Origin of the sequence: Saccharothrix deserti (assembly GCF_009769385.1) — a bacterium.
GTDB lineage: Bacteria > Actinomycetota > Actinomycetes > Mycobacteriales > Pseudonocardiaceae > Actinosynnema > Actinosynnema deserti.
This window is the reverse complement of record NZ_ML775963.1, coordinates 56531-114201: the sequence shown is the minus strand read 5'-3', so window position 1 is coordinate 114201 and position 57671 is coordinate 56531. Positions and strand designations below refer to the sequence as shown.

The window sequence follows — 57671 nt, the reverse complement described above, 5'->3', positions numbered from 1 at the left end:
GTCAACACCGCATCCATCCGGACATCGTGCGGTTCGGCCGGCAAAGACGGCACGAACTCCTCATCCCGCACAAGGGCCACCAGCGGACCTGTGGACAACCTCAACGCGCGGTCGTAGTAGCCGCCGCCCTTGCCCAGCCGCACCCCGGCGTGATCGACCGCCAACGCCGGCACCAGCACCAACGCCGCCGACCCGACCGCCGCCGCACCCAGCAACGGCCCCACCGGCTCCCGCAGCCCGAACGCGCCCGGCCGCAACTCCCCCTCGTACACCGCCCAGTCCAACTCGTCCCCGACGACCACCGGCAGCAGCACCCGCAACCCGTGCGACCGCAGCGCCTCCAGCATCTCCAACGACCCCGGCTCCGATGCCGACGCGACGTACGCGCACACGGTGTCACCAGGCGAAACGCCGAAAGCCGCAACGGCGAGCAGCACTTCGGCCGACATCCCCGGCACGACGCCGCCGCGCCGCGCGGCCCGCAACCGTGTGCGCAGCGTTGTCTTCCGATTACGTTCACCGGACGTCATGGCTGGTCACCCTAAGCGCGCCGTTACGCTCGCAGCCCATGAGCGCCTTCCAGACAGCAATCGTGCCGGCGGCAGGCCTGGGCACGCGCTTCCTCCCGACCACCAAAGCGGTGCCCAAGGAGCTGTTGCCGGTCGTCGACACCCCTGGCATCGAACTCGTCGCGACCGAAGCCGCCGAAGCGGGCGCGACGAGGCTCGTGATCGTGACCTCGCCCGGCAAGGACGCGGTGGCCGAGTACTTCCGCCCGCAGCCGGAGCTGGAGGCGACGCTCGAAGGACGCGGCAAGACCGACCTGGTCGCCAAGGTCCGCCGCGCCCAGAACCTGCTCACCGTGGAGACCGCCATCCAGGACAAGGCCCTGGGCCTGGGCCACGCGGTCGGCTGCGCCGAGGGCAACCTGACCGGCGCGGACGAGGCCGTCGCCGTCCTCCTGCCGGACGACCTCGTGCTGCCCACCGGCGTGCTCAAGACGATGGCCGCGGTCCGCGAGAAGCACGGCGGCAGCGTGCTGTGCGCGTTCGACATCCCCAGGGACCAGATCTCCGCCTACGGCGTCTTCGACGTCAGGGACACCGGTGACGACGACGTCAAGCGGGTCGTCGGCATGGTCGAGAAGCCGAAGCCCGAGGACGCGCCGTCCACGTTCGCCGCGGCCGGCCGCTACCTCCTCGACCGGGCGATCTTCGACGCCCTCAAGCGCATCACGCTGGGCGCGGGCGGCGAGCTCCAGCTCACCGACGCCATCGCGCTGCTGATCAAGGAGGGCCACCCGGTGCACGTCGTCGTCCACCGCGGTGGGCGACACGACCTGGGGAATCCGGGTGGATTCCTCAAAGCTGCGGTTGACTTCGCACTCGAGCACCCGGACTACGGGCCCGAGCTGCGGGAGTGGTTGCGGGAACGCCTCGGCAACGCCTGAACGAGGGTCAACACATGAGGTCAGTGGACGAGCAGCTCGCCAGGGTGGTCGCCGCCGCCGTGCGGCCCGCCCCCGTGCGGGTGGCGATCTCCGAGTCGCAGGGCCTGCTCTGCGCCGAGGAGGTCGTCGCCGAGCGCGCGTTGCCCGGTTTCGACCAGGCGGCGGTCGACGGCTACGCCGTGCGCAGCGTCGACGTGCAGGCCGCCAACGAGGAACCGGTCACGCTCCCCGTGGTCGGCGAGATCCCCGCCGGATCGCGCCAGCCGAGACGGTTGCAGCCCGGTCAGGCGGTCCGGGTCGCGACCGGCGCGCCGCTGCCCACCCTGGCCGACGCCGTGGTGCCCTTGGCCTACACCGACCGGGGCGACAGCGACGGGCACCCGGCGAAGGTGACCGTCCAGCGTTCCGTGCCGTCCGCGGCGTACGTGCGGCGCACCGGCGAGGACGTGCAGACCGGTGACGTCGCGGTGCGCCGCGGCGCGTCCATCGGCGCCGCCCAGGTCGGCCTGCTCGCCGCGGTCGGCCGGAACAAGGTGCTGGTCCACCCCCGGCCGCGGGTGTCGGTGATCTCGATCGGCGAGGAGCTGGTCGACGTCGACCGCACCCCCGGCCAGGGGCAGGTCTACGACGTCAACTCCTACGCGCTGGCCGCCGCCGCGCGGGACGCGGGCGCCGAGGTCAGCCGGGTCGGCATCCAGTCGTCGGACCCGCGCCGGATGCGCGAGGTCGTCGAGGGCAGGCTCCTGCTGTCGGAGATCGTGGTCGTCGCGGGTGGCGTCGGGGGCGTCATCGGCGACGAGGTGCGTGCCGCGCTGGCCGATCTCGGCGACGTCGACGTGACCCGCGTGGCCATGCACCCCGGCTCGGTGCAGGGCTTCGGCCGGCTCGGGCCGGACGCCGTGCCGACGTTCCTGCTGCCCGCGAACCCGATGAGCGCGCTCGTCGTTTTCGAAGTGCTGGTGCGCCCGCTGATCCGGGCCGCGCTGGGCAAGCGCAACCCGTACCGGCGGGCGGTCAGCGCGCGGCTGCTGTCGCCGCTGACCTCGACCAAGGGGCGGCGCGGCTACCTGCGCGGCCAGCTGCTGCGCGACGCGGACAACGGCGAGTACCTGGTGCAGCCGCTGGGTACTTCCGGGTCGCACTTGCTGGCGTCGTTGGCCGAGGCGAACTGCCTGATCATGGTCGACGAGGACGTGACGGACGTGTCGGTCGGCGAAGAGGTCATGGTCAGCTTCCTCGCCCAAAGAGGATGAAGACCCAAGAAGGATCGGAACTCGGTGGGGTTGGATGAGTCTCGCGTGGGAAGGCGGTCGACACCCCGGCTGGCCCGCGCGGCTCGGACCGCTGCGGGTCGCCGCCGGTCTGGTGGCGCTGCGCCCGCCGAAGCTGCTCGACGCGTCCGCGTGGTCGCGGACCAGGCTGCGTGACCGGGCGTACCTGGAGGACTGGGAACCCACCGCGGTCGAGGGCTGGCACGAGCGCAACGCGGCGCTGGCCTGGCCCGCGCAGTGGTCGTCGCTCAAGTCCCTGGCCCGGCGCGGCCACGCGCTGCCGTTCGTGATCACCGTGGACGGCGCGCTGGCCGGGCAGATCACCGTGGGCAACATCGTGCGCGGCTCGCTGCGCTCGGCGTGGGTCGGCTACTGGGTGGCGGCCGACCGGGCGCGCGGCGGCGTGGCCACGGCGGCGCTCGCCCTCGTGGTCGACCACTGCTTCGGCGAGGGCGGCCTGCACCGGCTGGAGGCGACCGTCCGGCCGGAGAACCTGGCCAGCCTCCGGGTGCTCGCCAAGGCCGGTTTCCGCGAGGAAGGGCTGTTCCTCCGGTACCTCGACGTGGCGGGCGACTGGCGTGACCACCTGTGCTTCGCGATGACGGCCGAAGAGGCTTCTCCGGAGGGATTGGTACGCCGACTGGTCGCACAGGGATACGCCCGAACAGCCTGATCCTCGGGCTGTGTGGCTTAATCGGGTCACCCGAAAGTGGGTGATACACCACACTTTGGTACGTACGCCAGTCGGCGTGCCTCCGACACAGGTGTGACTGTTGTGACTAGCGTGGCGTGTGCACCGAGCGCGCCGCGGGGTTAGGGGGAGGTGACGGGGATGCCGAGCTCGCTGATCGTCGTGGGACTGGTCGTGGCCTGGTTGGTCGTCCTCGTGCCGTTGGTCGCGCGCAAGCGCGCCGACACGTCGCGCGGCAGCATGGAGGAGGAGTACGACGCCATGCCCGAGGTCGACGCGGAGTTCGAGGAGTACGACGACTACGACGAGCCGGACGTGGACGACGTGTTCGTCCGGCCCCGGCCGTTCCGCCCGGGACGCGGTGGCTACGACCCGGAGACCGCGGCGATCGTCGCCCAGGCGAAGTACGCGTTCCGCCGCCGCGTCGTCGGGATGCTGCTGCTGGCGGCCCTCGTCACCGGTGTCGTCGCGGGCGTGCTCTACCCGTTGGCGTGGTGGGGCCACGCGGCCGTCGACGTGACGCTCGTCTCCTACCTCGGGTACCTGCGCCGCCAGGTGCGGATCGAGGAGGACATCCGCGCGCGCCGGCTGTCCCGGCTCGGCCAGACCCGACGCCGCCCCGTGCGGCAGGCGGGCGAGGCGCAGCCGCACGCCGTCGTCGCGCCGCCGTCCGTGTCCTCGCACGAGGGTGAGACGGCCCGTGACCAGGGCGGCTTGGCGCCGCAGCCGAGGTTCCAGCACCACGTCCGCCCCGGCACCGTCGTGGTGGACGCCGACGACGAAGACCCGGTGTTCGTGGAGCTCGACGGCCCCGAGGCGCTCCCGTACCGACGGGCGGTAGGCGAGTAGAGGGGGGTGGCAAAACCACCCCCCGGCTACTGATATGCTTCCTCCCGCAAGACGGAAGCACGGACAACTGAACATGGGGCTGTAGCGCAGTTGGTAGCGCGACTCGTTCGCATCGAGTAGGTCAGGGGTTCGATTCCCCTCAGCTCCACTCCACTCGGGGCGAGTTGTGTTCGCGGAAAGCGCGAACCGGCTCGCTCCGTTGTGTTTCCGGGGGTGCAACCCCCACGCCCCGCCCGGCGGGCTTCGTCCCCGGACCCCCATCCGTATGCGGTTGCGTTTGGCGCAAATCCCCCGCGCGGGTGATGGTGCTCGGAATAACCCGAAGAATCCCTCGTGTTCGGCTTTTGTGAGGGCTTGTCGTGTGCCGAATTGCGGTTGTGGGCTTTTGTTTCTCGTTGTGGGTTGTGGTTCGGGTGTACTGCCCGGCAGTTCGTGCCGGCTGAATTCCGGATGCCGTTCGTCGACACGTGGGAGCCTTACGCCCCGGTAACTGGAAATTGTGTCGTTCGCACGGCAAGGTGTCACCCAATCGAGTGAAACCCGGCTTGGCTGAAGTGCGGGGATCGGCACTGGTGTCGGTCTGCGTAGCGTGCGCGCACGTCTGGCCGAGTGGAATTCGAACAGTTCTTCACGTCTGGCGGCGGACAGGCTTTCCCGTTCGAGTGGAATTCGGCCCGATTCACCGCAGAACTACGGAAAACCCATCACGGGATGAGCCACCAGACTCCACGCTCCCGGAGAGACATCGTGACACGTTCATCACTTGCACTGGACCGCAGCGTGCTGCGGTTGGACATCGTGGGTTCCAGCGCCGGCGGTCGGGATCGGCAGGTTTACCTGGACCGCGCGTTACGGGCCGTCGTGGACCGCGCGATCGAGCACTCGGCCGCCTACCCGGTCGCCGAGTCGTCCTACCTCAGGGTGGACGGCGACAGCGCGACTCTCCTGGTCGGGGCCGCCGTGGCGAAGGCCTGGCTGCTGGCGGACTTCGTGCTGCGCGAGACGGCCATCGCGCTCGGCGAGGTGAACAAGCCGGTCAACGAGGACCACCGCCTGCGCGTGCGGATGGCGTTGGACCACGGGGAGACGGTGGTCAACCCGCCGAACATCGGCGGCCGGGCGGTGGCGACCACGGCGCGGCTGATCGACGCGCCCGCGTTCCGGCAGGCCGTGGCCGCCGCGCCGGGGCAGGACTTCGGGCTGATCGTCTCCGACCGGTTCCACTCGGACGTGGTGGTCGACGGCGAGCGCGGGCTCGGGCGGTTGGAGTTCCGGCCGATCGAGGTGGAGGTCAAGGACTTCCGGCAGACCGGCTGGGTCTACGTGCCCGCCGATGAGGTGCCCCGGCGGGACGCCGTGCCGCGGTCGGGCGCCGTGCCGCACGGGCCGGCGCCGTCGCCCGCGAAGCTCGCGGACACGATCCTCCAGTTCAACGCGGCGGTGCACGCGCAGAACTCCGTGTTCGGCCTGTCGAGGTCCGATGACCGCGACTGAGGAACGCGAGATCTGCGGCGCGCACCGACCGGGAACCGCTGGTCGACGTGCTGCTCACCGCGCTGGACAAGCCGAACCCACGATCGGAAGAGGAACCGGATCGATGACCAGGCAGTACCCCATCGTGGAGCACCGCACGCTGGACCCGACGGCGGGGCGCGGGCCGTTGCGGGTGGGCAGACGCCGCCGTGATCTCGCCGAGCTGCCCAAGCCCGCCGCGCACGAGGTGATGGTGTTCCGGGTGGACGGCGACTACTTCGTGGACGCGGGCCGGCTCGGGCTCGCCGACGAGCAGGTCGTGCGCGCTGCCCACGTCAGCGTGGTCGACCTGGGCCGGGACGTGCCGGTCGTGGTGTCGCTGCGCATCCCGTCCGCCGAGGCCGCCGACTTCACCGTGCGGGTCACGTTCACCTGCACCGTGCTGGACCCGGTCGCCGTCGTGCGGGACGGGTTGGAGCACGCCGAGACGCTGCTGACCAGCTACCTGACGGGCCACCACCGGACGTTCGAGCTGGGCTTGGAGCACAGGCTGTCCGAGATCAACGAGGTGCGCCGGGTGGTGGCCGCGCAGGTGCGGGCGTTCACCGAGGTCCGGCCGGTCGTGGTGCGCGGTGTGGCGGTGCGACTGGCGAGCGTCGAGGTGCTGACCCCGGACGAGCTGGTGGAGTTCGAGAAGCGCAGACGCGGCCAGGTCCGCGACCAGACCTTGGACCGGACCGTGGAGCAGACCCGGCAGCACCACCGGCACGACCTGGAGGTGGAAACCCAGCTGCACCAGGCGCTGCTGACCGCACGGCAGCACGACGAACTGCGCCGTCGGCAGTGGGAACGCGACGACCAGTTGCGCCTGCTGCGGTGGAAGCGGGACGACGAGCAGCGCCGGGAGAAGGCGAGCCGCGAGGACCGGCGCCGGATGCTCGACACCAAGCTCGCCCTGGTCCGGGAGCTGGCCCGGCGCGGCCACCTGGACACCGCGAACGTCGGCGTCGACGGGCTGCTGGACCAGCTGACGGCCGGACCGCTGCCGCCGGGACTGCCCGCCGACGAGCCGGTGGACGACGTGAGGGAAGAGGATGAGGTCTGAGCAGCTCCCCGTCGACCTGTCCGAACGGCGTGACGCGGGGCGGTGGTCGGGGCGGTGGTCGAAGCGCGCGTCGAACGGCTGGAGCGGCACCGCCTGGCCCGGGTCGCGCGGGAGGAGGAAGCCCGCCGGCAAGCGCAGTACCAGCGCGAACGCGAGGTGGACGACGAGATCGAACGGCTCGCGACCCAGTTCCGCGGTGAGGGGAGGGTGACCGAACCCGCCGCGTGAGGAGGGCGGTGCCCGGTGGTTCGAGGGGTCCACCGGGCACCGCCCGGTTGTCGGTCGGGCGCGGCCGTTGAGAACAGCCCTTCCACCGGGGTGTGCTGATCGGTCACTACGATCGGGCCGGTGCGCTTTGTGGCGGATCTCCACATCCACTCCAAGTACTCGCGGGCCTGCAGCCGCGACTGCGATCTCGAACACCTGACCTGGTGGGCCCGGCGCAAGGGGATCTCGCTGGTCGGCACCGGCGATTTCACCCACCCCGCCTGGTACGACCACCTGACCGAGAACCTGGTCGAGGCCTCGCCCGGCCTGTTCCGGCTGCGCGACGACCTGGACCGCGACATCGACCGCACGCTGCCGCCGTCGCTGGCGACGTCACCGGTGCGGTTCATGCTGTCGGTGGAGATCTCCACGATCTACAAGCGCGGTGACCGCACGCGCAAGGTGCACCACCTCGTCTACATGCCGGACCTGTCGTCGGCGGCGCGGTTCAACGCCCGGTTGGCCAAGATCGGCAACCTGGGGTCGGACGGGCGGCCGATCCTCGGGCTGGACTCGCGCGACCTGCTGGAGATCACGCTGGAGTGCGGCGGCTACCTGGTGCCCGCGCACGTGTGGACGCCGTGGTTCGCGGTGCTCGGGTCGAAGTCCGGGTTCGACGCGATCGAGGACTGCTACGTCGACCTCGCGTCCCACATCTTCGCGGTGGAGACCGGGTTGTCTTCGGACCCCGAGATGAACTGGCGGGTGTCCGGACTGGACCGGTATCGGCTGGTCAGCAACTCGGACGCGCACTCGCCGCCGGTGCTGGGGCGCGAGGCGACGGTGTTCGACACGGAGCTGGACTACTACTCGGTGCGGGCGGCGTTGGAGACCGGTGACGGGTTCGCCGGGTCGCTGGAGTTCTTCCCGGAGGAGGGGAAGTACCACGTCGACGGGCACCGCAAGTGCGGTGTGCGGATGGAGCCAGAGGAGACGTCGGCGCACAACGGGATCTGTCCCGAGTGCGGCAAGCCGTTGACGGTCGGGGTGCTCAGCCGGGTGGAGGAGCTGGCCGACCGGCCGTCCGGTTCGCGGCCCGAGGGCGCGGCCGGGTTCACCAGCCTGGTGCCGTTGCCGGAGATCATGAGCGAGATCGTGGGCACCGGGCCGAAGAGCAAGAAGGTGCTCGGTGAGATCGACAAGCTGACGGCGGCGTTGGGGCCGGAGCTGGTGATCCTGCAGGACGTCCCGGTGGACGACATCGCCGTGCACTCGACGTTGCTGGCCGAAGCGGTGACCCGGCTGCGGCGCGGTGAGGTGGTGCGCGACTCGGGGTACGACGGCGAGTACGGCGTGATCCGGGTGTTCGAGCCGGGGGAGTTGGAGCGGCGGCGTTCGGCGTTCGCCCTGTTCGACTACGCCGCGCCTGCTCCGTCCACTGTGGAGCGTCCTCTTCCGGTTGCGGTCGCTCCCGCTGCTGCTCCCGTCGCTGTGCCTCCGGGGCCGGTCGGGTCTTCCCTGCTGGACGGTCTCGACCCGGAGCAGCGGGCGGCGGCCGAGGTGGACGGCGGGCCGTTGCTGATCATCGCCGGGCCGGGGACGGGGAAGACGCGGACGTTGACGCACCGGATCGCGGACCTGGTGACGTCACGCGGTGTGCCGGCCTCCGAGTGCCTGGCGATCACGTTCACGCGGCGTGCGGCGGAGGAGATGGCCGAACGCCTGGCCGTCCTCGCGCCCTCGCACGCGTCGGCGGTGACGGTTGCGACGTTCCACGCGCTCGGTGTGCTGATCCTGCGCGAGCACTACGCGTCGGTGGGGTTGTCCGGGTCGTTCGAGGTCGCGGACCCGGAGCGGCAGTTGGCGGTGGCGCTGTCCGTCGTCGCGGACGAGAAGGAAGCGCGGGGGCTCATCGCCGCGGGTGACGATGGGTACAAGAAGGCGTTGCGGGCGCAGGACCTGGTGGACTTCGACGACCTGATCTCGCTGCCGCTGTCGTTGCTGGAGGACTCGCCCTCCCTCGTCGCCGCCTACCGGGCGCGGTGGCGGTGGGTGTCGGTGGACGAGTACCAGGACGTCGACGAGCAGCAGTACCGGCTGCTGAGGCTGCTGGCGCCGCCCGACGGCAACCTGACCGCGATCGGTGACCCGGACCAGGCGATCTACCGGTTCCGCGGTGCCGACGTCGGCTTCTTCCTGCGGTTCCAGGAGGACTTCCCGACGGCCCGGACCGTGCACCTGACCAGGAACTACCGGTCTTCGACGGCGGTCGTGACGGGTGCTCTGGAGGTGATCGCGCCGTCGTCCCTCGTGCCCGGTCGGGAACTGCGCCCGATGGTGGACCACGGTTCCGCGCCCATCGGTGTGCACCACGCGTCGTCGGAGGCGGCCGAGGCGGCGTTCGTGGCGCGGACGATCGAGCAGGTGCTGGGCGGGGCGTCGTTCCACGCGTTCGACAGCGGCCGGGTGGTGTCCGACGGCACGCAGAACCTGGGCTTCTCCGACTTCGCCGTGCTGTACCGGACGGACCGGCAGTCGCGGGCGCTGGTCGAGGCCCTGACCCAGTCCGGTCTGCCGTTCCAGAAACGCTCCCACGACCGCTTGGCCGACCGTCCCGGCGTGGCGCGGATCGCGAACGACCTCGAATACGCCGCGGGCGCCACCGTCCTGGACCGCGTGCGTGCCGTGGCCGGCGAAGACCACACCGCTTACGAACTCCTGAAACCCCTGGCCATCGACTGTGACGCGGACTTCGAACGCTTCCACACCACCCTCGCGCTGGGTGTCGAGGTCGACACGTGGGACCCACGGGCAGACCGCATCGCCCTCCTCACCCTGCACGCGTCGAAGGGCCTGGAGTTCCCGGTGGTGTTCATCGTCGGGTGCGAGGACGGTCTGCTGCCGATGCGCTGGCCGGGCACGGACGACCAGGAGGCCGTGGACGAGGAACGCCGCCTGCTGTTCGTGGGGATGACCAGGGCACAACGACACCTGTTCCTCAGCCACACGACCGGTCGCCCCAAGTCCCCGTTCCTCGCGGCACTCCAGTCATACGACCAACTGGGCGACCCCCAACCGCGCCGCAAACGCAAGGGCACCCAACTCAGCCTGCTCTGACTCGGCGGACCCGAGGCTGCCGGCGTTCGACCGAACGGCGTATTCCGACAATCGTTGGCTTGCGCGTTCAGTTGTGGATTGTTGTTCAGGTGAACGCCGGTTAGCCCAGCTCACCGCACGTCGGAAGCCGTTCGGCGACACGCCGCGACCATCCGTCCCGATGACTGGAAATTCCATGATTCACGAGGCAAAGTGTCACCCCATCGGACGACACTCGATCAGATCCACGTCGGGTGGAATTCGAAGAACTTTCATGGCCGAGGGTGGTCGGGCGGGTTTCCTGTCCCGATTGGAATGTCAGGGAGTCGGCGGGGCATGACCAGCTTCATGGCACAACTGAGCAGCGCTGAACGGGACAAGCTGATCCGGTCCGGAACGAAAGTCACCTACCGAAGTGGTGAAACGCTCATGTGGGAGGGCGAGTACGGCAACCACGTGTTGGTGATCGACTCCGGTGACGTCAAGATCGTGAAGAGAGGCGTCGACGGGAAGGAACACCTGCTCAACATCTGCGGCACGGGCGAACTGGTCGGGGAGATCGCCTGCGTCGAGGAAAACGGGCGGCGGTCCGCCTCCGTGATCGCCCAGAGCTCCGTGGCGGCGATCAGGATCGCCAAGGAGGCGTTCGTCGCATTCCTCCACGATCACCCGGCCTTGTGGCTCGGCATCGTGCGCCGTGTGACCGGGTTGCTGCGCGCGGCCGAGGGGCAGTCGGACAAGAAGAAGATCCGCGTGGTGCGCGCCGTGGCCACGCTGACGGACCGCTACGCCAACGGCACCCGTGGCGCGGTCGTCCCCGGCACCCAGGACATGATCGCCGGCTTCGCCCACGTGTCGCCGGTGACCGCGCAGCGCGTGCTGGCCGACCTGAAGGCGTGGAAGCTGGCGTTCTCCCAGCACGGCAAGGTGGTGGTGCCGTGCGTCCGGTGCCTCCGCGTAGCAGCGGACACGGCGATGTCAACGCAAATCTACGGACAAATCATCATTGGATGTGGTGGCACGGGCGTCTGTCCCCAAAGGTGAGTGGCAACAAGCCGCACACCGAGACATGACGTCGGAGACGCACGTGGACTCACTTCCACTTCCCCGCAGCGTCCTGCGGGTGGACATCGTCCGCTCCAGTGCCAACGGGCCGGATCGGCAGACCTTTCTGGACGGGCAGCTGAAGTCCGTCGTGGAACGCGCGGTCGGGACCGCGCTGCACCGGTTGTTCCCCAAGACGGACGTGCACATCCGCCCGGACGGCGACAGCATGACCGTGCTCATCGGACCGGAGGTGCCGAAAGCCTGGCTGTTGGCGGATTTCCTGCTCCACGAGTTCCCCATCGCCTTGCACGACGTCAACCGCCGCGCCGACGACAAGCACCGGCTGCAGCTGCGGGGCGCTCTCGACCACGGCGAGACCACGGTCAACGCACCCCACCTGGGCGGTCCGGCGGTGGTCGCCACGGCGCGACTGGTCGACGCCCGGCCGCTGCGCGAGTTCGTCGAGCAGAACCCCGCGCAGAACCTCGGGTTGATCATCTCCGACCGGTTCTACCAGGACGTCGTGACGGGCGGCGAGCGCGGCCTCGACCGGCTGGTGTTCGACCGGGTCGAGTTCGAGGTCAAGGACTTCCGGCACTTCGGGTGGCTCTTCCGGCCCGACGCCAGTCCGGAGCGGCGGGTCGCGTAGTCCGAGTCCTGGTTCCGCGGGTGTCCGGGTGGACGTCGCTGTGCCCGTCGTCGACGTCCACCCGGGCAGCCCTCGCCGTGTTCACGCCCCGTGGACGGCCTGGAAGTGTTCGCGCACGATGCCCTCCACGTGCTCACGCGCCTGCACGGTGTCCGGGTGGTCGTCGCCCAGGACCCGGCGCAGGATGGCGAGCAGCACCCGGTACTCGGCCTCGGCGGCGGCGTGGTCCCCGCGTTCGCGGTGCACGGCGGCGAGGTTGTTCCGCGTGGTGAGCGTGGACTTGTGCTCGATGCCCAGTACCCGCTCGCGGATGGCGAGCATCTTCCGGCACTCGGCCTCGGCAGCCGCGAGGGCGACTCTGTTGCGCAGGGCCAACGCGAGGTTGCCGCGAGTGGTCAACGTCGTGGCGTGCTCGGGCCCGAGCAGCAGGGTCTGGGTGTCCAGCGCTTCCTGGTACAGCCGTTCCGCTTCTCGCCACATGCCCATTTCGTCGCAGAAGTCGGCCGCGCGCTGCCGGATGCAGCTATGGTCACCGCCTGCTCGTCGTCCTCGTGGTCCAGCGACCCGGTGCAGTGGGGCAGCAGCGCGGTCCACAACGGCCAGTTGTCCGTGTTCTCGCAGTCCAACCCGGCGGTGGCCTGCCACAACAGGGCGAGTCGCGCCGCCCGGTAGTCGCCGCCGTCGTCCTGGAGGTCGGCTTGGAGCCCGTTCGTGTGGCGCACCCGCCTGGACGGCGACCTCCCGCAGGCCTTCGCTCAGGCTCTCGCCGCTGGTCGCGTCGACCCACCACACCCGGGCCAGGTCCTGCTCGCGATGGGCGAACGCCGCCGCGACGGTGGTCTTGCCGTAGCCGCCCGCCGCGTGCAGGACCACGACCTGCCCGCCGGTCACGACCGCTCGCGACAGGTCGTCGAGCAGCGCGGCACGGCCGTGCACCTCGTGGTCGAGCCGACCGACGGGAACCGCGACCGAACTCAACCCCGGTCCACGCGGTCCGGCCACGGTGATGTTGACGTCCCGCCCGGCCTGGGTGATCGAGGCACCACCGGTCGCCGCACCGGCCTGGCGGAGCTCGGGTGTGCCGGCCAACGGGGTCCTCCTCGGCGTGTCAGGTCACCTAACCGCAGGTCGGTGGCGGAAGCTCCGTACACGTGCGGTTACGGACCCCGTCGCGGGCGCGTTCACCCGAGCTGACGCGACAGGCGCCTGCTTTCTGTCGCGCCCACCGTTCGGGGGATGTCGTCCCTGGCCAGAGACGGCGCCACCAGGGCGGAACGGCACGACGTTGGCCGGACGGCGCTGTCGGCGCGGCCCGCACCCGTACCCTGAGAGGCGACGAGAAGGGGTGGTGCTGGTCGTGGAGCTGGCCGAGTCGCTGCTGGCATGGCTGCACGGCTGGTCCGGTGTGCCTGTCTGCCCCGGTGACTGGGCCTGGACCGCCACCGCGTTCGGCGCGCTGATCGGCGTGCTGCCGACGATCGCCGCACTCCTGGCGATCACCGTCCGACGCATCGTCGGCAACTCGTACGGCCCGGTCACCGGCGCGATCTTCGCCGTGCTCGGCGTGGTCAGCACGCTGGTGCTGCCGTGGATGGCGTTCTCGGCCACCTTCAAGCTCCTGAGCGACCGCGCGCTGCCGGGCACGGACTCGCTGCGCGAGAAGCCGTGCGTGGCGTTCACCCAGTCCGAGTACCTGCTGGAAGCGCCCGCGTTCCTCGAGTCGATCAACGGCCGCAGCGGCGTGACGTACCTGATCGCGGCCGGTGCGACGGCGGTCCTGGCGCTGCTGTGCCTGCTGTTCGTGATGCTCCAGGCGGGCTCGGCGTTCCGGCTCGGCCCGAACTGGCCGCGCCGGGTGTTCTGGCCTCCGTTCCTGGTCCTGCTGCTGTCCACGTCCGCCCTGCCGGTCACGCTGGTCGGCCACCTGCTGCTCGGGTTCTTCCCGATTGCGCTGTTGGGCTCCCTCGTGGTGCGGGTTTTCGGGTTGACTACCGCCATGCTGAACCGCCCCGGTCGCGATCGCGGGAACCCGAGCCCGCAACCCGCGGTGTCGAGAACGCCACCGCCGCAGCCCCAGCAGCCGAAGGGGCCGTCCCAGAACCAGCCGGCCCAGAAGCACCAAGGGCCGCACCAGAACCAGCCGTCCCAGAAACCGCCGCCCTACCAGGTGGAGAAGCCTCCGCCCTACCAGCCCGCGCAGATCCCGCCGTACCAGCCGGTGCCGCCCTACCGGCCGACCCCGCCGCAGCGGCACTACCCGCCGACGCGGGTCGCCGACGTGCCGGTCGTGCCCGCCGGGCCCGTCGCCGAGCCGCCGAAGCCGACCCGGGTGGAGCAGCCGGCGCAGCTCGCCGACACGCCCGGTCCGCTCCCGTTCGGCCCCGGCAGCAGCAGCGCGAGCAGCGCACCCAAGGCCGCGCCGGACTCCGGCAAGGTGTGGAACCCGGCCGGCGGCCGGTTCCGCCGCATCCGCCAGCTCGGCCGCGGCGGGTTCGGCACGGTGTGGCTGGCCGTGGACGAGCAGCTGGCCCGCACGGTCGCGGTGAAGCTCGCGCACGCCCCGGACAACGACACCGAGCAGCGCATGGTGCGTGAAGCGCGCGCTCTGGCCGCCGTGCGGCACCCGAACTGCGTGCGCGTGTTCGACATCGTCCAGGACCCGGACGGCCTGGCGATCATCATGGAGTACATCGACGGCCAGCCGCTGTCCGACGTCGTGCTCAAGAGCGGTCTGCTCGCCGACACGCTCGCCGCCCGCCTCTGGGTGAACATGGCGGACGCGCTGGCCGCCGCGCACGAGCAGGGCGTGCTGCACCGGGACGTGAAGCCGTCCAACGTCATCGTGGACACCCAGGGCACCGCGCACCTGATCGACTTCGGCATCGCCCGGTCGAAGGGCGACAGCACGCTCACCGCCACCGGGATGATGGTCGGCACGCCCGACTTCCTCGCCCCGGAGACCGCCCGCGGTGAGGCCGCCAGCCCCGCGTCGGACGCCTGGCAGCTGGCCGCGACGGTCAGCTACGCGCTCACCGGCCACCCGCCGCGCGGGTCGCGGGAGAACCCGATCTCGTCGCTGATGGCCGCCGCGCAGGGCGAGCCGTGCGTGAAGCTGCCCCAGCGCAGCGCGCACCACCGGCTGCTCACCAACGCCCTCGACGCCGACCCGGCCCGGCGACCGTCGCTGTCGGCCATCCGGTCCGAGCTGAGCACGTGGCTGTCGCAGGCGGGGCTGAGCAAGGAAGGCCCGGTCACGAAGATGATCGACCGGCCGGAACCGCCGACCCGACCCGTGCGCTGACCAGGGCCGCGACCCCGATCACCAGCGGCACGGCGAGCAGCGCGCCGGAGAACGCCAACACCAGCGCGGTGCAGCCGAGGGCGAACGCGGCGGTGCGGCTGCGGAGGAGTTTGACGGCGGCGGCCAGCCCCGCCGCCGTCACCGCGGCCAACGTGGTCGAGGCGACGCGCATCAACGTGTCCAGCTCGACGTCCAGGCGCAGGGTGACGGCCGTGAGCACCGCGCACAGCACCAGCAGGCCGGTCAGCCCGTGCCGTCCGCCCAGGCGCGCGCCGCCCGCCAGGTAGGTGTTGATCGCGCCGAACGTCAGCAGCGTCGCGGCCACCGCCGTGACCAGCCGGGCGGACGGCCCGAACGCGCGTTCCAGCAGGTCGGCGAGCGGGACGTCGCTCGTCGTGCCCGCCGTCGTGACCGCCAGCCCCAGGTAGAGGACGGCGACGACGACCAGCGTGCGGCGGGTCGCCCGGCGCGGGTCGGTGAACTCGTCGGCGAGGTTGCTCGCCGCCTCCCAGCCGGAGAACGCGAAGAACAGCACCACGGCGGCGTGCCCGACGGCGAGCCACCCGTGCGGCGCGAAGGGCTGGAAGTCGTCCCGCGACACGCTCGGTACGTTGTATGCAATAGCCACTGCCAGGAGCACCGCGAGCAGCCCGACCAGCAGGACCTGCACGCCGGCGGAGACCCGCAGCCCGGCGTAGTTCGCGGCGAACGCGGCGGCCAGCAGCAGGATGCCGATCAACGCGGGATCGCCGCCGCCGAGCGCGTGGGCGATGTACCGGCCGCCGACCAGCGCACCGCCGAGCACCCCGAACGGCACCCCGGCCAGGTAGAACCACCACGCGACCGGCCGTGCCGCCCGCGCGCCGAACGCCGTCCCGACGAACCCCGTGACCCCGCCGCGGTGCCGTTCACCGAGCCTGGCGAACGACACCGCGATCGGGACGCTGAGCGCCAGCAGGGCGACCCAGGCCAGGACCGAGGCGGGTCCGGCGGCCTCGTCGGCCAGTGCGGGCAGCACCAGCACGCCGGGGCCGAGGACCGCGCCCACGTACATCGCGGTGAGCCTCATGTCATCAGGGGCAGCTTGCGGGTCAACCGGGTGACCTCGGCGCGCGGGCCGTAGAGGGCGACGGCGACGAATTCCGGGTCCTCGGTCCGGGCGAGGGCTTCGAGGTACTCGGTGTAGGCGCGGGACCGGCGGGCGACCTCCGTGAAGCCGATCTTCAGCACACCTTCGGCGCGGTGCAGGGTCTTGAGGTGGTCGGCGGAGGCGGTCAGCACCGGCACCGGGTGGGTGTTGAGGCCCAGGTGGACGGTGCCGTCGGCGTCCTTGGCGTCGTCGCCGAGCAGGTCGGGGAGGCGGGCGCCGAGGGTGAGGCCGAGGACGACGGCGGCGTTGGCGGCGAGGTTGGGCGGCAGGTCGTCGCGCAGGATCAGGGCGAGTTTGGTGGGCAGCACTGTCGGTCCGTTCGTTCGGTGGGTTGAGATCAAAGTCGTCCACCTGAACGGTCTTGTCCACCTCTTCCGAACTTCATTCGGCAACGTTTGGCATGATCGGCCCGTGGACGAACTAGATTCGGCGATCATCAGGAATCTGCAACTGGATGCGCGGTTGACCAACCGCGAACTGGCCAGGCGTCTGGGCGTGGCCCCGTCGACGTGTCTGGAACGCGTGCGCGCCCTACGCGAACGCGGCGTGATCAAGGGCTACCACGCGGACGTGGACCTGGGCGCCCTCAACCGCCCCGTCCAGGCCTTCGTCGCCGCACGCCTGCGCCCCACCAGCCGCGTCGTGATCGACAACTTCAAGGCGGCGATCGGCGTCCTGCCCGAGGTGACCGCGATGTACGTCGTCACGGGCGACGACGACTTCCTCATCCACCTCGCCGTGCAGGACCTGGAACACCTGCACGCATTCCTCATCGACCGCCTGAGCCAACGCCGGGAAGTCATCAGCTTCCGCAGTTCGGTGATCTACGAAAGCATCCGCAACCCCGTGCTCACCGAGCTGCCGCGCTGACCCGCGGGATCAGTTCCAGGACGGGAGCCACTTCTGGGCGTCCCACATCTCCGGGGTGATCGGTATGCCGTTGAGGATCGGCCACAGCCACACGAAGTTGGCCACCACCAGGCCCACGTACAGGGCCACGGCCAGCAGACCGGTGCCTCGGCGTTCCTTGCCGTCCGTCCGCCGCCCGAGGACCTCGCCCAGCGCCAGCGCGATGCCCAACACCAGGAACGGCGCCATCGGCGTCACGTAGAAGAAGTACATCTGCCGGTCGACGTTGAGGAACCACGGCAGGAAGCCCGCGCCGTACCCGACCAGCACCGCCGCGTACCGCCAGTCCAGCTTGGCGATCGACTGCCACATCGCCCACGCCAGCACCGGGAACGCCAGCCACCACATGGCGGGCGTCCCGATCAGCATGATCGCGCCCACGCACGACGCCGCGCCGCAGCCCTGCACCGAGCCCTCGAAGTAGTAGAGCATCGGGCGCAGACCCATCGGCCACGTCCACGGCTTCGACTCCCACGGGTGCTGGTTCGTCTCCGACGTCACCAGCTTGGTGTGGAAGTCCAGCACGTTCCCGCTGTAGTACCAGAGCGCGCGCAGCGGCGCCGGGATCCAGCCGTCCTCCGGGATCTTCACACCCGCCACGTGCCGGTCGATGGCCGTCTCCGACGCGAACCACGCCCACCACGTCGCCAGGTACGCCAGCATCGGGATCACCAGCAGCGCGAACAGCGACGGCAGCACGTCCTTCGCGATCGAACCCAGCCACGGCCGCTCCACCCCGGCGGCACGGCGCGCGGTCGCGCTCCAGAACACCGACAGCACGCCGAAGAACGCGATGTACCAGAGCCCGGACCACTTCACGCCGCACGCGAGCCCCAGCGCGATCCCACCGGCGAACCGCCACCAGCGGAAACCCAGCCACGGGCCGAACGGCGAGTTGTTCACCCAGCCCTCGCGCACCGCGACGGCCAGCCGTGCGCGCACCTGGTCCCGGTCCACCACCAGGCAGGCGAACGCCACCACCACGAAGAACGCCAGGAAGATGTCCAGCATCCCCATCCGCGACTGCACGTGGCTCACGCCGTCCGCGATCAGCAGCACACCGGCGATCGCGCCGATCAGGTCGGACCGCGTCATCCGCCGGGCGATCCGCACCACCAGCAGGATCGTCAACGTCCCCGCCACCGCCGACGCGAACCGCCAGCCCACGCCGTCGTAGCCGAACAGCCACTCGCCGATCGCGATGAGCTGCTTGCCCAGCGGCGGGTGGACGATCAGTTCATAGCCGGGGTTGTCCTCGTACCCGCCGTTGCGCAGCACCTGCGCGCCCTGCGGCACGTAGTGCTTCTCGTCGAAGATCGGCGTGCCCTTGTCGGTCGGGAACCCGAGGTTCCAGAACCGCACCACGCCGCCGATCAGCGCCACGGTCAGCGTGACGAGCCAGCCCCGCAGGGCGGTGCTCATCGGGCCGGGTTCGAGCTGGCGGGCCCGCTCCTCGCGGTCGTTGCCCGGTGGCGGGCTGGCCGGCGGGACTTCGCCGGCCTCGACCACGTCGTCTGCGGACTGCGGTGCGATCAGGCTCACGGGGCCGATCGTAGGGTGAGAGCCGTGAGACCTGTATCTGGATCAGGCCGTTTGGTGCTGGCGGCTACTCCGCTCGGTGACGTCCGGGACGCTTCACCGCGCCTGGTCGAGGCACTGGGCACGGCAGAGGTGATCGCGGCGGAGGACACCAGGAGACTTCGGTCCCTCGCGTCGGCCCTGGACGTGACACCGTCCGGACGGGTCGTCAGCTTCTACGACCAGGTCGAGACGGCCCGGCTGCCGAGGCTGCTGGAGGCCCTGCGCGAGGGGCAGACGGTGGTGCTGGTGACGGACGCCGGGATGCCGAGCGTGTCCGACCCCGGGTACCGCCTGGTGGCGGCGTGCGTGGAGGAGGACATCCAGGTCACGTGCCTGCCCGGACCGTCGGCGGTGACGACCGCGCTGGCCGTGTCGGGGCTGCCTTCGGACCGGTTCTGCTTCGACGGCTTCCCGCCGCGCAAGCAGGGGGAGCGGCAGCGGTGGTTCGCGGCGTTGGCCGAGGAACCCCGGACGTGTGTCTTCTTCGAATCACCCCATCGGCTGGCGGACACCCTCGCCGACGCCGCTTCGGTATTGGGTCGTGACCGCCGCGCCGCCGTGTGCCGTGAGTTGACCAAGACGTACGAGGAGGTCAAGCGGGGTGGCCTCGGTGAGCTGGCGGAATGGGCCGCCGAGGGGGTCCGGGGAGAGATCACCGTCGTGTTGGCGCCCGCCGAGGCTCGCGAAGCGCCGCCGTTGGAGGCGCTGGTCGCCGAGGTGAAGCAGCGGGTGGCCGACGGCGAGCGGATGAAGTCGGCGGCGGCCGAGGTCGCCGAGGCGGCGGGCGTGAGCAAGAAGGCCCTGTACGACGCCGTGATCAGCGGGCGTTGAGGCGGAGCCTTTACGGGCGGGGGTTCGGCGTCCTGCTCGCCGCGACGGCGTGCTCGGACACGGCCGGTGGCGTCTTCGCGACCTCGGCGGTGCTCGTCACGGCGCCACCCCGGTCGGCATGATGCTGTTGATCATCCCGTTGCGGATGACCATGACCGAGCGTGGCCTCGTCGACGCGGAACGGCACCGGCAAGGTGATTGGTCTCGACTGTTCAAGTGAAGGGGGGAGTCGATGTCGACCGATGCCGCTCTTGCCGCCGTCCTGGACGTGGACTCGCCGGATCGGCGTGCCCGCATCCGGTCTCTGATCGACAGCACGGAGGAAGGGCTGGACGACAGGATCCTGGCCCTGCTCGCCGACCGGCCGCCCACCGCGGCGTCGGTGCTGTGCCGCATCCTGGCGGAGCGGAACCCGGATCGGGATCCCTCGTACGCGCTCGACTTCTTCGCGCGGCGGAGTGGAAAACCGGGGGTGGTCGACGCGTGGATGCGCCGGCAGGCCTACGGCATTCTGGGCATCGGCTACGGGATTCCGAGGCTTCGTCGCGCGTCGCCGGTCGAGCACTACCGCCGATACCTGGCGAGTTGGACGTCGATCCGCCGGTTCAAGGCGGTGTGGTCCCTCGGTGACACGGCGGATCCCGCCGCGGTGCCGCTCCTGGTGAAGGCACTGCGGGACAGGAGTTGGCGGATCCGCGCAAACGCCACCACCTCGATCCGACGGCTCGCCCGGGACGGCGCCGTGGCCCCCGAGGCAGTGGACTCGGTGGCCGACGCGCTGGTCGCCTGCCTGAAGAGCCGCAGACCGAAGTTGGTGGAGCTCGCGGCTGCCGCGCTGTCCATCCCCCTCCTCCGCGACCGGTTGGCGCACGAACGGCGGTCAGCCCGGCTGAAGCCGAGCACGGCGGCGATCGTCGACGCGGCGTTGGAAGGCGAGGTGCCCCCGTTGCACCCCATCTGGGAGGGTGACTTCGAATGGGTCGCCGGGGAGTAGCCCGAGGCTGACCTGCCCATCCCGCCAAAACCCGCTGGAAGCACCTCCGTAGGCTTGCCCCATGAGTGCCTCCGTGCTGACCGCGGTGGCGTGGCCCTACGCCAACGGCCCCCGCCACATCGGTCACGTCTCCGGTTTCGGTGTCCCCTCCGACGTGTTCTCCCGCTACATGCGCATGTCGGGCAACCGGGTGCTGATGGTCTCCGGCTCGGACGAGCACGGCACGCCGATCTCGGTGCAGGCCGAGAAGGAGGGCCTGTCCACCCGCGAGCTGGTGGACAAGTACCACCGGGTGATCGCGAACGACCTGCACGGCCTCGGCCTGTCCTACGACCTGTTCACCCGGACCACCACCGGCAACCACTACCAGGTGGTCCAGGAGCTGTTCCTGTCCCTCTGGCGCAACGGCTACGTCGTCCCGAAGACCGAGATGGGCGCGATCAGCCCGTCCACCGGCCGCACCCTGCCCGACCGCTACATCGAGGGCACCTGCCCGATCTGCGGCTACGACGGCGCCCGCGGCGACCAGTGCGACAACTGCGGCAACCAGCTCGACCCGATCGACCTGAAGAACCCGCGCTCCCGCATCAACGGCGAGGTGCCGAAGTTCGTCGAGACCGAGCACCTGTTCCTGGACCTCCCGCAGTTCATCGACGCGCTCGGCGGCTGGCTGCAGACCCGCACCGAGTGGCGGCCGAACGTGCTCAAGTTCAGCCAGAACCTCATCGGCGACCTGCGCCCGCGCGCGATCACCCGCGACCTGGACTGGGGCATCCCGATCCCGCTCGACGGCTGGCGCGAGCAGCCGATGAAGCGCTTCTACGTCTGGTTCGACGCGGTGATCGGCTACCTCAGCGCGAGCGTCGAGTGGGCCCGCCGCAGCGGCGACAAGGACGCCTGGAAGGAGTTCTGGACCGGCGACGCCCAGGGCTACTACTTCATGGGCAAGGACAACATCGTCTTCCACTCGCTGATCTGGCCTTCCCTGCTCCTGGGCCAGAACGGCCAGGGCGCGAAGGGCGGCGAGCCCGGCGCGTTCGGCCCGCTGAACCTGCCCACCGAAGTGGTCTCCAGCGAGTTCCTGACCATGAGCGGGTCGAAGTTCTCCACCTCGCGCGGCACGGTCATCTACGTGACGGACTTCCTCAAGGAGTTCGGCCCGGACGCCCTGCGCTACTTCATCTCGGTCGCCGGCCCGGAGAACCAGGACACCGACTTCACCTGGGAGGAGTTCGTCCGCCGGACGAACTTCGAGCTGGCCAACGAGTGGGGCAACCTGGTCAACCGGTCGATCTCGATGGCGCACAAGAACGTGGGCGCCGTGCCGAAGCCGACCAGTCCCACCCAGGCCGATCACGACCTGCTCGAACTGAGCCGCAAGGCGTTCGACGTGGTGGGCGCGAACCTGCGCCGCTCCCGCTTCAAGCAGGCGTCGGGTGAGGCGATGAAGGTGGTCGGCGCGGCCAACCGCTACCTGTCCGACCAGGAGCCGTGGAAGCTCAAGGACGACCCGGAGCGCCGCGACACCGTGCTGCACACCGCGTTGCAGGTCGTGCAGGACGCGAACGCCCTGCTGACGCCGTTCCTGCCGCACTCGGCGCAGAAGGTGCACGAGGCGTTGGGCGGCACGGGCGTGTGGGCGGCCCAGCCGCAGCTGACCGACGTCGCGGACCTGGACGTGCCGGACCGCGAGTACCCGGTGCTGACCGGCGACTACGCGGCCGAGCAGGCGACGTGGGCGTCCACGCCGATCGAGGTGGGCCGTCCGCTGGCCAAGCCCGCACCGCTGTTCGCGAAGCTCGACCCGGAGCTGGGTGAGACCGGCCCCGCGTGGGCGCCCATCCTCAAGTGAGCAAACGCCGAGGCGAACGGCCACCGGTCCCGGAAACCCTTCCGGCGCCGGTGGTCGACGCCCACACCCACCTGGACGCGTGCGGCGCCGAGACGCCCGAACAGGTCCGCGAGATGCTCGACAGGGCAACACAAGCGGGCGTCGACCGGGTGATCACGGTCGCCGACGACCTCAAAGCCGCCCGCTGGGCCGCCGAAGCCGCCAATTGGGACGACCGCGTGTTCGCCGCCGTCGCCCTGCACCCCACCCGCACGTCGACGTTCGGCGAGGCGGAGCAGACCGAACTGGCGAAGCTCGCCGAGCAGCCCAGGGTCGTCGCGATCGGCGAGACGGGGCTGGACTACTACTGGGACTACGCCCCGAAGAACGCCCAGCACGAGGCGTTCCGGTGGCACATCGACCTCGCCAAGAAGACCGGCAAGCCGTTGATGATCCACGACCGGGATGCGCACGACGACATCCTCGAGGTCCTCGACACCGAGGGCGCGCCGTCCACAGTGGTCTTCCACTGCTTCTCCGGTGACCTCGCCTTCGCGCGTGCGTGCGTGGAACGCGGGTTCGTGCTGTCCTTCGCGGGCACCACGACGTTCCGCAACGCCCACGCCCTGCGGGAAGCCGCGCAGTGGGTGCCGGAGGACCACATGTTGGTCGAGACGGACGCGCCGTTCCTGACCCCCCACCCGTACCGGGGTCGCCCGAACGAGCCATATTGCGCGAACTACACACTCCGTGACATAGCGACGTTGCGTGACGCCGATCTGGCCGCGTTGGCATCGAAGATCACCCGAAACGCCGAACGAATCTTCGATCTTGGTGACCGCACGCAGTCGTAATGCTCTTTACGACGAACGGCGGACACCCTTGCTCCCCTGACGGAGTGACTGAACTCACAAGCTCTGCAGGGGTGTTTGCACAACCCCCGTGTACCCGTTACGGTCCCGTGACCGTGCCCCATGTTTAAGACCGGGGCGCACCCGCAGTCGGGGCGGGTTACGTAGACGCCAGAAGCGAGAAGACGAGCGGACGCACAGGAGTTGCCGGAGATCACTAGCTGACCACCGACACCGAACGTGCGCGTCGCCGGACTTCGCGCCTTCAGGAGGTATCGCACCCCGTGAACTCGTTCAACGAGGACACCGACTGGTTTACGCCCGTGCAGTCGACACCGATGACCGGCGTCGACGTCCTGGACAGACCCGGGCCACCGTCCGAATGGGACACCACGGTGTTCACCATCACGCCGGACGACGTCCTTGAAGTACTCGGCCCGGACGCCGACGAACTGCTGGCCGGCGCGAACGTCGACGTCGACGAGCTGATCCGGCTCATCAACGCCGAGACCACGCTCCTCCCGCCGATCATCATCCCCGACGAGGTCTCCCAGGACCGGATCGCGGGCACCCTGGCCGCAGAGCAGCCGAGCGCCCCGCCCGCCGCACTGGTCGAAGCCGCGGGGAAGTGGAAGCGGCGCTTCCTGAAGGCCGCGGTCGCCACCGTGCTGGTGACCATCTCCGGTGGCGGCGCCACCGCGATCGCGATGGACAAGTCCGTCACGGTCGACGTCGACGGCGAAGCCAAGACCGTCCGCACCTACGAGTCCACCGTCGGCGAGATCCTGGCCGACGAGGGCATCACGGTCGGCGATCACGACGCCCTCAGCCCGTCACCCCAGGCGAAGGTCAGCGACGGCGGGAAGATCTCGCTGGACCGCGGCCGGCTGGTGAAGATGACGGTCGACGGCGAACAGCGCGAGGGCTGGGTCCGCTCGGTCACCGTTGACGAGGCCCTGGACCAGTTGCAGGTCAACGACGAGGGCGCCTGGCTCTCCCACGACCGCGGCATGGACGTGCCCCTCAACGGCCTCTCGCTCGAGGTCAAGAGCCTCAAGACCATCACGCTCTACGACGGCGGCAACGCGCCCCGGCAGATCCAGACGACGGCGGTCACCGTCGACGAGCTGCTGAAGAGCGAGAACCTCGCGCTCGGCCCCGAGGACAAGCTCGAGACGGCGCTGGACCTCCGGGTCACCAACGGCGCCGAGGTGCACATCACCCGCACCGGCGTCTCGGTGATCAACGCGACGGAGGCCGTCCCGCCGCCCGTCGAGGAGATCCCCGACGACACGATGATGAAGGGCCAGAAAGAGGTCCTGGAGCCGGGTGAGCCCGGCGAGCAGATCGTCACCTACCGCGTCACGGTGAAGAACGGCGCCGAGATCGGCCGCGAGAAGCTCGGCGCGAAGGTCACCAAGGAACCGAAGGTCAAGAAGCTCAAGGTCGGCACCAAGCTCCCGCCGGACGGCGCGGTCTGGGACGCCCTCGCGCAGTGCGAGGCAACCGGCAACTGGGCCATCAACACCGGCAACGGCTACTACGGCGGCCTCCAGTTCAACAAGGGCACCTGGGACGCCTACGGCGGCGGCCAGTACGCCGCATACCCGCACCAGGCAACCCGCGAGCAGCAGATCGCAATCGCGACCAAGCTCCGCGACGCCCGCGGCGGCTACTCCGCATGGCCCCACTGCCAGCAGAAGCTAGGACTCCCCTAACTGTGTTTAATGGCCGCTGCTCCGCAGACGGCGGCTCGGCCGCCCGGGAGGTCGGCCGCTCGCGCCTGATTTTCCGACGATCGAAAAGCGTGATCGCCGGAAAATGAGTCGCGAACGACCGACGGTGGCCTCGCGTGGTGGTCGACGCCCAGCCGAACGGTCAAACCGCCGAACCGGTGGTGGCCGACGAGGCCGGTCAGTCCCACGGGACCACGACGGACCCGGTGGTGGCCGACGAGGCCGGTCAGTCCCACGGGACCACGACGGACCCGGTGGTGGCCGACGAGGCTCGATTTGACATGGCTCCGACCTGCCTCCGGTGCCCGTAAGGGTCCCATGTCAAATCGAGCCGGACCCAACCCGCGGCGTGCACGGAGACCAACAGCTCACCCCCGCCCACCACCGCCACCGTCGTCCACAAGCGGTGTTGGAGAATGTCCACGTGACTGAGGATTCGACGCCGGCCGGACCGGGGAGCCAGCTCCTGGGCCCAGCCGACGTCCGTCGGCTAGCCGCCGAGCTGGACATCCGCCCCACCAAGAAGCTCGGCCAGAACTTCGTGCACGACCCCAACACGGTCCGCCGCATCGTCACAGCAGCCGCCCTGCGCCCCGACGACGTAGTCCTCGAAGTAGGCCCCGGCCTGGGTTCGCTCACATTGGCGCTACTGCCATCGTGCCGAGCCCTCGTGGCCGTAGAGATCGACGAGGTCCTCGCCGACCGCCTCCCGCTGACCGTCACCGAACGCGCCCCCGACCTGGCGGACCGCCTCTCCGTCGTCCACGCCGACGCCATGCGGGTCACCGCCGCCCAGATGCCGGTGGAACCCACCGCCCTGGTGGCGAACCTCCCCTACAACGTGGCCGTGCCCGTCGTCCTGCACCTGCTGGCCGAACTGCCGTCGCTGCGCACCGGCCTGGTGATGGTCCAGTCCGAGGTGGCCGACCGGATGGCCGCCGGACCGGGCAGCAAGGTCTATGGCGTCCCCAGCGTGAAACTCGCCTGGTACGCGGACGCCCGCCGGGCCGGCCCGGTGCCCCGTTCCGTCTTCTGGCCGGTGCCGAACGTCGATTCGGCGCTGGTCGCGTTCGAACGGCACCCGCCGCTCTCCACTGTGGACCACAAACGGCTGTTCTCCTTGGTGGACGCCGCTTTCGCCCAACGCCGCAAGATGCTGCGCGGCGCGCTGTCCGGTTGGGCGGGTTCGGCGGCCGAGGCGGAACGCCTGCTCGTCGCCGCCGGCGTGGACCCGGCCGTGCGCGGCGAACAACTGGGCGTCAGTGACTTCGTCCGGATAGCCGAGGTCGCGTCCACTCGTTAGTCGATGATCTTTCGGCCGAACGTGTGATTTGCCGAACGATCCTGTTTCCGGCTTGCGTCAGCCGGGTCATGTCAGGTGTACTCGTATTGCCATCCCGAGCGGCTGAGAGACCTGGCTCTACGACGCCGCAGCAACCACCCCTCCACAGGGGCAGGTGCTTCAGCCAGGATCGATGGAGGATCACGTGCCCAGGATGCGAATGCTCACCCGCCGGCGGGTCGTCGACCACGGCCGCCGCACGTCTTCGGCCTGTCGCAGCTTCTGAAGCCCCAAGCGTGCCTCCTGGGCGCCTTCGAATCCTCGCGTCCTCTTCATCCGGGACACCTTTCTGAGCTGAACCGCCGGTCGCACACGCCACGAGCGTGCGCCGCCGCACGCAGTCGTGGAGCGAAAACGTGATCACTGTCGAGAACCTCACCAAGACCTTCCCCGGGAGTACCGGACAGGTTCGCGCGCTGGACGGCGTGAACCTGGACGTCGCCGCGGGCACCGTCCTCGGCGTCGTCGGCCCCAGCGGAGCGGGCAAGTCCACCCTGGCCCGGTGCGTCGCGCTCCTGGAGCGCCCCGACAGCGGTTCGATCCGCGTCGACGGCACCGACCTCGTCTCCCTCGACGGCACCGCGCTGCGCGCCGCCCGCCGGCAGATCGGCGTCGTGCCGCAAGGGGATTCCCTGCTGCGCCAGCGCACCGCCGCGGGCAACGTCGCGCTGCCGCTGGAGGCCGCGGGCGTGGCCGGTCCGCAGCGCCGCAACCGCGTCGCCGAACTCCTCGACCTGGTCGGCCTGACCGACAAGGCGGGCTCCTACCCCGACCAGCTGTCCGGTGGCCAGCGCCAGCGGATCGCGGTCGCGCGGGCGCTCGCCGCGTCGCCGTCGGTGCTGCTGGCGGACGAGCCGACGTCCGCGCTCGACCCCGACACCACCGGCTCCGTGCTCACCGTGCTGGACCGGGCGCGTGCCGAGCTGGGCGTGACGGTTCTCGTGGTCACGCACGACATGGGCGTGGTCCGGAAGATCTGCGACGACGTCGCGGTGCTGGAGGACGGCCGGGTCGTGGAGCACGGCAAGGTGCTCGACCTGGTGTCCGACGCCGCCAGCCGCACGGCCGCGTCGCTGCTGCCCGCCGTGGACCAGAACCCGGCCGCGGAAGGCTCGTTCGACCGGGTCGCGGACATCGTGCTGATCGGTTTCGCCGCCGTGGGCGCGCTGCTGCCCGAGGCCACCAGCCGGTTCGGCGTCGAGCTGAACCTGCTGGGCGGCGGCCTGACCAGGCTGGGGGAGACCCCGGTCGCGCGGTTCCGCGTCGGCCTGAAGGGTGAGCGCGCGGACTCGGCGTTGGAGTGGATCTCGGAGGCAGGCGGCTCGGTGCGCCGGACCCTCGCGGGTCCCCAGGGAGTAGCTGCGTGAGGACTGCTACACCCTGGTCGGAGGTCTTCGACCAGCTGCTCGTCGCCACCGGTGAGACGTTGTACATGGTGGTGGTCTCGACCCTCATCGCGGTTCTGCTCGGCACACCCGTCGGCATCTGGCTTCAGCTCACCGCTCCCGGTGGGCTGAGGCCCCGCCCGGTGCTCCACAAGGTCCTCGGGTTCGTGGTGGACCTCGGCCGTTCCATGCCGTTCCTGGTCCTGCTGGTGGTGCTCACCTCGCTGACCAGGCTGCTGCTCAGCAGCACCATCGGCCCCACGGCGGCGATCGTGCCGCTGTCGGTCGGCGCGATCCCGTTCGTCGGCAGGCTGGTCCAGAACGTGCTGTCCGAGGTGCACGTGTCGGTGGTGGAGGCCGCCGTCACGACCGGTTCGTCCACGTTGCGGATCGTGCGCAGCGTGCTGCTCCGCGAGTCGCTGCCCGCGCTGGTCAACGCCGTCGGCGTGACCGCGATCGCCCTGCTGGGCTACTCGGCGATGGCCGGGGTGGTCGGCGGCGGCGGTCTCGGCGACCTCGCCGTGCGCATGGGCTACCAGCGGTTCAACGACCGCTTCCTGTGGAGCACGGTCGTCGTGCTGGCCGTCATCGCCACCGCGATCCAGCTCATCACCAACCGCGTGGCCCGCGGCGTCGACCGCCGCCGCACCACGTCCGCCTGACGGGTGTTTCCAGAAGCATCCTTTCCAAGTACGACCCTTTCCCAGTTCCCAGAAGGAATGACATGCGTATTCGTGCTGCCCTGCTCGCCGTGCTGCTGACCGCAGTGGGCTGCGGTAGTGGCGACACCGGCGCCGCCTCCGACCCGGACGCGCCGCTCAAGGTGGGCGTGAGCCCCGTCCCGCACGCCCAGGTGCTGCGGTACGTGGCGGACAACCTGGCCGCCGAGAAGGGGCTGAAGATCGAGGTCGTGGAGTTCACCGACTACGTGCAGCCGAACACCGCGCTGGTGGACGGGTCGCTGGACGCGAACTACTTCCAGACCGTGCCGTACCTGGACACGTTCAAGGCGGAGAGCGGCGCGCGGCTGGAGTGGATCGGCCCGGTGCACATCGAGCCGCTGGGCGTGTACTCGAAGAAGCACAAGTCGCTGGCCGACCTGCCGTCCGGCGCGCGCGTGGCCGTCGCCAACGACGCCACGAACGAGGCACGCGGCCTGAAGCTGCTCCAGGACAACGGGCTGATCAAGGTCAAGCCGGGCGCGGAGGGGACGGCGACCATCCGGGACATCGCGGAGAACCCGAAGAACCTGGAGTTCGTCGAGCTGGAGGCCGCCCAGCTGCCCCGGTCGCTGGACGACACGGACGCGTCCGTGGTGAACGGCAACTACGCCATCGACGCCGGCCTCAAGCCCGCGTCCGACGCGCTGGCGCTGGAGAAGGCCGAGGGCAACCCGAACGCCAACGGCCTCGTCACCAGGGCCGAGCTGAAGGACGACCAGCGCATCAAGGACCTGCTCGCCCTGCTCCAGTCGCAGCAGGTCAAGGACTACATCAAGGAGACCTTCTCGGGCTCCGTGCTCGCCGTCTGACCCGTCTGACCCGTCTGATCGCCAACGCCTCGCCACCCACCTGCCCGGGTGCGGGCAAGCGAGAACGCTTCGCAGGGGTCCCCGCCAAGGGGACCCCTGCTTTGATCTTGCCGGCCGACCCCGACAATGCCGGGCCGCTCGCCCCGGCCTGTGGACAACTCCGGCTGTGGACAACTCGGGAACGCCGTTCACGAGTCACATTCCGACGCAGGTCAGCGGTCGGTAGGAGCGAGCAACCCGGAAACGCCCGTACGCTTCATGGCGTGCTCGCTGTCGTCCCGCCCCCGGTCACCGTCCGCGTCCCGGCCAAGGTCAACCTCCACCTGGCCGTAGGCGATCCACGCGCGGACGGCTACCACGACCTGGTGACGATATTCCAGGCCTTGTCGCTGACCGACGAGGTCACCGTCGCCATCGCCGACGACCCCGGAGTCGAGGTGCACGGCGAGGGCGCCGACTCGGTGCCCACCGGCGCGTCCAACCTGGCCTGGCGGGCGGTGCGGGTGTTGGCCCAGCACGTCGGCCGCGACCCGGACGACCCGAAGGTCCGGGTGGCGATCCGCAAGGCCATCCCGGTCGCCGGCGGCATGGCGGGCGGCAGCGCGGACGCGGCGGCGACGCTCGTCGGCCTGGCGTCGCTGTGGCGGCTGGAGATCAGCCGGGACGAGCTGGCGGGCCTCGCGGGCAAGATCGGCGCGGACGTCCCGTTCGCCATCTACGGCGGCACGGCGCTGGGCACCGACCGGGGTGACCGGATCGTGCCGGTGCTGGCGCGGCACACGTTCCACTGGGTGCTGGCGTTCGACCGGCGCGGCCTGTCCACGCCCGAGGTGTTCGACGAGCTGGACCGGCTGCGCGCGGACGGCGACCCGCCCCGCGTCGGCGAGGCGGAGGCCGTGCTGGAGGGCCTGGCGTCCGGCGACCCGCGTCAGCTCGCCCTGCTGCTCGGCAACGACCTCCAGGCCGCCGCCGTCTCCCTGCGGCCGAACCTGCGCCGCACGTTGCGCGCGGGCGTGAACGCGGGCGCGTTGGCCGGCATGGTGTCCGGATCGGGGCCGACCTGCGCGTTCCTCTGCACGGACGGTGACTCGGCGGTGCGCGTGGCGGCCGAACTGGCGGGCGCGGGCGTGTGCCGGACGGTGCGGGTGGCGCAGGGGCCGGTGCACGGCGCGCGCGTCGTCGGCACCGAGGAGTCTCCCCGGCCGATCCCGCCCGAGGTCCACGCGTGAGCTACTCGCCGGTCTTCTTCGCCAACAGCGTGATCTCGGTGTCGCAGGGCACGACCTGACCCGCGGCGACGTCCTGCGCCGTGGTGGTCCAGTTCCGGTCGACCACGAGCACCCGTCCCTGACCGGTCGCGTCCTCTTCACGCAGCCGGTAGAGGCCCGCGGCCTGCATGGTGTCCTGCGCGCTCTGGTGGATCATGCCGACGACGTCCGGGACGGTGCACGTCTTCGCGACGTCGGTCTGCGGCTTCGGCGCGACGGACGTGGTGTAGGTCGCGTCACCGATCATCTGCGTGGTGTCGGTGGCGGCCGGCGGCGCGGTCCCGTCACCGCCGTCACCACCGTCGGCGAGGGCGCCCACGACCACCACGGCCGCGACCACGCCCACCACCCAGACCCACTTGGGCTGTGACATCGGACTCTCCAGGATCGGTTACAGCCTGTAGGTCGATGTGGAGCGCTCCGTTGTTACCGGTGCGGTAGCTAGGCTGGCGTACTGCGGTGGCGGTCGTCGGGCTTCGCCACGGTCGTTCCCACTGCCGGCTCGGCCGGCGTGTTGTCACACAATCTCGATGAAGGTGCTGGTACATGGCCAACTTGGTCAACTTGGAGAGCGTCTCCAAGTCGTTCGGCGTGCGTCCGCTGCTCGACGGCGTGTCCCTCGGCGTCGGCGAAGGCGACCGCATCGGCGTCGTCGGGCTCAACGGCGGCGGCAAGACGACGCTGCTGGAGGTCTTGGCCGGTCTCGCCGAACCGGACGAGGGACGGGTCAGCCAGAACCGCGGGTTGCGCATGGCGGTGGTCACGCAGCGCACCGAACTGGCCGAGGGCTCGACCGTGCGCAACGCCGTGATCGACCCGCTCGGGTTCGACGCCGAGCACGAGTGGGCCGCCGACTCGCGGGTGCGGTCGATCCTCGACGGCCTGGGCATCACCGGGTTCGGGCTGGACTCGCCGGTGGGCACGATGTCCGGTGGCGAGCGGCGCCGGGTGGCGTTGGCGGCGGCTCTCGTGCAGGACCTGGACCTGGTCGTGCTGGACGAGCCGACCAACCACCTCGACGTCGAGGGTGTGCGGTGGCTGGCCGAGCACTTGCTGGCCCGCCGCACGGCACTCGTCGTGGTGACGCACGACCGTTGGTTTTTGGATACCGTGTGCAGCCGCACCTGGGAGGTCGTCGGCGGTCGCGTCGAGCAGTACGAGGGCGGCTACGCGGACTGGATCTTCGCCCGCGCCGAACGCGCCCGGCTGGCCGACACGATCGAGGAGAAGCGCCGCAACCTGGCGCGCAAGGAGCTGGCGTGGCTGCGCCGAGGCGCGCCCGCCCGCACGTCCAAGCCCCGCTACCGCATCGACGCCGCCGAGGCGTTGATCTCCGACGTGCCGCCGCCGCGCGACTCGGTCGAGCTGCTGGCGTTCGCCAAGCGACGGCTCGGGCGCACGGTGCTGGAACTGGAGGACGTGACGCTGACCGTGCCCGACCGGGTGCTGGTGCGCGACCTGACGTGGCGGATCGGGCCGGGTGACCGGGTCGGGATCGTCGGCGTGAACGGTTCGGGCAAGACGACCCTGCTGAGGGCGCTGGCCGGTGAGCGTGAGCTGGAGAGCGGCAAGCGCATCCAGGGGCAGACGGTGAAGCTCGCGCACCTCAGCCAGGAGCTGCACGACCTGGACGGGTCGATGCGGGTGCTGGAGGCCGTGGAGGAGATCGCGCGGCGGGTCGTGCTGGGCAAGCAGGAGATGTCCGCGTCGCAGCTGGCCGAGCGGTTCGGGTTCTCGTCGCAGAAGCAGTGGACGCCGGTGGGCGATCTGTCCGGTGGTGAGCGGCGGCGGTTGCAGCTGTGCCGGTTGCTGATGGCCGAGCCGAACGTGCTGCTGCTGGACGAGCCGACCAACGACCTGGACATCGACACGTTGCAGCAGCTGGAGGACCTGCTCGACTCGTGGCCGGGGACGCTGGTGGTGATCTCGCACGACCGGTACCTGGTGGAGCGGGTGTGCGACCAGGTGGTGGCGTTGTTCGGCGACGGTGGGCTGACCGACCTGCCCGGCGGTATCGAGGAGTACCTGCGGCGGCGGGACAGGCAGAAGGAAGCCGACGCCGTGCCGGTCGCCAAGCCGACGTCCGCTCCCTCGTCGGCCGCGGACCAGCGTGCGGCGCGCAAGGAACTGGCCCGCCTGGAACGTCGCCTCGAAACCTTGCAGAAGAAGGAAGCCCAACTGCACGCGGCGTTGGCCGAGGCAGCCACCGACCCCGAGCGCCTGATGGCCCTGGACGCCGAACTGAAGGCCGTCCTGACGGAAGCCGAGGACGTCGAGTCCCAGTGGCTCACTGCCGCCGAAACCGCCGAAGGCTAAAACCCCACCTCACCGCGTGTGTCCTACGTTCGCGCCGCGAGAGTCCTACGTTCGCGCCGCGAGAGTCCTACGTTCAGAACACCTGAATTCAACGCTCAGAACACCGGCCGACGAACCTGAGTGTTGAACTCGGGGTACCTGAACGTAGGACTCTCGCGTTCTGAACGTAGGACACACGCGGTCTGGAGGTAGGACACACGGGTTAGGGGAGGGTGGTCAGGAAGGTCAGGACGCGGGTGGTGAGGGTGTTGGCGGCTGTCGTGTCGTAGGACGGCAGGCTGTTGTCGGCGAACAGGTGTTGGGCGCCGGGGTAGAGGAACAGTTCGGCGTGCGGGGTCGACGTGACCAGGGCGCGGGCCGCGTCCAGGTCGCCTTCGTCCACGAACAACCCGTCGGCGTCCATGCCGTGCACCTGGACCGGCACGCCGTCGGGCCACGCCTCGCCGAACTCGGTCACCGGGACGCAGGCGCTGAACAGCAGGGCGCCCCTCGCGCCTGGTCGGGTCTGGGCCAGCATCTGGGCTGGTAGGACGCCCAGTGAGAAGCCCGCGTAGACGACGTCGTTCGGCAGAGGTTCGGCGGCGGCGCGGCCGCGTTCGATGATCGTGCCGAAGCCGACTTCCCGCGCGTACCCCATGCCGTCTTCGAGCTTGTCGAAGATCCGGCCCTCGAACAGGTCCGGGACGTGGACGGTGTGACCGGCTTCCCGCAGCTGCCCGGCGAAATCACGCACCCCGGACGTCAGTCCGTGTGCGTGGTGGAACAGCAGCACCTCGGCCATCTTTCCTCCAGGTGACACGATCGGAGCCCCGCCCGTGAACCGTAACGGCCAGATGGCCTAACGGCCCCGTCGACGGAGTTCGGCCACCAGCAGCGGCATCAGCTCGTCCACGAACGAACAGTCGTACCCCTGTCCCGCGCTCAACGACGTGGCGAACTTCGTCTTGGCCACCTCCTCCGACGACGCGCCGATCATCCCGTCGAGGGCGATGCCGATCTCCTCCAACACCCGGTCCACCTGGGACGACCGGTAACCGCGCTGCGCCGGCCCCGCCAACGGGATCTTGATCAAGCGCAGCTGCTTCCACGACGTGATCGGTGGGAGCGCGCTCGGCCGCAGCGGTCCGTCGCCCAACTGCTTCTCGATCCGCGCCAGGAACGCGTCCACCTCGGTCTCGTCGTACCCGCGCCGACCGAACATGGGCCGGCTGAAGCGGACCTCGCGCACCTCGCGGGCGGTCAGGTCGTCCTGCCCGAGCAGCGTGTTCTCGATCCGGTCCAGGAACTTGTCGACCTGCGACTCCTGGTAGCCGCGACGGCCGCGTGGTGGTTTCCCGAAGGCGGCGGTGCGGACGTCACGGGCGGTCAACGGGCGGGTGCCGGGGCCCGGACGCGGTCGGACGGGAGGAGGCGAGGCCGGCGGGGCGAGCGGGGTGACCGGGGAAGGCGGCCCGAGCGGGGTGACCGGGGTGACCGGGGCGAGCGAGGTGACCGGGGAAGGCAAAGCGGGCATGCGTTCCAACGTCACCACGACCAGGTCGAGGAACGTGTCCACGTCGTCCTCGTCGTAACCCACCTGCCCCGGTGGGGCGTAGCTGAACTCGAAGTCCTGCACTTCCTGCGCGGTCAGGTCGTCCCGCCCCGCCAGGGTGTTCTCGATCCGGCCGAGGAACGCGTCGATCTCGCCCTCGTGGTAGCCCCGGTTCCCCGGTCTGGGCTTGTGGAACCGCACACCCCGCACGTCCTGCGGTGTCAGCCCGGCGGCGGGCCGCATCCCGGTCGACGTGGCGTGCGCGCCCTGGGCGGGTGCGGCGGCCTGGTGCCGTTGCGGCGTGGAACCGAGCGTTTCGGCGACGAGGTCCATGAACGCGTCGACCTCGACCGCGTAGTAACCCGGCCGCCCGGGTCTGAACCGCACCCGGCGCACGTCCTGCTCGGTCACGTCGTCCCGGCCGAGCAAGGTCTCCTCGATGCGGTCGAGGAAAGCGTCCACCTGGCCCTCGTCGTACCCCGGCTGACCGGCCGGAGGGCGGTGGAAGGCGACCTGCCGCAGATCCTGCGCGCCCAACAGCGGCGCCGGATGTGCCGGCATGTGCTGGCGCGCGTCGAACCCGGCCACGCAATACCTCCTTCGTGTGGTGTACCGGGGAGTATCGCCGGACGGTGGTCGGGTTGTTTCGCCCTATTGGCTCAATGCGTCAGATGATCGCTCTACCCTTGCTTTCATGAGCCGGTTCGTGGACACGATGGTGGCAACCGCTTCGGGTGCCGGGGGACGGGCGCGGGGCATGACCACGGGGGAGCCCGACGCTCCGACCCGCCGGTCGTGGGCGGAGGTGCACGAGGAGGCCACCCGCATGGCCGGCGCACTCGTTGCCGGAGGGGTGGCCAGGGGCGAGTCGGTCGCGGTCCTCGCGGGCGACCCGGCCACGATCGCGCCCGCCGTGCAGGCGGTGTGGCTGGCCGGCGGCAGCACGACCATGCTGCACCAGCCGACGGCCCGCACGGACCTCGCCGAGTGGGCCGAGGACACCCTCCGCGTGCTCACCATGATCGGCGCGAAGCTCGTGCTGCTGGGCGCGCCGTTCGACGCGCTGTCGGGCGTGCTGGACGAGCACGGCGTCGCCTACCGCAAGCTGGACGAGCTGTCCGGTGAGCCGCTGGAGGCCCCCGTCGAGGTCGACGAGGACATGCCCGCGCTGCTCCAGCTCACCAGCGGTTCCACCGCGGACCCGAAGGCCGTCCGCATCACGCACGGCAACCTGTGGTCCAACGCCAAGGCCATGGAGATCGCCGCCGAACTCGACCCGGAGACCGACCGGATGGTCTCCTGGCTGCCGCTGTTCCACGACATGGGGATGGTCGGCTTCCTGACCGTGCCCATGCTGTTCGGCATCGACCTGGTGAAGGTCACCCCGGTCGACTTCCTCGGCCGGCCCACCCTGTGGCCGGACCTGATCAGCCGCTACCGGGGCACGATCACCGCCGCGCCGAACTTCGCCTACGCCATCGCCGCCCGCCGGATGAAGGGCGTGGACGACGGGGCGTTCGACCTCTCGACGCTGCGGATCGCGCTGAACGGCGCCGAGCCCATCGACCCGGCCGCGGTGAAGTCGTTCACCGACGCGGGGGAGCGGTTCGGGCTGAGGCCGGAGTGCGTGCTTTGTGCATACGGTATGGCGGAAACAACGCTGGGGGTGGCGTTCGCGCCGGTGTTCACCGGTATCGCGGTGGACGTGGTCGACCCCGACGAGCTGGAGGCGGGCCACCGCGCCGTGCCCGTGTCGCCGGACAACCCCAACGCGCGGGCGTTCCCGCTGCTCGGACCGCCGCTGCCGGGACTTGAGGTGCAGGTCGTGGACGAGTCGGGCGCGGTGCGCGGTGAACGCGAGGTCGGGCAGCTGCGGGTGCGCGGCGAGGCCGTGACGCCCGGCTACCTCACCGTGGACGGCCCGCTGGCCACCCAGGACGCCGAGGGCTGGCTGGACACCGGCGACGAGGGGTACGTGGTGGACGGCCAGGTCGTCGTGTGCGGGCGGCGCAAGGACGTGATCATCATGGGCGGGCGCAACATCTACCCCACGGACATCGAGCGGGCGGCGACGGCCGTCGAGGGCGTGCGTGCGGGCAACGCGGTGGCCGTGCGGCTGGACGCGGGCACGCGGCGCGAGCGGTTCGCCGTGGTGGTCGAGTCGAAGCTGGCCGGTGAGGACGACGCGGTGCGGGCGTTGAGCAAGGAGATCAGCGCGCGGGTCGTGGACGCGGTCGGCCTGCGGCCGTTCTCGGTGGTCGTGTTGAAGCCCGGCAGCCTGCCCAAGACGCCGTCCGGCAAGCTCCGCCGCTCCGCCGCCGCGTCCCTGGTGCCGATGGGCTGAGATGTCCCCGGCTGATGTGCCCGCTGCCGAGCGGGCGCTCCGGCACGTCCAGGCGCGGTCGACGGGTGGGCCGCTCGACCGCGCCTGGCGCGTCACCCTCAACTTCCACCCCGAACGGGTGGTCGCCGCCCTCGTCGACACGGGGCGTTACGTGTCGCAGTTCGTCACCGGGACCAGCAACGGCGGGCTGACCGCGTTCGCCGAGGGTGACCGGTGGCGGTGGGAGAGCCGGATGTTCGGCGGCGTCTACGACCAGGCTCTTGCACACGAAAGGCCGGTCTACGGTGGCCTGAACTTCCGCCTCAGCCCGTACGGCGCGTCGCCGCGGTTCGGTTCGGCGCACCTCAGGCTGACCGCGGACACCCTGTCGCGCACCACGTTCTGCTACCCGGACAGCGTGCTGGAGCCCGAGCACTTCGGCACGGCGGACCGCATGGCGTTGATCGGGATCGCGCTCGCCGACGACCGGGACCTGCTGGACGACTACATCGAGGCACACGTCCACGGTCCGGTGTCGGTGGAGGCGGACGCGGAGGCGCTGGTGCTCGACCCGAGCTACCGGGGCACGGAGGTGGAGGAGGCGGCGTCACGCCTGCCTTGCGCGGTCGAGTGGCACCCCGGATACCGGCTGTCGGTGGACGAACTGCGCCGCCACCCCGACTTCCGCGGGCCGCGGTACGTCGACCTGGGCCTGGAGATCGCCGTGGACGGCATCCTCACCCCGAAGATCATCGGCGACGTCCGGGACCGCTACGACCAACAGGACCTGAAGAAGGTCTGGCACCTGCTGGCCCGCTTCGGCCGCCCCTGAAGCCCAGGGCACTCAAGCCCAGGGCACTCAGTGGAACTTGTTCTCAGTGGAATTTGTTCTGGGCGGCTTCCAGACCCAGTTCCAGCAACGCCTCCACGGCGTCCGCCGTCCGGTCCAGCTCGAAGGCCAGTTCCTTGCGCTCCACCAGCGAGAAGTCGCGCAGCACGTAGTCGGCGGCGTCCATCCGGCCCGGCGGCCGGTCCACGCCGAACCGCACCCGGTGGTAGTCCTTGACGCCCAACGACTTCGTGATCGACCGCAGCCCGTTGTGCCCGTTCTCGCCGCCGCCGAGCTTGAGCCGCACCGTCCCGAACGGCAGGTCCAGCTCGTCGTGCACGACGATGATCGACGCCGGCGGCACCTTGTAGAAGTTCGCGGTGCCCGCCACCGGCCCGCCGGAGGTGTTCATGTAGCCGCGCGGCTTCGCCAGCACGACCCGGCGCCCGGCCAACCGGCCTTCCAGCACCTCCGCGCCGGCCTTGTGCGCCTTGAACTTCCCGCCGACCCGCGCGGCGAGCACGTCCAGCACGAGGAAGCCGACGTTGTGCCGGTTGCCCTCGTACTTGGGGCCGGAGTTGCCCAGCCCGACGACCAGGCTCACGTCATCGACCACGGAACCGCAACTCCTGCTCAAGCTCGTCCAACAGGGCGTCCACCGCGCGCACCTGGTACCCGCGCCGCAGACCCGACGTGGTGCTGAACCTGGTGTGGCGGACCTCGCTCGCGGTCATCCGCCCCTGGCCGTCCAGCGCCGCGGCGGCCCGGCCGAGGAACGCGTCGACTTCGTTGCGATCGTAGCCGTTCGGCGATCGCGGCAGCTTCACCGCCAGCAGCGCGTCACCGGTCTGGAGGGTGGTCGGCGGCACGTGCCCGGACCGGAGCTGGTGCTCCAGGGCGGCCAGGAAGTCGTCCACGGTGCGCTGGTCGTACCCGCCCGCGATCTCGGTGAACACGATCGTGCGGACCTGATCGGGGTGCAGGCCGGTGCGTCCGGCGAGCGCGTCGGCGATGCGCAGCAGGAACGCGTCCACCTGCGCCGGGTCGTAACCCTTGCCTCTTTTGCGGGGGAACGTGGTGGCCCGCACCTGCGCCGGGCTCAGAAACGGGAACGGCACGCCGCCCCAGCCGTGCGGCTGGGGCGGCGTGCCGTTCGAGTTGCCCGACGTGATGGGCTCAGCCTTCTTCGGAGGCCTCGGCCTCGATGGCCTCGCCGGTGTCGCCGGCCACCTCGGCGGCGGTCGGCGCGGCGTTGATCGCGAGGACCATCGCGTCGCCGTCGGTCACCAGGGTGGTGCCGGCGGGCAGCACGAGGTCGGACGCGTGCACCTGGGTGCCCGCGCCGAGACCGGCGATGGAGAACTCGACCTGCTCGGGGATGCTGAGCGCGTCGGCCTCCACCTGGACGGTGGTGAGGTCCTGCGTGAGCAGGGTCGCCGCGGCGGCGTCGCCGGTCAGGACCAGCGGCACCTCGACGGTGACCTTCTCGCCCCGCTGCACCAGCAGCAGGTCGACGTGCTCGATGTAGTTCTTGATGGGGTGCGTGGTGACGGTCTTGGTCAGCGCCAGCTCGGTGGAGGACTCGATGTCCAGCGTGAGAACTGCGTTCTGACCGTGCTCGCGGACAACACGGGCGAACTCGAGCGCCGGCAGGGCCAGGTGCTTCGGGTCGGAACCGTGGCCGTAGAGCACCGCGGGGATCTTGCCGGCGCGCCGGGTGCGGCGGGCGGCGCCCTTGCCGAACTCGGTGCGCTGCTCTGCGGCGAGACGGACCTCGGACACGGTGGGGCTCTCCTAACGGTCTGGCCTGAGTAAACGTCGGCGGGTACGTCGGGCGGGGCGAAGCGGGGGTTGGCCTGCGGCGGTCGGGCGGCGCGGAGGGTGAACACGCGCGGCATCACACAACCGCCGCGTCGATCACGCCGAGCGTGATGCTCGCCCTCGCCGAGGCAACCTGAACAGTGTAGGCCGACCCGCTGGACAGGGCCTAATCGGGGCACCTGAACGAAGAACTCGAGCGCCCCGAACGGTTGAATTCAGGGGTCCTGGGTGTTCGACTCTCGCGCTCTGGGTGTTCGACTCTCGCGTGAGTCGAACGTTCGGGTCGCGAGAGTCGAACACCCAGGGTGGGTGTGTTCTACGTCCGGGGTCAGGCGTTGCCGTCGAACAGGGAGGTCACCGAGCCGTCCTCGAAGACTTCCTGGATCACGCGGGCCAGGAGGGGGGCGATGGGGAGGACGGTCATCGCGTCGAAGCGCTTCTCGGCCGGGATGGGGAGCGTGTCGGTGAACACGACCTCACGGGCGCCGCAGGACTGGAGGCGCTCCACGGCCGGGCCGGACAGCACCGGGTGGGTGGCCGCGATGACCACGTCCGACGCGCCCTCGGCGAGCAGCTGCTCCACGGCCTTGGTGATGGTGCCGCCGGTGTCGATCATGTCGTCGATGACGACGCACAGCCGTCCCTCGACCTGGCCGACCACCCGGTTGGCGACGACCTCGTTCGGCCGCAGCGGGTCGCGGGTCTTGTGGATGAACGCGATCGGCGTGCCGCCCAGCGTGTCCGCCCACTTCTCGGCCAGCTTGGTGCGCCCGGCGTCCGGCGACACGACCGTCAGCTCACGGCCCGCGTACTTGTCCCGGATGTGCTCGGCCAACAGCGGCATGGCCCACAGGTGGTCCACCGGGCCGTCGAAGAAGCCCTGGATCTGCGCGGTGTGCAGGTCCACGGCCACCAGCCGGTCCGCGCCCGCGGTCTTGAACAGGTCCGCCACCAGGCGCGCCGAGATCGGCTCACGGCCGCGGTGCTTCTTGTCCTGCCGCGCGTACGGGTAGAACGGCATGATCACGGTGATCCGCTTCGCGGACGCGCGCTTCAGCGCGTCCACCATGATCAGCTGCTCCATCAGCCACTGGTTGATGGGCGCGCAGTGCGACTGGATGACGAACGCGTCGCAGCCGCGCACGCTCTCCTCGAATCGCACGAAGATCTCACCGTTGGCGAAGTCGTACGCCGACTGCGGGGTGACCGAGACGTTCAGGTGCTTGGCCACCTGCTCGGTCAGCTCGGGATACGCGCGCCCGCCGAAGAGCATCAGGTTCTTCTTGGGTGTCCCGGACATCGTGGGGTTCACGGTCAGCGCCCTTCTTCGGTTGTGCCTGCATTCCCGGGCGTCCGGGTGTTCCCGGCCTTCTGGGCATTCCCGGCTTTCTGGGCGCGTTCCGCCGCCTCGGCGGAGGCCGTGCCCGGCCTCCGCGAGACCACCCAGCCTTCGAGGTTCCGCTGCGGCCCGCCGGACACGGCAAGCGCGCCGGGCGGCACGTCGCGCCGCACCACGGTGCCGGCGCCGGTGTACGCGCCGTCCCCCACGGTGACGGGCGCGACGAACATGTTGTCCGAGCCGGTGCGGCAGTAGGAGCCGATCACGGTCCGGTGCTTGTTCACACCGTCGTAGTTCACCGTGACGCTGGCCGCGCCGATGTTGGAGTGCTCGCCGATGGTGGTGTCACCGACGTAGCTCAGGTGCGGCACCTTGCTGCCGGTGCCGATCTCCGAGTTCTTGACCTCCACGAACGTGCCGATCTTGCCGTGCTCGCCGAGCCGGGTGCCCGGCCGCAGGTAGGCGAACGGGCCGACGGAGGCGCCCTCGCCGATCTCCGCGCCGGTGCCGTGCGTGCGGACCACGGTCGCGCCCGCGCCGATCGCGCACGCCGACAGCGTGGTGTCCGGGCCGACGGACGCGCCCTCGCCCACGGTGGTGCCGGCGCGCAGCTGCACGTTCGGCTCGATCAGCACGTCCCGCCCGAGCCGCACGTCGGCGTCCAGCCACGTGGTGGCAGGGTCGACCACGGTCACGCCCGCGCGCATCGCCTGCTCCACGAGCCGGCGGTTCAGCTCCGCGCCCAGCCGGGCCAACTGCACGCGGTCGTTCACGCCCTCGACCAGCCACTGGTCGGACGTGACCAGCGCGCCCACGCGCCGTCCGTCACCGCGCGCGATGGTCAGCACGTCGGTGAGGTACAGCTCGCCCTGCGCGTTGTCGGTGGACAGCCGGGAGAGCCCGTCGCGCAGCACGCCCGCGTCGAACGCGTACACCCCGGAGTTGATCTCGGCGATGGCCAGCTGCTCGGGCGTGGCGTCCTTCTGCTCGACGATCGCCTCGACCGAGCCGTCCGCGGACCGCACGATCCGCCCGTACCCGGTGGGGTCGGACACCACGGCGGTCAGCACGGTCACCGCGTTGCCCCGCTCGCCGTGCTCGGCCAGCAGCCCGCGCAACGTGTCGGCGTCCAGCAGCGGCACGTCGCCGTAGGTCACCACCACCGTGCCGCCCAGGTCGGCGGGCAGTTCCGCCAGCCCGCAGCCGACCGCGTGGCCGGTGCCCTTCTGCTCCTCCTGCACCGCGACGGTGACCTTGCGGTCCAGCGTGGTGGACAGGCTGTCGAGATGTGCGGCGACCGCGGCGCGGCCGTGGCCGACCACGACCGCGAGGTGGTCCGGGCCGGTGCCGGCGGCGGCGCGCACGGCGTGCTCCACCAGGGAACGGCCGGCGATGCGGTGCAACACCTTCGGAGTGGCTGAGCGCATGCGGGTGCCTTCACCCGCTGCGAGGACGATCGTGCTGACTGGGGCGGGTACACCCTCGAGCATCAGCGCTCTCCCTAGCTGAGTGCGTGTTCCAGCGGGAGGGGCCTGGCTTCCCGCCAGGTGCCGATACTAAGCCTCCGACGAGGGCTCGACTTCCACCGCCGCAACCTGGCAGCCACCTCGGCGCTTCGCCACGTACATCGCCGAGTCGGCACGGGCCAGCGCGGCGTGCGCCGCCTCGCGCGGCCGCACCGAGATCACGCCGACCGACAGGGTGACCCCCCGGGACAGGTCGGAAGGCAGGCCAGCGACTGCTTCCACGGCCCGGCCGAGGGCCGCCTCGGCGGCGTGCAGGGGTGCGCCGGGCAGCAGCACCACGAACTCGTCGCCGCCGTACCTGGCGACCAGGTCGTCACCCCGCAGCGCCTGCCGGAGTGTGCTCGCAATCACGCGCAGGACGTCGTCGCCCTCGGCGTGCGAGTGCTTGTCGTTGACCACTTTGAACCCGTCGAGGTCCACCAGGGCAACGGCCATCGGGTGGGTCTGCGCGTTGATCAGCGTGGCCAGCCGGTCGTCCAGCGCGCGCCGGTTCGGCAGCCCGGTCAGCGGGTCCTGCAACGCCTGCTGCGCGATCGCGCCGTGCGCCCGCGTCAGCCGTTCGTGGTCGCGCCGGGTGAGCAGGGTGGCGGTGCGGGCCTCCTGCATCATCCACAGCTCCACCTCCAACGCGTTGGCGTAGGTCTGCAGCGCGGAGATCGTGCGCTCGCCGTGCGGGCCGGACAGGCGGGCGTACTCGCGGGTCAGGCACAGCATCAGGGTGGGCTCGGAGGAGTCGTGCTCCAGCCGGTCACGGGCGTCGTGCAGCACCTGCAACGCCTGCTGCGGCAGTTCCTCCATCTCCAGGCAGCGGGCCAGCGCGATCGACACGATGATCAGCTCGCGGGCGTACATGGACAGCTCGCGCAGCGTCCACAGCCGCGCGATGTGCTCCGCGCCGGGTTTGGCCAGCGCGTGCGCGGCACCGATCACCGGCACCTGCTCGGCGGCGGTGCGGTCCCGCCTGCCGGGGTGCAGCGACTCGCGGAACGGGCCCTCGACGGCGGTGGCGATGGCGGACGCGGTGGCGAACCGCTCGGTGGCCTCCTCGAAGTTGTCCACCCGCTCCAGCCGCAGGCCCCAGCCGATGAGCATCCGGGCCCGGTTGACCAGGTGGACGTAGATCTGGTGCGGGTTGGCGCTGTCCCGGATCGCGTTGTGCGCCCGTGCCAGCACCTCGTCCGCCATCTCGTAGACGCCCAGCTGGGTGAGCACGAGCCCGGTCGACTGCAACGCGGAGGCGAGCAGCCGGTCCCACGTGCGCTTGTCCAGCATCGGGTCCGGGGTGAGGTCCTCCTCGAGCATCGCCAGGCCGCTGGCGACCTCGGTCAACGCCTTGTCCTCCATCCCGCCGAGCAGGTAGCGGCGACCGCGCAGGGCGTGCGCCTCGGCCTCCAGCACCAGCAGGCCGTGCCGGCGGCAGTGCGCCAGCATCTCGTCCAGGACCGAATCGGACAGGTCGACCAGACCGGGTGTGACGATCCGGACCACCGCCGCCGCGCGCAGGAGCTGGCCGACGATCCGCGGCTCGCCGCGGCCCTGGGCCTCGTCCAGGATCTCGTCGACCTCGTGCGCCGCGTCGAGCTGGTCCGACAGGTGGCTGCTCTGGGCCACGGCCACGAGCTCACTCGCGCGGCCGACCAGCCACGCGTCGGACATCTCGTGGAGCCCTGGCGCCACGTTGTCCTGCTCGTCGACCGCTTCCTCGTGCAGCGACTCACACCCCCATGCAGACGCAGGGCGGCCGGGACCTTCGTGGCCCGGCCTTCTCGCTCCGCCACCAGGATTCGAACCTGGACCATCGGAACCAAAATCCGAGGTGCTGCCTTTACACCATGGCGGAACGGTCGGGGCTCGCCCCGACCGCGCGAACACATGTTGTCACGAGTCTCCCAGGAAGGTCAGCACCACCACTCAAGTGGCGGCAACCCCTGGGTAATTCGATCATGACACTACGTGTTGGCGCAGGTCAAATGAGTGCGTGAGATCGCCCACGTCACGGTTGGGTGAAGCCTGCACGGCCGCACGTCGACGCTCTGTGGCTCCTGCGGCGGGTGTCGGGATGGTGATCAGCCACGATTTCGTGCGAAATAATCACCCGCTTAACTACATGCTGTAGTCGATCGGGCACTACCGGATGTCCTCGATCGAGTCGAGGAAATCGGTGAGCCTGCGCTCGTAGGCCTCCGGGTCGACGTTCCACGCCGCCGTGTGCTCCGCGGTGGGCACCTCGACGTACTGGACGGGCCAGGCGAGCCGGTTCGCCGCCTCGGCCAGCTCCCGTGACGCCCGCACCGGCACGGTGCCGTCCGCGCCGCCGTGGAACAGCAGCGTCGGCGGCTTGCGCGCGGGCGGGTTCTCGACCAGGTCGAAGCGGTCGAACTCCAGGTCGACCCGCCAATCGGAGACCAGCTCCGCGATCGGCACCAGCTGCTCGGGCACGCCCCGGTTGCGCGACTGCAGCTCCAGCGTTTCCGTCCAGTCCACCACGGGCGCGTCGAGCACGACGGCGGTCACGCCGTCCGCCTCCGCCGAGCGCGCCAGGAACTGGCCGACGATCGCACCGCCCATCGACCAGCCGTACAGCACGACGTTGCGCGCGCCGTGCTCCTCGGCGTACCGCACGGCCGACTCCACGTCCCGCCACTCCGTGTCGCCCAGGTGGTAGAGGCCGTCCGGGGAGCGCGGCGCGCCTTCGTCGTTGCGATAAGTGATGGCGAGAACGGGTAGCCCGAGTTGGTGCAGCGCAGGCATGACCCGCAGCGCCTCGGCCCTGGTGCCGCCCCGGCCGTGCACCGCGACCACCCACGTGGACGAGGTCGCGGGGACCAGCCACGCCGGCGCGTCACCCAATTCGGTGGGAATTCGCACTTCCGTGAAGTCCAGGTCGTGCGCGGTGTCGGGATCGGTGCTCCACACCGAAGTCTCCATCCGCACCGGCGTGCCGGGCGCGGGCGCCACGCCCTGCAACTCGCGGACCACCATGCCCTCGGACCGCTGGGTCACCGGGCCGACTTTCGCGCCGCCGCCCGGCCACACGAGACCCCATGTGCCCGGCAGCACTGTGACCCTGGACTCCGCCAGCGTGACGGTCCCCGAGGCGGACGAAGTGACGGTGTCGCGGTAGCCCGGACGGGCGTTCTCGGGTTCGAGGAGTTCGCCGCTGTAGTACCAGCCGAACGCCAGCAGACCGCCGCTGATCAGCAACAACACCACCGCGAACGTGATGAGGGCAGTCCTCGGTCGATGGCGCTTGCGGACGTTCGGTGACCCCATCACCGAATGATGCACCCGCGTTGATCGACACGCCCGATTTCCTGAGAACACGCCATGACTTTGGCGCCGGCTCTGGCGGGACAAGGTTCACCTAACTTACGCTGCCGTAAGTTACGGTCCCGTAGGTAGCCCCGAACACACAACGAGGTACATGTATGACCAGCACCCTGGAGAGCAGGTCCACGCCGCAAGGTCCCGAGGATCGCGGACCCAAGCCGATGATCGAAGGACGGCGCGGGCACGCTGAGCAGTTCGGCGTCTACGTGTTCGTCATCGTGCCGTTCCTGGCTCTGCTCGCGGCCGTTCCGCTCGCCTGGGGCTGGGGGCTGGGCTGGGTGGACGTCGCGCTGTTCGTGGCGTTCTACTACGTGGCCGGCCTCGGCGTGACGGTCGGCTTCCACCGGTACTTCACGCACGGCTCCTTCAAGGCCAACCGAGCGCTCAAGATCGGCCTGGCCATCGCGGGCATGATGGCGCTGCAGGGTCCGGTGATCGTCTGGGTCGCCGACCACCGCCGTCACCACGCCTTCTCCGACCGCGAGGGCGACCCGCACTCGCCGTGGCTGTTCGGCAGCGGCCCCGTCGCGCTCGCCAAGGGCTTCTGGCACGCGCACATGGGCTGGCTGTTCGAACGCGACAAGACCAACGCGCAGCGCTTCGCCCCCGACCTGCTGGCCGACGAGGACCTGGTCCGCGTCGACAAGCTGTTCCCGCTGTGGACCGCGATCAGCCTGCTCGCGCCCGCCGTGCTCGGCGGTCTGATCACCATGTCGTGGATGGGCGCGCTCAGCGCGTTCTTCTGGGCCGGTTTCGTCCGGGTGGCGTTCCTGCACCACGTGACGTGGTCGGTCAACTCGATCTGCCACATGGTGGGCGACCGCCCGTTCGCCGCCCGCGACCGTTCCGCCAACGTCTGGGCGCTGGCGATCCTGAGCTTCGGCGAGTCGTGGCACAACCTGCACCACGCCGACCCGACGTGCGCGCGGCACGGCGTCAAGCGCGGTCAGATCGACACCTCGGCCAGGGTGATCTGGATGTTCGAGAAGTTCGGCTGGGCGACCAACGTGCGCTGGCCGAACGAGCAGCGCCTGGCCCGCATCAGCGCCAAGAAGCAGTAGTCGAGAGGTAGCCGAGAGGCAACCGTCCACCTGCCCCTCGCGGTCACCGCGGGGGGCAGGTGTTTAGGGTGGTTTGGATGGCGGGGAGACGGCGCGACCAGGACACACCGGTGCCGCGCGTGCGGATGACCGGCAAGGAGCGGCGCGAGCAACTGCTCGACGTGGCTCGGGCGCTGTTCGCCGAGAAGGGCTTCGAGGTCACCTCGATCGAGGAGATCGCGCACCGGGCGGGGGTGTCCAAGCCGGTGGTGTACGAGCACTTCGGGGGCAAGGAAGGCATCTACGCGGTCGTGGTGGACCGCGAGATGCAGTACCTGATGGACCACATCGTCAACGCGCTGTCCGGCGGGCACCCGCGTGAGCTGCTGGAACAGGCGGCTTGTGCGCTGCTGGACTACATCGAGGGGTCGACGGACGGTTTCCGGATCCTCGTGCGCGATTCGCCCGTGGCGTCGTCCACCGGCACGTTCTCGTCGTTGTTGAACGACATCGCGTCGCAGGTGGAGTCGATCCTGGGCCTGCACTTCTCCCGCCAGGGCTACGACCGCAAGCTCGCGGCCCTCTACTCCCAGGCCCTGGTGGGCATGGTGGCCCTCACCGGCCAGTGGTGGCTGGAGGTGCGCAAACCGAAGAAGGACGAGGTAGCCGCCCACCTGGTCAACCTGGCCTGGAAGGGCCTCTCCCACATGGACCACAAACCCCGCCTACGCACCCGCTAACCCGAGAGTCGAACGCTCAGGCCTCGTGAGTCGAACCTTCAGGTCCCGAGAGTCGAACGCTCAGGTTGCGTGAGTTCAACGCTCAGGGCAGCGGCCGCCGAACCTGAGTGTTGAACTCGGGGTACCCGAACGTTCGACTCTCGTGTCCTGGACGTTCGACTCTCGCGTGGGGTGGGTTAGGACGCGGTTACTTTGAGGATTTTGTCGTCGGTGCCGTTCGAGGTGGTTACGTAGAGGGCGCCGTCGGGGCCCGGTTCGGCGCCGCGGAGACGGCCGTGGGTGCCGTCCAGTTCCGGTGGGATGGCGACCGAGTGCACGCCGCCCTCCTGGGTGACGGTGAACAGCAGCACCTTCGCGCCCTTCAGGGCGGTCACGGCCAGCACGCCGTTCAGGTTGCCCCACTGCTCGCCGACGAGGAACGCGGCGTCGCAGATCGCCTCGGTCGGCCTGCCGGAGGACCACACGGCGGGCACGGCGTCCGGGAACCGTTCGAGGTCGGTCATCGGCACGTCCTCGTCGTAGCCGCCGACCGTGCCGCCCTGCGACGGGTCCCAGCCGTAGTTGCCGCCCGCTTTGAGGACGTTGACCTCGTCGTCGGTGCTCGGGCCGTGCTCGGCGGTGAACACCATGCCGTCCTGGCGGACCGCGACGCCCTGGATGTTGCGGTGGCCGTAGGTGTAGATCCGGTCCCCGAACGGGTTGCCGGCCACGCCCTCACCGGTGGCGAGGTCGATCCGCAGCACCTTGCCGCCGAGGCTGGACTTGTCCTGCGCGACGTTGCCCCGCGCGGTGTCCCCGGTGCCGACGAGCAGGTTGCCGTCCCGGTCGAGCGCCATCCGGCACCCCGAGTGCCGGCCGCTCGGGTTGGTCGGCAGGCCCGACACCAGCGGGTCCTTCACCCTGGTCGCCTTGGCGCCGTCGAGCTGCCACGTCACCAGCCGCACGTCCTGCGCGGTGTTGAAGCACGTGGTGAACCGCTTGCTGGTGGCGAAGTCCGGGTGCACGACCAGGCTCATCAACCCGCCCTCGCCGCGCGCCTCGACGTCACCGAGATCGGCCTCGACGTCGGTCGCCCGCCCATCCGAGACCAACGCGATCTTCCCCGGCCGCTGCGGCACGAGCATCCGCCCGTCGGGCAGGAACCCCACGTCCCACGGGTGGCTCAACCCGGCCACCACCACCTCGACCCGCAGACCCTCGGGTGCGGTCGTGCCGGGCGCGCTACCCCCGGCGCCCTCCGCCGAACACCCGGCCAACACCGCCACGGCGGCCAACCCGACAACCCGACGCATACCCCTCAGCATGCCAACACCCATGTGTGCTCACCGTTCACGAGGTGGTCGACGCGACAGGCGACGGATAGGGACGTTCCACCGGCAGCAACGCCCGCGCGCCGTCCAGGTCACCGGCCCGCACCAGGTCGCGGATCCGGTGGGCCAGCGGCGTCACGTCGGTCAGTCCCACGACCCACTCGTCCACGTACCGGCGCGACGCCTCACCCGCCAGCCCCAGCTGCAACGACCGGTACGGCAGCTCGCCCAGCCGCAGGTCCCGTTCCGGGTCCCACTGCACCCGCACGTCCGGCTTCCGCACGCCGGTCTCACTGCTCGGCACGGCCGCCCGCACCGCCCAGTCGAACCCCGAACGGGTGATCCGCACCGCCAGCACGCACTCCTGGTCGGGCTTCGTCCCCCACCCCGACCGGTACATCATCCAGAGGAACGACGGCTTGATCCACGTCATCCTCCCCGGCTTGAACGGCGGCACGAACCCGCCCGCGGCCAGCGCGGGAACGGCGATGAGCGGCGAGTACGCCTGGTACACGGTGATGTGCCGATCGTCGTAGTCGGCCCTGATCTCCTTCTGCTCCACGTACCCAGCGTCACCCACCGGTCAACCGGTAATCAGGGGCACCCCGTCGCGGAGAGCCGTAGGCTGGCAACCGAGAACCCCTCCGGTGGACGTTCAGTCCCGGGCAGGGGTCTGTCCGCGTTGACCCCGGGGAGCCATCGCAATGCCCCAGCCCGGCCCGTTGTCCGGCCTGCTGACCGCTGTCCTGCCCGACAAGGCGCTGCGCGCCCTCGCCGACTCGGTCGGCGTGCCCGACCTCGAACTCGAAGGCCCGCCGGCGGCCCGACCGCTGGTCGCGGCGGCCCTCGCGAACAGCGCACCCGTGCTCGCGGTCACCGCGACCGGCCGTGAGGCCGACGACCTGAAGTCCGTCCTGTGCGACCTCATCGGCGCCGAGCAGGTCGCGCTGTTCCCGTCCTGGGAGACGCTGCCGCACGAGCGGCTGTCCCCGAGGGCCGACACGGTCGGCGCGCGCCTGGAGGTGCTGCGCCGCCTGGCCCACCCCGACGGCAACCCGCTCAAGGTCGTCATCACCACGGTCCGCAGCCTGATCCAGCCGATGGCACCCGGCCTCGGCGACCTCAAGCCGGTGCGCCTGGCCGTGGGCGGCGAGCACGATTTCGAAGAGCTCCTGGCCAACCTCACCGAGATCGCCTACACCCGCGTCGACATGGTCGAGAAGCGCGGCGAGTTCGCGGTCCGCGGCGGCATCCTCGACGTGTTCCCGCCGACCGCCGAGCACCCGATGCGGGTCGAGTTCTGGGGTGACGAGGTCAGCGAGATCCGGCCCTTCGCCGTCGCCGACCAGCGCTCGCTGCCGCAGGAGGTGGACGCGTTCATCGCGCCGCCGTGCCGCGAACTGCTGCTGACCGAGTCGGTCAAGGGCAAGGCCGCCGCCCTGGCCCGAGAGCACGCGGCCGACGCCCACCTGCACGAGTTGCTGGAGAAGATCGCCAACGGCATCCCGGCCGAGGGCATGGAAGCCCTCATCCCGGCGCTCTGCGAAGGCGACCTCCAACTGCTCACCGACGTCGTCCCCGAGGGCACGCACGTCATCCTCAACGACCCGGAGAAGATCCGGGCGCGCGCCCAGGACCTCGTGCGCACCGGCCAGGAGTTCCTGGAGGCGTCCTGGATGGCCGCGGCCGGCGGCGGCCAGAGCCCCATCGACCTGGACTCCAGCGCCTACCACAGCCTCGCCGACGTCGCCCGCGCCGCGAAGGAGAAGAACCGCCCCTGGTGGACGCTCAGCCAGCTCACCACCGAGGGCGCGGACGTCGTCCGCATGGAGCTCAAGCACGTCGAGGCCTACCAGGGCGACATCGACCGGGCGTTCGCCGACCTGCGCGCGCACACCGTCTCCGGCGGCACGGCGGTCCTCGTCGTCCCCGGCGCGGGCACCGCCCAGCGCGCCACCGAGCAGCTGCGCGAAGCCGACGTCAACGTCGTCCTCCGGGACACCCTCGACACCGCGCCCAAGCCCGGTGCGGTCACCGTCGTCCGGGGCGCGCTGGAGGACGGCTTCTCGCTGCCCGAACTGGCCCTGGTCGTGCTCACCGAGACCGACCTCACCGGCGGCAGGCACGGCACCAGCACCAAGGACATGCGCCGCATGCCCAGCCGCCGCCGCAACGCGGTGGACCCGCTCGCCCTCAAAGCCGGCGACTACGTCGTGCACGAGCAGCACGGCATCGGCAAGTACGTCGAGATGGTGCAGCGCACGACCAAGGACACCGCCGGCAACACCGCGACCCGCGAGTACCTGGTCCTCGAGTACGGCTCCAGCAAACGCGGCCAGCCCGGCGACCGGCTGTTCGTGCCGACCGACCAGCTGGACGAGGTGTCCCGCTACGTCGGCGGCGAGCTGCCCACGCTGAACAAGCTGGGCGGCAGCGACTGGAAGAACACCAAGGCCAAGGCGAAGAAGGCGGTCAAGCAGATCGCCGCCGAGCTGGTCCAGCTCTACGCCGCCCGCCAGGCCGCGCCCGGTCACGCCTTCGCGTCCGACACGCCGTGGCAGCGCGAGCTGGAGGACGCCTTCCCGTTCACCGAGACGATCGACCAGATGGCGGCGATCGACGAGGTCAAGTCCGACATGGAGCGCACGGTCCCGATGGACCGGGTGATCTGCGGCGACGTCGGCTACGGCAAGACCGAGATCGCGGTGCGGGCGGCGTTCAAGGCGGTGCAGGACGGCAAGCAGGTCGTCGTGCTCGTGCCGACGACGCTGCTCGCCCAGCAGCACCTGAACACGTTCACCGAACGCATGCGCGCGTTCCCGGTGAACATCAAGGGCCTGTCCCGGTTCACCGACCAGATGGAGGCCGAGCAGACGATCACCGGCCTGGCCGAGGGTGACGTGGACATCGTCATCGGCACGCACCGGCTGCTCCAGAAGGGCCTGCGCTACAAGGACCTCGGCCTGGTCATCGTGGACGAGGAGCAGCGCTTCGGCGTCGAGCACAAGGAGCACATCAAGGCGCTCCGCACGCACGTCGACGTGCTCACGATGTCCGCGACCCCGATCCCGCGCACCCTGGAGATGTCGCTGGCGGGCATCCGCGAGATGTCCACCATCCTCACCCCGCCCGAGGAGCGGCACCCGATCCTCACCTACGTCGGCGCGTACGACGACAAGCAGGTCGGCGCGGCCATCCGCCGCGAGCTGCTGCGCGACGGCCAGGTCTTCTACGTGCACAACCGCGTGTCCTCGATCGAGCGCGCCGCCCGGCACATCCGCGAGCTGGTCCCCGAGGCCCGCGTGATCACCGCGCACGGCCAGATGAACGAGGACAAGCTGGAGAAGATCATCCAGGGGTTCTGGGAGAACGAGTACGACGTGCTCGTGTGCACCACGATCGTCGAGACCGGCCTGGACATCTCCAACGCCAACACCCTCATCGTGGAACGCGGCGACATGCTCGGCCTCGCCCAGCTGCACCAGCTGCGCGGACGCGTCGGCCGCGGCCGGGAACGCGGCTACGCCTACTTCCTCTACCCGCCCGAGGCCACGCTGACCGAGACCGCGCACGACCGGCTGGCCACGATCGCGCAGAACACCGAGCTGGGCGCGGGCATGGCGGTGGCCATGAAGGACCTGGAGATCCGCGGCGCGGGCAACATCCTCGGCGCCGAGCAGTCCGGCCACATCGCGGGCGTCGGCTTCGACCTCTACGTCCGGCTCGTCGGCGAGGCCGTGGAGGCGTTCCGGCGGCACGCGGGCGCGGACGGCGAGGTGGAGGAGGAGCTGGCCGAGGTCCGCGTCGACCTGCCGGTGGACGCGCACATCCCGCACGACTACGTGCCGGGCGAACGGCTCCGGCTGGAGGCGTACCGCAAGATCGCCGCCGCCGGGGACGCCGACGCCCTGCAGGCCGTCTGGGACGAGCTGAAGGACCGCTACGGCACCCCGCCGCTGCCCGTCGAACGGCTGCTGGCGGTGGCCCGGTTCCGGCAGACGTGCCGGGCGCACGGCGTCACCGAGGTCGCCACCCAGGGCGCGACGATCCGGTTCGCGCCGCTGGAGCTGAAGGACAGCCAGCTGGTGCGCATGCGCCGGCTGTTCCCCAAGGCGGTCTACAAGCAGGCCAACGGCACGGTGAGCGTCCCTAGGCCGACCGAGGGCGCGGCCGGCGGCCGGATGGGCGCACCCCAGTTGCGCGACCAGGAGCTGCTGGATTGGTGCGCGCACTTCCTGGAGTCGTTGGCGGGGACTCCCGTGAGCGGCGTCACGAGGTCGTGAGAAGGTACTGGTCGTGAGGACTGTGCAGAGGCGCTTCACCCTGATCGGCGCGGCTGTCGCGACAGTGGCACTGCTGGTGGCGGGCTGCGGCACCGGCCCCAGCCACGTCGGCTCGGCCGCGATCGTCGGAGACACCGTGCTGCCGCTGGAGCGGGTCCAGCAGCGGCTGGACGTCGTGCTCAAGAAGGAGCCCGAGGCCCAGAAGCTGCACGACCAGCGCAAACTCGACCAGGTCGCGCGTCAGCTGGTGACCCTGGGCGTGCAGCACGAGCTGATCGAGCGGGCCGCGCAGCGCGAGGGCATCACGGTGTCCGAGGAGGCGGTGACCGAGTCGGTCGACCAGGCCGGCGGCGCCGAGCTGGCCTCGCAGAACACCGTGTACGACGCGACGACGTTCCGGGAGCGGGCCAAGGACCAGCTGCTGCTGGTCGAGCTGGCGCGCAAGTACGTGGACCGGATGGAAGTCACGTTCGACTACTTCTTCGCCAAGGACAACACCGAGGCCGTCGAGAAGGCCAAGCAGGTGGCGGCGGACCCGGACAAGATGGCCGAGTTCGTCGCCGACGCGCCGCAGAGCGTGGAGGGCCAGACGCTGTCGAAGCAGGGGCAGCGGGTGCGGTCGGCCGAGTCGCCGCAGGCCGCCCAGTCGCCGCTGTTCGGCGTCGCGCCGGGCACGGTCGTGGCGTTCGCGCCGGACCCGGGCAGCGCGCAGTGGATCGTCGCGTACGTGACGGACCGCAAGACCGACGTGCGGACGTCCGGCGAGTCGTCCACCGAGCAGTTGACGCCGCAGCTGCTGGAGCAGATCGGGCTGCGGCTCGTGCAGACGCTCGCCGGCGACCCGGAGATCCAGGTCAACCCCCGCTACGGCCTGTGGGACGGCACCGCGATCTCGCTGGCGCCCAGCGAGGGTGAGATGAGCGGCTACCAGGCGACCGCGCGGCAGACGTCCCCGTGACCGTTGTCCTCGTCGGCACCACGCCGGTCCTGCCCGCCGCCGCGCTACCCGCTCTGCGGGGCGCGGCGGCGGTGTACGCGGGGGAGGGTGTTGATGCGCTCCTGTGGTCGGCCGAGCCGGTTTCCGCCTTCACGCCGGGGCCGTCGGTCGTCCTCCTCACGACGAACCTGAACGAACCGGCCGCGCTGTCCCTGATCTCGGCGGGTTCTCCGGTGATCCGCACCCCGGCCGTGCCGCTGCTGGACGCGGCGGCCGTGATGGACCGGCTGCGTTCGCCCGGCGGGTGCCCTTGGGACGCCGAACAGGACCACAAGTCGCTCCGCCAGTACCTCGTCGAGGAGACGTACGAGCTGCTGGAGGCCATCGAGGACGGCGACCGCGCGGCGTTGCGGGAGGAACTCGGCGACGTGCTGCTGCAGGTCCTGTTCCACGCCCGGATCGCCGCGGAGGACGCCGAGGACCCGTTCGGCATCGACGAGGTGGCCGGTGACCTGGTCGCCAAGCTGGTCGGACGGCACCCGCACGTGTTCGAGGGCAACGACCCGGCCGTGCACGACGCGACGTCCCAGCAGCACCGCTGGGAAGAGCTGAAGCAGGTGGAGAAGCAGCGCGAGTCCAGTGTGGACGGTGTCGCGACCGGTCAGCCCGCGGTGGCGTTGGCCGGGAAGCTGGCGCAGCGGGTCGCGCGGGCCGGGTTCCCGGTGGACCTGCTGCCGGAGGGCGACGACACCGGCACGACGTTGTTCGCGGTGGCCGCGCTGGCGAAGCTGGCCGGCGAGGACCCGGAGACGGAACTGCGCGCCGTGGCCCGCCGGTTCGAGGCGAACGTGCGCGCCGCCGAACGGGCCGCCCGCGCGGCCGGCCTCACCACCCTGACCGCCGAGGGCTGGCGCGCCCACTGGCCCGCCTGAGCCGGCCGCGGTCCGGTGATCAAGCGGCGGTCGATCGGCTGTCGAGCGGTGATCAAGCGGCGGTCGAGCGGTGATCAAGCGTTGAGCGGGGACGACCCGGTGTCGACCTTTGGTATCGATGTTGCGGCAAGCTGCACGGGGTGGCACAGGCCCGGGTGAACGGGACGCTAACGTCGAGAGGGTGACCGAGGCCTACCTCCGCTTCCCGCACCTGCACGGCAACCTCGTGACGTTCGTGGCCGAGGACGATGTGTGGCTCGCCCCCGTCGACGGCGGCCGGGCCTGGCGGGTGACCGCCGACCAGGTGCCGGTGTCGTTCCCCCGCTTCGACCCGACCGGCACCCGGATCGCCTGGACCAGTCGTCGTGACGGCGCGCCCGAGGTGCACCTGGCGCCGGTGGAGGGCGGCGAGGCCACCCGGCTCACCTACTGGGGCGACTACTCGACCACCGTCCGCGCCTGGACGTCCGCCGGCGAGGTCGTCGCGGTCACGTCCACCGGCCAGGCGTCCACCAACCGGCAGTGGGCGCACGCGCTCCCGACCGACGGCGGCCCGCCGCGCCGGCTGCCCTTCGGCTGGGTGGACGACGTGTCGTTCGGGCCGTCCGGGCAGGTGGTCGTCACCTCCGTCTACCGCCACGACCCCGCCTGGTGGAAGCGCTACCGCGGTGGCGCGGCGGGCAAGTTGTGGGTCGACACCGCCGGTGACGGCGAGTTCGTGCGGATCCTGCCCGAGCTGACGTCCTCGTTGACCTCGCCGATGTGGATCGGGGACCGGATCGCGTTCCTGTCCGACCACGAGGGCGTCGGTAGTTTGTACTCGGTATCCCCGGACGGGTCGGACCTGCGGCGGCACACCGAGCAGGAGTTCTACGCGCGGGTCGCGTCGAGCGACGGTGAGCGGATCGTCTGGCAGCACGCGGGCGAGCTGTGGATCGTGGACAACCTGCAAGATGCCGAGCCGCGCCGGCTGGAGATCGCGCTGGGCGGCCCCCGCACCGGCCGCAGGCCGCGCCCCGTCCCCTCCCGGCCGGACGACTACCACCCGGACAAGACCGGCCGCGCCAGCGTGGTCGAGGTGCGCGGCACCGTGCACTGGGTGACCCACCGGGACGGTCCGGTGCGGGCGTTGGCCGAACAGCCCGGCGTCCGGGCACGGCTGCCGCGCGTCGTCGGCGACAACGTCGTGTGGGTGACCGACGCGGACGGCGAGGAGGGCCTGGAGTTCTCCCCGGTCGGCGGCGTCGAACCGGGCAACGAGCCGCGCCGCGTCGCGGTCGGCAAGCTCGGCCGGGTGCTGGAACTGGCCGTCTCGCCGGACGCCCGCCGCCTCGCGATCGCCACGCACGACGGGCGTCTGCTGCTGGTCGACGTCGAGTCCGGCGAGGTGCGCGAAGTCCTGAAGGGCGCGAACCCGCACGTCAGCGACTTGGCGTTCGCGCCGGACTCGAACTGGCTGGCCTGGTCGCACCCCGGACCGCGCCCGCTCCAGCACATCCGGATGACCAACACCACCGACCTGTCCGTGGTGGACGTGACGCCGCTGCGGTTCTCCGACTTCTCGCCGACGTTCACCGAGGACGGCCGCTACCTGGCGTTCCTGTCGGTCCGCAGCTTCGACCCGGTGTACGACGCGCACGTGTTCGACCTGTCGTTCCCGACCGGCTGCCGCCCCTACCTGCTGCCGCTCGCCGCGACCACCCCGTCGCCGTTCGACCCGCTGCGCCTGGGCCGGCCGGTCGGCGACGACTCGTCCGACAAGGACAAGGAGAAGGACGACGAGAACCCGATCACGGTCGTCGACCTGGAGGGCTTGGCCGACCGGGTGGTGACGGTGCCGGTCGCCGCCGCCAGCTACTCCGGGCTGACCGCCGCGAAGGGCGGGCTGCTGTGGCTGCGGTCGCCGTTGCGCGGGGTGCTGGGCGACAACCTCGCCGACCCGACCGCCCGTCCGCCGCGGGCCGTGCTGGAGCGGTTCGACCTGGCGAAGTCGCGCACCGAGACGCTGGTGGACGGCGTGGACTCGTTCGACGTGACCGGTGACGGGCAGCGGATGGTCGTGCAGGACGGCGGCGACCTGCGGGTGGTGCCGACCGACCGGAAGGTCGACTCGGACGACAACGACTCGGTGGACGTCGACCTGTCGCGCATCCGGGTGGTGGTGGACCGGGCCGCCGAGTGGCGGCAGGCGTACGCCGAGGCCGGGCGGCTGATGCGGGACCACTTCTGGCGCACCGACATGGGCGGCGTGGACTGGGCGGGCGTGCTGGAGCGCTACCGGCCGCTGGTGGACCGGCTCGGCAGCTACAACGACCTGGTGGACCTGCTGTGGGAGGTGCAGGGCGAGCTGGGGACGTCCCACGCGTACGTGATCCCGTCCGGCGGGTCGCGGGGGCGTGTGGTCGGGTTGCTCGGCGCGGACCTCGAACGGGACGAGGCGGGCGCGTGGCGGGTCGTGCGGGTGATCCCGGGTGAGACGTCGGACCCGGCGGCGCGGTCGCCGTTGGCGGCTCCGGGGGTCGCGGTGCGGGCCGGTGACGCGATCGCGGCCGTCGACGGGCGGCAGGTCGACCCGCTGACCGGTCCCGCGCCGCTGCTGGTCGGCACGGCGGGCAAGCCGGTGGAGCTGACGGTGCGGCCGCGTGGCGGTGGTGAGCCGCGACGAGTGGTGGTCGTGCCGCTGGAGGACGACGAGCCGTTGCGGTACCACGCCTGGGTGGCCGACCGGCGGGCGCGCGTGCACTCGCTGTCCGAGGGGCGGGTCGGGTACCTGCACGTGCCGGACATGATGGGCGCCGGCTGGGCGCAGCTGCACCGCGACCTGCGGGTGGAGCTGGCGCGTGAGGCGGTCGTGCTGGACGTGCGG

General features: G+C 70.6%; 49 protein-coding genes, 2 tRNA genes and 1 riboswitch (2 of these 52 running past the window's edge). Of the genes, 32 read left to right on the top strand and 19 right to left on the bottom strand.

Features of this window, described 5'->3' with window-relative positions; all coding sequences use genetic code 11:
* Positions 1-530, bottom strand: the 5' portion of a protein-coding gene (locus FM051_RS09210; protein WP_158842490.1) for a 5-formyltetrahydrofolate cyclo-ligase. 34 nt of this gene lie to the left of the window's left edge; only the first 530 of its 564 coding nucleotides appear in the window; it begins with the start codon at positions 528-530; its stop codon lies off the left edge, out of view.
* Between the two features lie 38 nt (positions 531-568).
* Between FM051_RS09210 and FM051_RS09205 the strand changes: the two genes are divergently transcribed.
* The 11 genes from FM051_RS09205 to FM051_RS09155 all read left to right on the top strand — a co-directional run bounded on the left by FM051_RS09205 (position 569) and on the right by FM051_RS09155 (position 11838).
* Positions 569-1450 carry a UTP--glucose-1-phosphate uridylyltransferase gene (locus FM051_RS09205; protein WP_158842489.1) on the top strand — a complete coding sequence of 294 codons (882 nt, stop codon included), beginning with the start codon at positions 569-571 and terminating at the stop codon, positions 1448-1450.
* A gap of 14 nt (positions 1451-1464) precedes the next feature.
* The gene (gene glp, locus FM051_RS09200; RefSeq protein WP_158842488.1) at positions 1465-2703 is read left to right on the top strand and encodes a molybdotransferase-like divisome protein Glp; all 1239 of its coding nucleotides are present in this window, start codon (positions 1465-1467) and stop codon (positions 2701-2703) included.
* A 34-nt stretch (positions 2704-2737) separates the two neighbouring features.
* Entirely contained in the window at positions 2738-3394 is a 657-nt protein-coding gene (locus tag FM051_RS09195) for a GNAT family N-acetyltransferase (RefSeq protein WP_158842487.1), read from the top strand.
* A gap of 159 nt (positions 3395-3553) precedes the next feature.
* Positions 3554-4261: a divisome protein SepX/GlpR gene (gene sepX / locus FM051_RS09190; protein WP_158842486.1), complete on the top strand. Its 708-nt coding sequence runs from the start codon at positions 3554-3556 to the stop codon at positions 4259-4261.
* A 75-nt stretch (positions 4262-4336) separates the two neighbouring features.
* A tRNA-Ala gene (locus tag FM051_RS09185) sits at positions 4337-4409 on the top strand.
* A gap of 599 nt (positions 4410-5008) precedes the next feature.
* On the top strand, positions 5009-5755 hold the full coding sequence (locus FM051_RS09180; protein ID WP_158842485.1) for a hypothetical protein: 747 nt from the start codon (positions 5009-5011) through the stop codon (positions 5753-5755).
* Positions 5756-5858: 103 nt separating this feature from the next.
* Positions 5859-6839: a hypothetical protein gene (locus FM051_RS09175; RefSeq protein WP_158842484.1), complete on the top strand. Its 981-nt coding sequence runs from the start codon at positions 5859-5861 to the stop codon at positions 6837-6839.
* A 54-nt stretch (positions 6840-6893) separates the two neighbouring features.
* On the top strand, positions 6894-7067 hold the full coding sequence (locus tag FM051_RS09170; RefSeq protein WP_158842483.1) for a hypothetical protein: 174 nt from the start codon (positions 6894-6896) through the stop codon (positions 7065-7067).
* 120 nt (positions 7068-7187) lie between these two features.
* Positions 7188-10163: a UvrD-helicase domain-containing protein gene (locus FM051_RS09165; protein ID WP_158842482.1), complete on the top strand. Its 2976-nt coding sequence runs from the start codon at positions 7188-7190 to the stop codon at positions 10161-10163.
* Between the two features lie 192 nt (positions 10164-10355).
* The gene (locus tag FM051_RS09160; protein ID WP_158842481.1) at positions 10356-11186 is read left to right on the top strand and encodes a Crp/Fnr family transcriptional regulator; all 831 of its coding nucleotides are present in this window, start codon (positions 10356-10358) and stop codon (positions 11184-11186) included.
* A 43-nt stretch (positions 11187-11229) separates the two neighbouring features.
* Positions 11230-11838, top strand: coding sequence for a hypothetical protein (locus FM051_RS09155; RefSeq protein WP_158842480.1), 609 nt, complete (start codon positions 11230-11232; stop codon positions 11836-11838).
* An 81-nt stretch (positions 11839-11919) separates the two neighbouring features.
* Here the strand turns inward: FM051_RS09155 and FM051_RS09150 are convergent, their stop codons facing one another.
* Positions 11920-12927 carry a tetratricopeptide repeat protein gene (locus FM051_RS09150; protein ID WP_158842479.1) on the bottom strand — a complete coding sequence of 336 codons (1008 nt, stop codon included), beginning with the start codon at positions 12925-12927 and terminating at the stop codon, positions 11920-11922.
* A 256-nt stretch (positions 12928-13183) separates the two neighbouring features.
* Between FM051_RS09150 and FM051_RS09145 the strand changes: the two genes are divergently transcribed.
* Positions 13184-15139: a serine/threonine-protein kinase gene (locus FM051_RS09145; RefSeq protein ID WP_158842478.1), complete on the top strand. Its 1956-nt coding sequence runs from the start codon at positions 13184-13186 to the stop codon at positions 15137-15139.
* Here the strand turns inward: FM051_RS09145 and FM051_RS09140 are convergent.
* Positions 15090-16208 carry an APC family permease gene (locus FM051_RS09140; protein WP_158842477.1) on the bottom strand — a complete coding sequence of 373 codons (1119 nt, stop codon included), beginning with the start codon at positions 16206-16208 and terminating at the stop codon, positions 15090-15092. The genes FM051_RS09145 and FM051_RS09140 overlap by 50 nt on opposite strands.
* Positions 16205-16597, bottom strand: a complete 393-nt coding sequence (locus FM051_RS09135) for a DUF2000 domain-containing protein (protein ID WP_202918753.1) — start codon at positions 16595-16597, stop codon at positions 16205-16207. The genes FM051_RS09140 and FM051_RS09135 overlap by 4 nt, the downstream gene beginning before the upstream one ends.
* A 103-nt stretch (positions 16598-16700) precedes the next feature.
* Here FM051_RS09135 and FM051_RS09130 point away from each other — a divergent pair, with 103 nt between their 5' ends.
* Entirely contained in the window at positions 16701-17159 is a 459-nt protein-coding gene (locus FM051_RS09130; RefSeq protein WP_158842475.1) for an Lrp/AsnC family transcriptional regulator, read from the top strand.
* A 9-nt stretch (positions 17160-17168) separates the two neighbouring features.
* Here FM051_RS09130 and FM051_RS09125 read toward each other — a convergent pair whose 3' ends face one another.
* Positions 17169-18740 (bottom strand): dolichyl-phosphate-mannose--protein mannosyltransferase, encoded by a 1572-nt coding sequence (locus tag FM051_RS09125; RefSeq protein ID WP_158842474.1) that lies wholly within the window; start codon positions 18738-18740, stop codon positions 17169-17171.
* 15 nt (positions 18741-18755) lie between these two features.
* Here FM051_RS09125 and rsmI point away from each other — a divergent pair, with 15 nt between their 5' ends.
* The 6 genes from rsmI to rsmA all read left to right on the top strand — a co-directional run bounded on the left by rsmI (position 18756) and on the right by rsmA (position 26325).
* On the top strand, positions 18756-19610 hold the full coding sequence (rsmI, locus tag FM051_RS09120; protein WP_202918752.1) for a 16S rRNA (cytidine(1402)-2'-O)-methyltransferase: 855 nt from the start codon (positions 18756-18758) through the stop codon (positions 19608-19610).
* A 232-nt stretch (positions 19611-19842) separates the two neighbouring features.
* Positions 19843-20604, top strand: a complete 762-nt coding sequence (locus FM051_RS09115) for a HEAT repeat domain-containing protein (protein WP_158842472.1) — start codon at positions 19843-19845, stop codon at positions 20602-20604.
* Positions 20605-20665: 61 nt separating this feature from the next.
* On the top strand, positions 20666-22456 hold the full coding sequence (gene metG / locus FM051_RS09110) for a methionine--tRNA ligase (protein ID WP_158842471.1): 1791 nt from the start codon (positions 20666-20668) through the stop codon (positions 22454-22456).
* Positions 22453-23289: a TatD family hydrolase gene (locus tag FM051_RS09105; RefSeq protein ID WP_158842470.1), complete on the top strand. Its 837-nt coding sequence runs from the start codon at positions 22453-22455 to the stop codon at positions 23287-23289. Before metG ends, FM051_RS09105 begins: the two co-directional genes overlap by 4 nt.
* 281 nt (positions 23290-23570) lie before the next feature.
* Complete coding sequence (locus FM051_RS09100; RefSeq protein WP_158842469.1) at positions 23571-25004, top strand: resuscitation-promoting factor; 1434 nt, start codon at positions 23571-23573, stop codon at positions 25002-25004.
* A 442-nt stretch (positions 25005-25446) separates the two neighbouring features.
* Positions 25447-26325: a 16S rRNA (adenine(1518)-N(6)/adenine(1519)-N(6))-dimethyltransferase RsmA gene (gene rsmA, locus FM051_RS09095; RefSeq protein ID WP_158842468.1), complete on the top strand. Its 879-nt coding sequence runs from the start codon at positions 25447-25449 to the stop codon at positions 26323-26325.
* Between the two features lie 86 nt (positions 26326-26411).
* Positions 26412-26504, top strand: a riboswitch (SAM riboswitch).
* A 1-nt stretch (position 26505) separates the two neighbouring features.
* Here rsmA and FM051_RS53080 read toward each other — a convergent pair.
* Positions 26506-26640, bottom strand: a complete 135-nt coding sequence (locus FM051_RS53080; RefSeq protein ID WP_274383522.1) for a hypothetical protein — start codon at positions 26638-26640, stop codon at positions 26506-26508.
* 80 nt (positions 26641-26720) lie between these two features.
* On the opposite strand from FM051_RS53080, the gene FM051_RS09090 reads away from it, so the two are divergent.
* The 4 genes from FM051_RS09090 (at position 26721) to FM051_RS09075 (ending at position 30509) form a co-directional block, all read left to right on the top strand.
* Entirely contained in the window at positions 26721-27731 is a 1011-nt protein-coding gene (locus FM051_RS09090; protein ID WP_158842467.1) for a methionine ABC transporter ATP-binding protein, read from the top strand.
* Positions 27728-28411, top strand: coding sequence for a methionine ABC transporter permease (locus FM051_RS09085; RefSeq protein ID WP_158842466.1), 684 nt, complete (start codon positions 27728-27730; stop codon positions 28409-28411). Before FM051_RS09090 ends, FM051_RS09085 begins: the two co-directional genes overlap by 4 nt.
* A 62-nt stretch (positions 28412-28473) precedes the next feature.
* Positions 28474-29280 carry a MetQ/NlpA family ABC transporter substrate-binding protein gene (locus FM051_RS09080; protein ID WP_158842465.1) on the top strand — a complete coding sequence of 269 codons (807 nt, stop codon included), beginning with the start codon at positions 28474-28476 and terminating at the stop codon, positions 29278-29280.
* A 263-nt stretch (positions 29281-29543) separates the two neighbouring features.
* Complete coding sequence (locus tag FM051_RS09075; protein WP_158842464.1) at positions 29544-30509, top strand: 4-(cytidine 5'-diphospho)-2-C-methyl-D-erythritol kinase; 966 nt, start codon at positions 29544-29546, stop codon at positions 30507-30509.
* A gap of 1 nt (position 30510) precedes the next feature.
* On the opposite strand, the gene FM051_RS51600 is transcribed toward FM051_RS09075, so the two are convergent.
* Complete coding sequence (locus FM051_RS51600; RefSeq protein WP_238412251.1) at positions 30511-30921, bottom strand: PASTA domain-containing protein; 411 nt, start codon at positions 30919-30921, stop codon at positions 30511-30513.
* A 173-nt stretch (positions 30922-31094) separates the two neighbouring features.
* On the opposite strand from FM051_RS51600, the gene FM051_RS09065 reads away from it, so the two are divergent.
* Entirely contained in the window at positions 31095-32864 is a 1770-nt protein-coding gene (locus tag FM051_RS09065; RefSeq protein WP_158842463.1) for an ABC-F family ATP-binding cassette domain-containing protein, read from the top strand.
* 202 nt (positions 32865-33066) lie between these two features.
* On the opposite strand, the gene FM051_RS09060 is transcribed toward FM051_RS09065, so the two are convergent.
* Positions 33067-33645, bottom strand: coding sequence for a dienelactone hydrolase family protein (locus tag FM051_RS09060; protein ID WP_158842462.1), 579 nt, complete (start codon positions 33643-33645; stop codon positions 33067-33069).
* Positions 33646-33702: 57 nt separating this feature from the next.
* Complete coding sequence (locus FM051_RS53075; protein WP_202918751.1) at positions 33703-34983, bottom strand: DivIVA domain-containing protein; 1281 nt, start codon at positions 34981-34983, stop codon at positions 33703-33705.
* 106 nt (positions 34984-35089) lie between these two features.
* Between FM051_RS53075 and FM051_RS09040 the strand changes: the two genes are divergently transcribed.
* A complete protein-coding gene (locus FM051_RS09040; RefSeq protein WP_158842461.1) occupies positions 35090-36739 on the top strand; it encodes a fatty acyl-AMP ligase in 1650 nt (549 codons plus the stop codon).
* A gap of 1 nt (position 36740) precedes the next feature.
* Positions 36741-37550: a DUF3626 domain-containing protein gene (locus FM051_RS09035; protein ID WP_158842460.1), complete on the top strand. Its 810-nt coding sequence runs from the start codon at positions 36741-36743 to the stop codon at positions 37548-37550.
* Between the two features lie 43 nt (positions 37551-37593).
* Here the strand turns inward: FM051_RS09035 and pth are convergent, their stop codons facing one another.
* The 8 genes from pth to FM051_RS08995 form a co-directional block, all read right to left on the bottom strand.
* The gene (gene pth / locus FM051_RS09030) at positions 37594-38163 is read right to left on the bottom strand and encodes an aminoacyl-tRNA hydrolase (protein WP_158842459.1); all 570 of its coding nucleotides are present in this window, start codon (positions 38161-38163) and stop codon (positions 37594-37596) included.
* Entirely contained in the window at positions 38153-38665 is a 513-nt protein-coding gene (locus tag FM051_RS09025; RefSeq protein ID WP_158842458.1) for a DivIVA domain-containing protein, read from the bottom strand. The genes pth and FM051_RS09025 overlap by 11 nt, the downstream gene beginning before the upstream one ends.
* Positions 38666-38723: 58 nt before the next feature.
* Entirely contained in the window at positions 38724-39329 is a 606-nt protein-coding gene (locus tag FM051_RS09020; protein WP_158842457.1) for a 50S ribosomal protein L25/general stress protein Ctc, read from the bottom strand.
* A gap of 367 nt (positions 39330-39696) precedes the next feature.
* The gene (locus FM051_RS09015; protein ID WP_158842613.1) at positions 39697-40668 is read right to left on the bottom strand and encodes a ribose-phosphate diphosphokinase; all 972 of its coding nucleotides are present in this window, start codon (positions 40666-40668) and stop codon (positions 39697-39699) included.
* Between the two features lie 14 nt (positions 40669-40682).
* Complete coding sequence (gene glmU / locus FM051_RS09010; RefSeq protein WP_158842456.1) at positions 40683-42197, bottom strand: bifunctional UDP-N-acetylglucosamine diphosphorylase/glucosamine-1-phosphate N-acetyltransferase GlmU; 1515 nt, start codon at positions 42195-42197, stop codon at positions 40683-40685.
* A gap of 66 nt (positions 42198-42263) precedes the next feature.
* A complete protein-coding gene (locus tag FM051_RS09005; RefSeq protein WP_238412249.1) occupies positions 42264-43910 on the bottom strand; it encodes a GGDEF domain-containing protein in 1647 nt (548 codons plus the stop codon).
* Positions 43911-44002: 92 nt separating this feature from the next.
* Positions 44003-44073: transfer RNA gene (locus FM051_RS09000), tRNA-Gln, on the bottom strand.
* 287 nt (positions 44074-44360) lie between these two features.
* On the bottom strand, positions 44361-45506 hold the full coding sequence (locus FM051_RS08995; RefSeq protein ID WP_158842455.1) for an alpha/beta hydrolase family protein: 1146 nt from the start codon (positions 45504-45506) through the stop codon (positions 44361-44363).
* A 155-nt stretch (positions 45507-45661) separates the two neighbouring features.
* Between FM051_RS08995 and FM051_RS08990 the strand changes: the two genes are divergently transcribed.
* Positions 45662-46624 carry an acyl-CoA desaturase gene (locus FM051_RS08990; RefSeq protein ID WP_158842454.1) on the top strand — a complete coding sequence of 321 codons (963 nt, stop codon included), beginning with the start codon at positions 45662-45664 and terminating at the stop codon, positions 46622-46624.
* Positions 46625-46749: 125 nt separating this feature from the next.
* The gene (locus FM051_RS08985; protein ID WP_053719425.1) at positions 46750-47343 is read left to right on the top strand and encodes a TetR/AcrR family transcriptional regulator; all 594 of its coding nucleotides are present in this window, start codon (positions 46750-46752) and stop codon (positions 47341-47343) included.
* A 176-nt stretch (positions 47344-47519) separates the two neighbouring features.
* Here FM051_RS08985 and FM051_RS08980 read toward each other — a convergent pair whose 3' ends face one another.
* Both FM051_RS08980 and FM051_RS08975 read right to left on the bottom strand, forming a co-directional pair.
* The gene (locus tag FM051_RS08980) at positions 47520-48635 is read right to left on the bottom strand and encodes a PQQ-dependent sugar dehydrogenase (protein WP_158842453.1); all 1116 of its coding nucleotides are present in this window, start codon (positions 48633-48635) and stop codon (positions 47520-47522) included.
* Between the two features lie 37 nt (positions 48636-48672).
* Positions 48673-49233: a DUF4291 domain-containing protein gene (locus FM051_RS08975; RefSeq protein WP_238412247.1), complete on the bottom strand. Its 561-nt coding sequence runs from the start codon at positions 49231-49233 to the stop codon at positions 48673-48675.
* A 124-nt stretch (positions 49234-49357) separates the two neighbouring features.
* Between FM051_RS08975 and mfd the strand changes: the two genes are divergently transcribed.
* The 4 genes from mfd to FM051_RS08955 all read left to right on the top strand — a co-directional run.
* Positions 49358-52936, top strand: coding sequence for a transcription-repair coupling factor (gene mfd / locus FM051_RS08970; protein ID WP_162470691.1), 3579 nt, complete (start codon positions 49358-49360; stop codon positions 52934-52936).
* Between the two features lie 13 nt (positions 52937-52949).
* Positions 52950-53894: a SurA N-terminal domain-containing protein gene (locus FM051_RS08965; RefSeq protein WP_158842452.1), complete on the top strand. Its 945-nt coding sequence runs from the start codon at positions 52950-52952 to the stop codon at positions 53892-53894.
* Entirely contained in the window at positions 53891-54805 is a 915-nt protein-coding gene (locus FM051_RS08960; protein ID WP_158842451.1) for a nucleoside triphosphate pyrophosphohydrolase, read from the top strand. The genes FM051_RS08965 and FM051_RS08960 overlap by 4 nt, the downstream gene beginning before the upstream one ends.
* A gap of 181 nt (positions 54806-54986) precedes the next feature.
* Positions 54987-57671, top strand: the 5' portion of a protein-coding gene (locus FM051_RS08955) for a S41 family peptidase (protein ID WP_202918750.1). Its footprint extends 489 nt past the window's final position; only the first 2685 of its 3174 coding nucleotides appear in the window; the start codon lies at positions 54987-54989; its stop codon lies beyond the right edge, outside the window.

Excerpts from the sequence above, each read along its gene's own strand:
- FM051_RS09205 (WP_158842489.1), top strand. The coding sequence starts at position 569 with ATGAGCGCCTTCCAGACAGCAATCGTGCCGGCGGCAGGCCTGGGCACG.
- glp (WP_158842488.1), top strand. The coding sequence starts at position 1,465 with ATGAGGTCAGTGGACGAGCAGCTCGCCAGGGTGGTCGCCGCCGCCGTG.
- FM051_RS09195 (WP_158842487.1), top strand. The coding sequence starts at position 2,738 with ATGAGTCTCGCGTGGGAAGGCGGTCGACACCCCGGCTGGCCCGCGCGG.
- sepX (WP_158842486.1), top strand. The coding sequence starts at position 3,554 with ATGCCGAGCTCGCTGATCGTCGTGGGACTGGTCGTGGCCTGGTTGGTC.
- FM051_RS09175 (WP_158842484.1), top strand. The coding sequence starts at position 5,859 with ATGACCAGGCAGTACCCCATCGTGGAGCACCGCACGCTGGACCCGACG.
- FM051_RS09140 (WP_158842477.1), bottom strand. The coding sequence starts at position 16,208 with ATGAGGCTCACCGCGATGTACGTGGGCGCGGTCCTCGGCCCCGGCGTG.
- FM051_RS09115 (WP_158842472.1), top strand. The coding sequence starts at position 19,843 with ATGTCGACCGATGCCGCTCTTGCCGCCGTCCTGGACGTGGACTCGCCG.
- metG (WP_158842471.1), top strand. The coding sequence starts at position 20,666 with ATGAGTGCCTCCGTGCTGACCGCGGTGGCGTGGCCCTACGCCAACGGC.
- FM051_RS53080 (WP_274383522.1), bottom strand. The coding sequence starts at position 26,640 with ATGAAGAGGACGCGAGGATTCGAAGGCGCCCAGGAGGCACGCTTGGGG.
- FM051_RS09080 (WP_158842465.1), top strand. The coding sequence starts at position 28,474 with ATGCGTATTCGTGCTGCCCTGCTCGCCGTGCTGCTGACCGCAGTGGGC.
- FM051_RS51600 (WP_238412251.1), bottom strand. The coding sequence starts at position 30,921 with ATGTCACAGCCCAAGTGGGTCTGGGTGGTGGGCGTGGTCGCGGCCGTG.
- FM051_RS09065 (WP_158842463.1), top strand. The coding sequence starts at position 31,095 with ATGGCCAACTTGGTCAACTTGGAGAGCGTCTCCAAGTCGTTCGGCGTG.
- FM051_RS09060 (WP_158842462.1), bottom strand. The coding sequence starts at position 33,645 with ATGGCCGAGGTGCTGCTGTTCCACCACGCACACGGACTGACGTCCGGG.
- FM051_RS09040 (WP_158842461.1), top strand. The coding sequence starts at position 35,090 with ATGAGCCGGTTCGTGGACACGATGGTGGCAACCGCTTCGGGTGCCGGG.
- FM051_RS09035 (WP_158842460.1), top strand. The coding sequence starts at position 36,741 with ATGTCCCCGGCTGATGTGCCCGCTGCCGAGCGGGCGCTCCGGCACGTC.
- FM051_RS09015 (WP_158842613.1), bottom strand. The coding sequence starts at position 40,668 with ATGTCCGGGACACCCAAGAAGAACCTGATGCTCTTCGGCGGGCGCGCG.
- glmU (WP_158842456.1), bottom strand. The coding sequence starts at position 42,197 with ATGCTCGAGGGTGTACCCGCCCCAGTCAGCACGATCGTCCTCGCAGCG.
- FM051_RS08995 (WP_158842455.1), bottom strand. The coding sequence starts at position 45,506 with ATGGGGTCACCGAACGTCCGCAAGCGCCATCGACCGAGGACTGCCCTC.
- FM051_RS08990 (WP_158842454.1), top strand. The coding sequence starts at position 45,662 with ATGACCAGCACCCTGGAGAGCAGGTCCACGCCGCAAGGTCCCGAGGAT.
- FM051_RS08985 (WP_053719425.1), top strand. The coding sequence starts at position 46,750 with ATGACCGGCAAGGAGCGGCGCGAGCAACTGCTCGACGTGGCTCGGGCG.
- FM051_RS08980 (WP_158842453.1), bottom strand. The coding sequence starts at position 48,635 with ATGCGTCGGGTTGTCGGGTTGGCCGCCGTGGCGGTGTTGGCCGGGTGT.
- mfd (WP_162470691.1), top strand. The coding sequence starts at position 49,358 with ATGCCCCAGCCCGGCCCGTTGTCCGGCCTGCTGACCGCTGTCCTGCCC.